Raw genomic sequence first — 57,671 nt, 5'->3', positions numbered from 1 at the left:
GGTAATGCACCCCGTGTGGATTTAAATAATTTAAATTATCCAACTACCAACAACCCCCAATCGACATCGAACTCATCAGCTCAAGATGGTTCACGTAGCCGGGGAGGACGTTAATCATGAGTTCTAAATTTACTGCAATTGTATTTATTGTCGTACTGGCACTGATCACGTTAAGTTCTGCTATCTTTTTTGTCGATGAACGTGAACGCGTTATTTTATTGAGGTTAGGTCAAATTGAGCGTTCAGATTTTGAGCCTGGTCTTCATTTCAAGATTCCATTTGTAAATGAAGTGCGTCGTTTCGATGGACGAATACTGAGTCTAGACGCCACCCCGGCAAGGTACCTTACTGGTGAAAAGAAGAATGTTATCGTTGATTCGTTTGTACTTTGGCGGGTTGCTGATGTAGCCGATTACTTCACCTCCATGGGAGGCGATGAAGAAAGTGCCAAACTTCGCATATCACAAATTATAAAAGATGGATTACGTGCAGAGTTTGGCCGTCGTACCATTCAGGAAGTGGTTTCCGGTGAACGTTCAGTTATGGTCAGTGGCCTGATGGACGAAGCGAACCGTATTGCGAATGAGTTTGGTATTGAAGTCGTCAATGTTCGCATCAAACGTATTGATTTACCTACTGAAGTCAGCTCGTCGGTATATACCCGTATGGAAGCTGAACGTGAGCGTGTTGCCAAAGATTTACGCTCGCGTGGTGCTGAAGAAGCTGAAAAAATCCGTTCTGATGCTGACAGACAGCGAACTGTTATTTTGGCAGAAGCCAATCGACAGTCGGAAATGCTTCGAGGTGAAGGCGATGCTACCGCTACCCAAATATATGCTGATGCCTATGGTCAGAATGAGTCTTTCTACTCTTTCTATCGCAGATTAGGTGCTTATCGGCATATTTTCCAAGGAGATGATTTGCTGGTAATTGAGCCAAAAGGTGATTTTTTCAGCAGTTTCAGTGACTTGAATACACTGGACTAGTGAGTGACTCACTGATTCATAGCCTATGGCTCGCCACAGCATTAATGCTGATTATTGAAGGGGTTTTGCCTTTTGTGAATCCCACAGCATTAAGGCGAGCCTTGCTGCAGGTTGCTACCATGACTGATCAGCAATTACGTATAACGGGATTGCTCAGTATGGTGGCAGGCTTGCTGATTTTATATTGGGTAAATTAATTTACATGACATTAAAAGAGAGTTGGTTGCTCCCTGAGGGCATCGATGAATTAATGCCGGAAGAGGCTTCCCAGCTGGAGAGAATGCATCGGCTGCTGGTTGATCGTATGCAAAGCTGGGGGTATCAACTAGTTGTTCCGCCATTAGTCGAATATCTGGATTCCTTATTAACAGGAACAGCAAAAACACTTGATCTGCAAACCTTTAAGTTGATTGATCAGTTATCAGGTCGCCTGCTTGGTATCCGTGCTGATATGACACCTCAGGTGGCCCGGATTGCAGCACATCGCTTACGGGATAATTCGAATGTCTTACGACTCTGTTATATCGGTAGTGTGCTGCATACCTTACCGGCAGGTCAGGCGAGTTCTCGCAATCCAATTCAGCTAGGGGCAGAAATTTACGGCCATGCCGGGCCGGAAAGTGACATTGAAAGTATCCAGTTGATGATTGAATTACTGAAAATCAGTGGGGTTTCCGGATCTATCTCGCTGGATATTGGCCATGTTGGTATCTATCGCGGATTAGCAGATTTTGCTGAACTTGATGATGCTCAGGAGCAAGCGCTTTTTTCTGCGATGCAGCGCAAGGCTTTGCCTGAAATCGAAAGGTTAATAACCCATTATGCTATTGCGGAACCAGCTGGAAAAATGCTGACAGCATTGTCTGAACTTAATGGTAATTCCAGTGTGCTTGATGACGCAAAACGGATATTACAAGATGCTCCTGAGGCGGTGATAACAGCACTTGATACTCTGGTAGTAGTCGCTGAAATGGCAAAGCAGCGATTACCTGGAATCCAATTAAATTTCGATCTGGCAGAGCTACGGGGTTATCACTATCACACCGGAGTGGTGTTTGCGGCTTATCAACCGAATTCAGCCCAAGCCATTGCTCTTGGTGGCAGATACGATGATATCGGGCAGGATTTTGGTCATGCTCAACCAGCCACTGGTTTCAGCCTGGATTTGAAAAAACTGGTGACAAGTTTTCCTAAGCCAACTGAAAAGCGACAGGTCATTACGGCCAACTGGTCAGCAGATCCCTTACAGCTTGAGATGATCGCAAGCTTACGTGAGAAGGGTAATATTGTCGTATTTGCTTTGCCTGGTAGCACTGTGCAAACCGAAAAAACATTGATTCAACAAGATGGCCGCTGGCAAGTGGTCGAGACAGGAAATAACACGCGTGGCTAAAAATATTGTAGTAATAGGTTCCCAATGGGGTGATGAAGGTAAAGGCAAGGTTGTTGATTTGTTGACTGACAGCGTTTCCGCTGTGGTGCGCTTTCAAGGCGGACATAATGCTGGCCATACGCTGGTTATTGAAGGCAAAAAAACCATTTTGCACCTGATTCCTTCAGGCATTTTGCGTGAACATGTTCAATGCCTTATCGGCAATGGTGTAGTGTTGTCTCCGGAAGCATTAATCAAAGAAATGAACGAGCTGGAAGCCAATGGTATTCCAGTGCGGCAACGATTGAAAATCAGTGCAGCCTGCCCGTTGATTTTGCCTTACCACGTCGCATTGGATGTCGCCAGAGAATCCCGCCGCGGTAAAGATGCGATCGGCACAACTGGTCGTGGTATCGGCCCAGCCTATGAAGATAAAGTTGCCCGTCGGGGCTTACGCCTTGGTGATCTGGTTAATGAACAGAAATTTGTGGAAAAACTTCGCGAAGTCGTCAGCTTCCACAATTTCGCCTTAATTAATTATTATCAGGCTGCGCCGGTCAGCTTTGAAAAGGTGCGTGATGAAACCCTGGCAATGCGTGATGTACTGTTGCCAATGATTGCTGATATTCCGGCGATGCTGCAGCAATATTATCTCAATGGTGACAGGGTCATGTTTGAAGGTGCTCAGGGAGCATTGCTGGATATTGATCACGGTACCTATCCTTATGTGACCTCTTCCAATACAACTGCCGGTGGGAGTGCTACGGGTGCTGGTGTGGGGCCACGTCATATTGACTATGTACTCGGTATTACCAAAGCGTACGCAACACGAGTTGGTGCAGGTCCATTCCCTTCAGAACTCAGTTGCGGTATCGGTAAACACCTTTCTGAAAAGGGGCATGAAAAAGGCTCCACTACCGGTCGTGACCGTCGTTGTGGCTGGCTGGATATGGTGGCATTGAATCGGGCGAGCTGGATTAACAGCATAACGGGTTTATGTTTAACCAAACTGGATGTTTTGGATGGTCTGGAAACGATTCGCTTGTGTGTCGGTTATCAACGTAAAGGCGAAGAAGTCACTATTCTGCCGTTAAGTGCTGATGAGTTTGACGGCTGTGAACCCGTTTATATCGATATGCCAGGCTGGCAGGACTCAACCTTGGGTATTACTGAGTTTGATGCCTTGCCGGAAAATGCACGTAACTACATTAATAAGATTCAGGAGCTTGCCGGAGTGCCGATTGATATTATTTCAACTGGTCCTGATCGCTGTGAGACGATTATTCGCCGTGATTTGTTTAGTATTTAACGAAAAAATCTTAAAGATATAGTAAAACGCCCTCAGATAGAGGGCGTTTTTGTTTATGGGGTTATTTTCTGTCAGGTGAAATTGCGGCGTATATTGCGGAGTAGTCAGTATTGCCCAACCCCATTGCCATGGTTTTATCCAGTAATCGAGCGATACCTTCCAAAGCGGTTGTATCGAGTCGTAGCTGTTCGCCAACTTCCAGAAATAAATGGGTATCTTTTGCTAAGTGTTTGGTGGGGAAATTGGGATCACTGAAATTACGATTGCACATACGCTCCAGTTTTTTATCAAACGTAGGCGCATAGAGAGCACTTTCCCGCAAAATCTGCATAAATTGTTCTGTATCAATCTGATGCTCTTCAATCAATGCCAGACTCAATGAAAAACTTGCAGTGAGGCCAGCAATTAATTGATTGAGCGCTAATTTGACAGCGGCTCCCTGACCTGTTTCACCGATATAACGAGGTGTTTCCCCGATCATTTTCAATAAAGGCAGAGCCTGTCGATAATTTTGTTCCGGGCCCGCTGCCATGAGGATCAGCTTGCCATTGCGAGCTTCCGGAAGGCTTCCCAGCACAGGGCATTCGAGATAGCGCGCGCCGACGCTGTTTAACTGAGCTTCAATGTGCTGAGATTGTTGCGGAGCAATGGTACCCATTTGGATAAACAGCTTATCAATAAAGCTGCTGGATTCGACACTATCTAAAACAGTAGCAATGGCATCAGCATCGGTAAGCAGCAAGATGACTATCTGACTTTGCTGAACGGTTTCGCTGGCTGTCCGGAAAACATTGGCTCCCTGAGTGCTTAGCGTCGTGATTTTATCAATACTGCGGTTATAAATGCTCAACTCACATTTCTGGTTGAGAAGGTGTTCTGCCAGAGCACTGCCCATCAGACCGCCTCCAAGAATACCTATTTTCATAATGACTCCTGTTTTGTGTAACTAAATATTCTATTCTTACATAGATGCTGCGTGCGTTGTGGGATACAATATGCGGGCATTTACAGCCGCTACAGGGGAAAACTGTGTACAAAAAAAACATGAGCATCGCTGATTTTGATGACGAGTTGTTTCAGGCAATTTCTGCTGAAGAGCAACGTCAGGAAGATCATATTGAATTGATCGCTTCTGAGAACTATACCAGCCCACGGGTAATGGAAGCTCAGGGCTCATTGTTAACCAACAAATATGCAGAAGGTTATCCTGGCAAACGCTATTATGGTGGTTGTGAACATGTTGATACAGCCGAAGATCTCGCCATAGAACGAGCTAAAGCATTATTCGGTGCCGATTATGCCAACGTTCAACCGCATTCAGGTTCACAAGCTAATGCTGCTGTTTATCTGGCCTTGTTACAGCCCGGCGATACAATCCTGGGTATGAGCTTGGCGCATGGTGGGCATCTGACACATGGTGCCAAAGTCAGTGCGTCAGGAAAAATCTATAATTCTGTAGCGTATGGCATTAGCAGTGATTCCGGTGAAATTGATTTCAGTGAAGTTGAGAGACTGGCAAAAGAACATCAGCCAAAAATGATTGTCGCTGGTTTTTCAGCTTACTCACGGATTATCGATTGGCAAAAATTCCGTGATATCGCGGATTCAGTAGGTGCATATCTGTTAGTTGATATGGCGCACGTTGCTGGTCTGGTCGCTGCCGGACTGTATCCAAATCCAGTTCAGATTGCTGATGTGACAACCACAACGACTCATAAAACCTTAAGAGGTCCGCGTGGAGGTCTGATACTGGCCAAATCGAATCCTGAAATTGAGAAAAAACTTAATTCAGCAGTCTTTCCTGGTTTCCAGGGTGGCCCGTTGATGCATGTGATCGCAGCCAAAGCCGTTGCGTTCAAAGAAGCCATGTTGCCCGAGTTTAAAACCTATCAGCAGCAAGTTGTTAAAAATGCTCAAGCCATGGCCAAAGTCTTTATGGCTCGCGGTTATGATGTGGTTTCCAAAGGTACAGATGATCATTTATTTCTGGTCAGCTTTATTGAAGCAGGCCTGACTGGTAAAGAAGTCGATGCATGGTTAGGGAATGCCCATATTACAGTCAATAAAAACGCTGTTCCCAACGATCCGCAATCACCTTTTGTCACTTCCGGTATTCGCGTTGGAACACCTGCTGTGACTACACGTGGTTTCAGTGAACAGGATTGCACGGACCTCGCGGGCTGGATGTGCGATGTGATTGAAAGTCATGGTGACGAGAAAGTGATAGCGGCTATTCGCGACAAAGTAACCACTATCTGCAAACGTTTGCCGGTTTATTCATAAGTTTGTGCTGACTGATGCGCTGCCCGTTTTGCGGAGCTGAAGACTCAAAAGTCGTCGACTCGCGTCTCTCTTCTGAGGGAGATGCGATTCGACGTCGTCGCATGTGTCAGGAATGTAATGAACGTTTTACCACTTACGAAACGGCAGAGCTCAGTCTGCCACGGTTGATCAAGCGTGATGCCACACGGGAAGCGTTTGATGAAAATAAATTACGTGCTGGCATTATGCGAGCATTGGAAAAACGCCCGGTCAGTATTGATGCTATTGATAATGCGGTAAAAGCCATCACCCGGCGTTTATGGGCAACCGGCGAAAGAGAAGTGCAGAGTCGTCTGGTGGGGGACTGGGTAATGGATGCGTTACGCGAGCTCGATGAAGTCGCCTATGTTCGGTTTGCGTCTGTATATCGAAGTTTTCAGGATGTAAATGCATTTCGGGAAGAAATCGAACGCATGGAAAATCGTGCTTTATCTGATAAAGATAGCTGAATCTTACTGTCAGCCTCAGTTTATGCAAACGCATCATTCGAATGCGATTACAATCATTGCTAACGAAAACCTGTGGAGGCAACCCCAATGAGCCAACACGAACAATTTATGGCACAGGCAATACAACTGGCCTGGAAAGGTTTATACACCGCAGATCCCAATCCGCGGGTAGGTTGTGTCCTTGTCAAAAATGATCAGGTGATCGGTCAGGGTTGGCATCATCGCGCCGGGGAAGCGCATGCAGAAATCAATGCGTTACATGACGCAGGACATGATGCAGAAGGCGCTGATTGTTATGTGACTCTGGAACCCTGCAGCCATTTTGGCCGTACACCGCCTTGTGCCGATGCACTGATTCGAGCCGGAATAAAACGTTTATTTGTGGCGATGACCGATCCCAATCCTGTGGTTTCTGGAACCGGTATTCAACGTCTTGAACAGGCCGGAATAGAAGTTCATCAAGGAATACTGACCACCCAGGCTGAACAGTTAAATCCGGGCTTTATTCAGCGTATGCGCCTCGGCAGACCCTATGTGCGAAGTAAAATGGCGATGAGCCTTGATGGTCGCACGGCAATGGCGTCAGGGGAAAGTAAATGGATAACCGGTCCGGAAGCTCGCGCTGATGTGCAAAAACTCAGAGCGCGCAGTTCAGCAATTCTCAGTGGAGTCGGCACGATCATCGCTGATGACCCCTTGTTAAATGTTCGTCATGTTGACGATTTTTATCCTGATGGAGAGGCTATACGGCAACCGTTAAAAGTCATCGTTGATAGTGAACTGCGTATGCCGAAGACGGCGCAGATCCTAAATGATGAAAAAATATTGCTGTTTACTGCCTGTGATCGAATGGTGCGTGAGGATATTGAAACCATTGTTTTGCCAGCACCCAATAATCAGGTCGATTTAACGGGCATGTTATCGGTATTGGCTAAGCGTGAAATTAATGAAGTCATGGTAGAAGCCGGTGCAGTTTTGAATGGCGCATTGTTACGCTCACAATTAATTGATGAAATGATATTTTATGTGGCTCCTAAACTGATGGGTGATGCCGCCAGAGCGGTATTTCACCTGCCAGGTATGGAGCGCATGGCACAAAATATTCAACTGAAGATCACCGATATTCGTGCCGTTGGCAACGACTGGCGAATTACCGCTAAACCACACTATAACGAGGCTTTTTAACGCATGTTCACAGGTATTATTGCAGCTGTCGGTCAGCTCAAATCTCTGCAATCAGTCGGGGGCGATATACGTTTGCATATTGACACTGCGAAGTTGGATCTCAATGACGTCAAGCTGGGTGATAGCATCGCGGTAAATGGTGTGTGTTTGACTGTGGTGGAAATGGCAGCTAAAAGCTTGCAGTTTGATGTGTCTCAGGAAACATTACAGCGAACCAGTCTGGGACAATTAAAAACCGGTAGTGAAGCCAATCTTGAGAAAGCCCTTGCCGTTGGGGATCGATTAGGTGGTCATATGGTTAGCGGCCATGTTGATGGTTTGGGTGAAGTCATCAGTAAAACGGCTTCGGCCCGTTCCTGGCAATACAAGATAAAAGTTCCTGCGGAACTGGAACGGTACATTGCAGAAAAAGGCTCGATTACTATTGACGGTGTCAGCCTGACAGTGAACGGCGTGTTTGAAGGCGGGTTTGATATCAATATCATTCCGCATACCCTTGAAGAAACCATCATTAAACATTACCAAACAGGTACCAAGGTTAACCTGGAAGTGGATTTGATTGCCCGTTATCTGGAGCGTTTACTGCCGCAGGCAGACTCAACTATCAGCCGGGATTTTCTCACTCAACATGGTTATATCCGTTAATGCAAATCAATAGTACGCAAGAAATCATCGATGACCTGAAACAAGGCAAAATGGTCATCATTATGGATGACGAAGATCGGGAGAATGAAGGTGACTTAGTCATGGCGGCCGATATGGTTACTGCGGAAGCCGTTAACTTTATGGCTAAATTCGGTCGTGGACTGATTTGTCTGACGTTAACGGAAGATCGTTGTCGTCAGTTACGTTTACCTTTAATGGTGACTGATAATCAAACGCCTTATGCCACCAACTTTACCGTTTCGATTGAAGCCGCTGAAGGTGTGACCACTGGTATTTCTGCAGCTGATCGAGCTTTGACCATCAAGAAAGCGGTGGCAGCAAAAGCAAAACCAGAAGATCTGGTACAACCCGGGCATATTTTTCCGTTAAAGGCGCAACCGGGTGGCGTGTTAACCCGTGCCGGACATACTGAGGCAGGTTGTGATTTGGCGTACTTGGCTGGCTGCACACCAGCGGCCGTTATTGTAGAAATACTGAATGATGATGGCAGCATGGCACGGCGTCCGGATCTGGAAAAATTTGCTGAAATGCATCAGTTAAAAATCGGTACCATTGCAGATTTGATCAGCTACCGTCTGCAAAATGAAATGACCATCAAGGCCATGTCAACCTGTGAGTTTCCAACTGAATATGGTGATTTTACCTTGCACAGTTATCAGGATGATGTGAACGGCCAAACCCATCTTGCGTTGGTTTACGGGGATATAGATGCTGAGCAGGAAACGCTGGTCAGGGTGCATATGGCTGACCCCTTGGGCGATTTACTGGCTTCTAAACGTGAACCCACGCATTGGCCTTTACCGGATGTAATGCGACGTATTCAACAGGCGGGTAAAGGCGTTTTAGTGGTATTGCGTCAACCCGAACAGAACAAACAATTGGCAGCAAAAATTGCCCGTTACCAGCAGCAGGATAAAGGTATAGCAGCGCCGTTCAAAGCCAGCTGGGATTTAAGAACATTTGGCGTTGGAGCACAAATTTTAGCGGATCTGGGTGTGCGTAAAATGCGAGTGATTGGTACGCCAACTAAATTGACCGGTGTATCCGGTTTTGGTCTCGAGTTAACCGGTTATTTAGAAGACTGAGTCAGGCGCAGTGAGTAATCATATCTATATTGTTGCTGGTGAGGCATCGGGTGAAGCACATGCTGCCCGTCTTGTCAGTGCATTAAAACAACAACAGCCCGCTATTTATATCACCGGTATTGGTGGTGAGAAAATGCGTGCTGCTGGTGCTGATATTAATATCGATTTTGCTGAATTAGCCGTGATGGGCCTGGTAGAAGTCATAAAACGCTACCCAAGAATCAAAGGTATTTTTAATCAGGTTGTGGCTGAATTACGCCGTCAGCCACCTGATTTACTCATTCTGGTGGATTATCCCGGCTTTAATCTGAAACTGGCGAAACAAGCTAAAAAGCTTGGGATTAAAGTGCTGTATTACATCAGTCCAAAAATATGGGCATGGCGAGCGGGGCGTATTGAACAAATCAAACGTGATGTGGATCATATGGCTGTGTTATTTCCATTTGAACAGGAAATATACCAAACAGCAGGAGTTGCAGTGACCTGTGTCGGCCACCCATTAGTCGATGCTGTTCATACTGAACTATCTCAAAATGCTGCGCGTGAAAAGTTTGCTTTGGATAATGATATTCGGGTTATTGGTTTATTTCCCGGCAGTCGTCGCAGTGAAATTTCAGTGTTACTGCCTGTAATGCTTGAAGCAGCCGAACGAATACAGCAACGGCATTTTCCTGTTAGTGTTGTTATCCCCCAAGCCCCCGGGATTGATGAAACCTATCTTCATCAGTATCTGGCAGGTTCACGATTACATATCAGTATTATTAAAGACGATTTTTACGACGTTATTAAAGCGTGCGATGCTATTGTTGCGGCATCGGGGACTGTTACGCTTGAAATTGCGTTGCTGGGTGTTCCGCATTTTATTATCTATAAGGTTTCGCCTTGGAGTTATCGTATCTTAAAACGGCTGGTAAAAATCCCCTATGTGGGATTGTGCAATATTGTGACAAAACAACCGGTTATCAAGGAGTTGTTGCAAGATGATGTCACTTCTGTCCGGCTTGAACAGCAATTAATGGATTTACTGACGCATCCTCAACGCTTGAAAAATGCCGAACAAATTCGTCAGCAGGTGCGAGAAGCACTGGGACCATCCGGTGGTGCAGACAATGCAGCTAAACTTGTGCTTAGTTTGCTTTCATGACGACGATAGTCTTAATTGCCGGTATTGATGAAGTAGGGCGAGGCCCTCTAGCGGGGCCAGTTGTTACAGCTGCCGTAGTACTGGATCCGAATAAACCGATTGCAGGCCTTACAGATTCTAAAAAACTCAGTGAAAAACGCCGGGAACAGTTGGTGCCGATCATTGAAGAATACGCTTATGCCTGGGCGCTGGGACGGGCAGAAGTCGAAGAAATTGATCAGTTAAATATTCTGCAAGCCAGTTTACTGGCCATGCAACGTGCGGTGGCAGCTTTGCCATTTGAGCTGGAACATGCGTTGGTCGATGGCAATCATGCGCCGCAGTTGCCATGTCCTGTTACCACAATCATCAAAGGGGATTTGACGGAACCTGCAATAGCAGCAGCTTCCATATTGGCTAAGGTGGCCAGGGATCGTGAAATGCTGATTTTGGATCAGCTTTATCCCGGCTATGGTCTGGCCAAAAATAAAGGTTATCCGACGGCACAGCATCAACAGGCGTTACTCGATTTAGGTCCTTCGCCAATTCATCGTCATTCATTTGCACCAGTCCGCCGAGCAGTGAGATAAATTGATACAAATTCCGGTTATCGCCTGCAAGCATGGTATTATTCGCTCCTTATGCTTTCGATAAATTCACTCATTAACTCATTCAAACGGATCAAAGCCGGTAAAAAAAGCCGTGCAGCTGCTGAGGGAGCTGCGCCACTTATTGTGCCTCGAGCTGACCATAATATTTCTCGTGATCTCATCAGTCCCAGCGCACTAAAAGTACTTTATACCCTTAAAGATGCAGGTTACGAAGCGTATCTGGTGGGTGGTTGTGTACGGGATTTGTTACTGGGTTATGAACCCAAAGATTTTGATATCACCACCAATGCTTTGCCTGAACAGGTTCATCGTTTATTTCGCCGTAGCCAGCTGATTGGCCGACGTTTTAAACTGGTTCATGTACGTTTTGGCCGTGATGAAATTATTGAAGTAGCGACTTTTCGTGCGCCGCCTGAAGCGAAAAATCATGTCGATGATCAAGGCCGCATCATGCAGGATAATGTGTATGGCACATTAGAGCAGGATGCCTGGCGGCGGGACTTCACCATTAATGCCCTTTACTACAATATCCGTGATTTTTCAATTGTCGATTACACCGGTGGTATTGCTGATTTACAAGCCGGTCTGATTCGGTTAATTGGTGATAAACCGGTTCGTTATCGCGAAGACCCGGTGAGAATGTTGCGTGCTTTACGGTTTATGGCCAAGTTAGGTCTCAAACTGGAAGCTGAAACCGAGCAATTGATTGTTGATTTGGCACCCTTACTAGGCGATATTCCTCCGGCCAGATTATTTGATGAAACCTTAAAACTGTATTTAAGTGGACAGGCCGCTGTGACTCACGAGCTGCTTTGTCACTATGGTGTGTTTGATCATCTTTATCCGCAAACAGCGGCTTTACTGCATCAGGAAAAAGACGGCTATCCACGAACATTGCTGATGAAAGCGCTGGAAAACACCGATAAACGGCTGGCTGATAATAAACCGGTTACGCCGGCATTTTTATTCGCTGCATTACTATGGGAACCGCTGCGCCAACGTTGGCAGCAGTTAAGCAAAGAAATGCCGGAGATACCGGCTATGCAACGTGCAGCTGGTGAAGTCTTGTCCGAGCAAATTCAGACTGTGGCAATACCCAAGCGCTTCAGTCTTGTCACCCGTGATATCTGGACCATGCAACCCCGTTTGACACGTCGTCAGGGTAAACGGGCATTTGCTTTGTTGTTGCACCCTAAATTTCGTGCGGGTTACGATTTTCTGGCACTTCGGGCAGAGTCCGGTGAACCGCTGCAGGAATTAACTGATTGGTGGACAACTTTTCAACAAGCATCGGCAAACACCCAATCCGATATGGTGAATGCCTTAGGTGCGGGTGGAGAAGCAGAAAAACGTAAACCACGTCGTCGCCGTCGCCGCAAACCAGTTATTAAAAAAGTTGAATAATGCTGGTTTATATTGGACTTGGCAGTAATCTGGAAAACCCGCTGCAACAGATTAAAACCGCCATCAATGATTTGCAGGCAATCGCTGAAATAACCATTGTTTCAGTATCTTCCCTTTACCAAAGTCCGCCAATGGGACCAGCAGATCAGCCGGATTACATCAATGCTGTATTAGCATTGAAAACAATCCTTAATCCGCACCAGTTACTGGACGTTTTACAGTCCGTAGAACAATTGCATGGTCGAGAGCGTAAACGGCATTGGGGGGAACGGACACTGGATTTGGATATCTTGCTCTACGGCGATCAGATATTGGATGATGAGCGATTGAAAATACCGCATCCAGGCATGCATGAACGAGCCTTTGTGTTATATCCGTTAGCTGAAATAGCACCGGATGTTGAAATTCCCGGTATTGGTAACTTGCAGGAAATATTGCCATTATGTCCGCAAGGTGATTTACAACAAGTGGAACACACTAGCTTATGAAAACATTGTCGCATCGTTATATTGTTGTTGAAGGCCCGATTGGTGTCGGCAAAACTCATCTGGTCAAACGGTTGGCGGAGAGCTTTTCCGGGAGCACATTGTTAGAAGCACCGGAACAAAATCCATTTTTAGAACGTTATTATCTGCATCCCAAGCAATCGGCTTTGCCAACACAATTAAGTTTTTTGATGCAGCGCGTCAAGTTAGCCAAAACCTTACAGCAGGACGATTTATTCACTTCGCTGCATGTGGCGGATTTTATGCTGGAAAAGGATCGCTTGTTTGCACAGATATCACTGGATGATGATGAACTGGCTTTATACAACATGGTTTATGAAAATCTCACTCTGCATCACCGGACGCCAGATCTGGTGATTTATCTGCAAGCCTCTTTGCCAACATTGAAAACCCGGATTTCGCAGCGCGGTATAAGTTATGAACAACATGTCGAAGATGCTTATCTCAAACGTCTGGCGGATTCCTATGCTGACTTTTTCCATTATTACGATGCGTCACCGTTACTGATTGTCAATGCCGAGCAGATTGATCTGGTGAAAAGTGAAGCCGATTACCAGCAGCTGCTGGATCAAATTTGCACTATTCAAAGTGGTCGGCAGTACTACAATCCGCTGCCGGTGAAAGAGAAAAAAGCATGAGCCGTCTGAGTCTGAATCAGCTGCGTAAAATGAAAGCTGAGCACAATAAAATTGCTGTATTAACGGCCTATGATGCGACGTTCAGTCATGTACTTGAACAGGCTGGAGTAGATATTGTTCTGGTTGGCGACTCGCTGGGAATGGTGATTCAGGGGCAGGAAAGCACTTTGCCAGTGACAGTGGACCATATGGTTTATCACACGGCGAATGTGATTCGCGGCAGTGAAAGCCTGTTTGTGATCACCGATATGCCTTTTATGAGCTATGCCAATATTGATCAGGCTATGCATAATGCCGCCCGTTTGATGGCTGAAGGCGGCGCACAGATGATTAAACTGGAAGGCGGTGCTGAACAGGTTGAATTAATCTCGGCATTGACCCGGCGTGGTATTCCGGTCTGCGGCCATCTCGGATTATTACCGCAGTCGGTTCATAAACTGGGTGGCTATCTGGTACAGGGCAGAGAACAGGCCGCGGCAGATAAAATCTTGCAGGATGCGATCAGTCTGGAAAAAGCAGGTGCCGATATGTTGGTACTTGAATGTGTGCCTGCTACCTTGGCAAAACTCATCAGCGAAGCGTTAACCATACCGGTGATAGGTATTGGTGCTGGAGCTGATTGCGATGGTCAGGTGTTGGTGCTATACGATATGTTGGGTATTACGCCGGGTAAACGACCGCGTTTCAGTCATGATTTTCTGGCTGATTGCGGTCATATCCCTGCGGCAATCAGCCGTTATGTTGAAGCTGTTAAAAACGGCAAATTCCCCACTGCTGAGCAACAATATTAATGCAGATTGTTGAGTCTATTCTGAGCTTGCGTGGCCAGATAAAAACCTGGCGCGTGGCGGGTGACACCGTTGCATTTGTCCCGACCATGGGTAATCTGCATGATGGTCATATTTCACTGGTCAAAAAAGCCCAGACATTGGCTGATAAAGTGGTCGTCAGTATTTTTGTCAATCCATTGCAGTTTGATGACAAACAGGATTTAGCGAAATACCCACGCACATTACAGGCGGATATAAAAAAACTGATGCATGCAGGTTGTAATCTGTTATTCACGCCTGATACTGACATTATGTATCCACAAGGACAGGATTTTCATACCTTTATTCATGTACCGGGTATGGATGACAAGCTCTGCGGACTGGAACGACCTGGACACTTTGATGGTGTGGCCACCGTGGTCACCAAGTTATTCAATATGGTGCAGGCAGATGTGGCGGTGTTTGGTGAAAAAGATTACCAGCAATTATTACTGATTCGGAAACTGGTAAGCGACTTAAATCTTCCGGTGAAAATCGTTGGTGCGCCGACAGTAAGAGAAAAAAATGGGCTTGCAATGAGCTCACGCAATCAGCACTTAACCGACACACAGAAACAGCAGGCCGCTAGTTTGTATTCGAGCTTAAAGCAACTTAAACAGCAGCTGGAAACAGGCGGCCAGGATGTGAATTTTTTATTGGCCCAGGCCCATTCCCAATTAACGGCTGCCGGATTTACACTCGACTATTTTGATATTCGTCGGGAGAAGGATCTTCAAGTGGCGGATCCCGCAGTGGATAAAGCCTTGCGACTGCTGGTGGCGGGGCGGTTGGGAAATGTTCGTTTGATCGACAATATTGCCTGTAACCTTGCTTGACTATACTGAAAAAGCGATAATATACGGCTTATTGACGGAAAATTTCCCGCTATGCATCTGACACTGTTAAAAGCTAAACTACATCGTGCCTGTGTAACTCATTCCGAACTGGAATATGAGGGGTCATGTGCAATTGATGGTAAATTGCTCGAAGCCGCCGGCATTCACGAGTACGAGCAAATCCATATCTATAACGTTGCCAATGGTGAACGTTTTGTAACTTATGCAATACGTGCCGAAGACAATTCCAATATTATTTCGGTGAATGGTGCAGCAGCGCATAAAGCATCACCGGGTGATCGAATCATTATCTGTGCTTATACTGCAATGGATGCAGAGGAGCTGAAAAGCTTCAAACCGACGCTGGTATATCTTGATGAAAATAATGATATTACCCATATGCGTCACGCGATCCCTGTCCAGGCGGCCTGATTAAAACTCTTCAGATATAACGGTTTGCGAGACTGTCACCGAACAGTCATCAAACCGTTATTTTTTTGTCATATATATTCTCTAGACTTTGCGGCATGAAGTTATCAGAGAATATGTATGCTCAATATTGAACAGGCTGTTCAACAAAAATTTCCCAATTTTCAAAAGCAAAAACCCTGGGTCAGAATACCGACTTTAGGCTTTCTCCGAAAAATCACCCATGAGCAAGAAGTTAATCGTTTCCTCGAACAGCATAAGCAGCTTGAAGGTTTTGATTTCATTGATGAAGTTCTGGATTATTTTAACTTCAGTTACAGTATTACCCATCGTCACCGCAATAATATTCCTGCCACTGGCCGGGTGGTAATTGTTGCCAATCATCCATTAGGCGCGTTGGATGGATTATGTTTGTTAAAGCTGGTGGGAGAGGTCAGGCGCGATGTGAAAATCGTCGCCAATGATATGTTGCTGAACTTTTCCGCATTAAGTTCATTGTTTCTGCCGGTTGATAACCTCTCAAAATCTACCCGTAAAAGCAGCGTGGCACGTATTGTCGAGTGTTTGAATAATGATGAAGCCGTCATCGTATTTCCTGCCGGTGAAGTTTCGCGAATTCGGCCCGGTGGTGTTCGGGATGGTAAATGGAACAGCGGGTTTTTAAATTTTGCCAGGAAAACCCAGGCACCTATTTTGCCAATTTATGTTGAAGCCAGAAACTCATCGCTATTTTACAGTGCTTCTATGGTCTACAAACCTTTATCCGGCATGATGCTAGCGCATGAAATGTTCAACAAAAACTCTAAAACCATCTCAATGCGGGTAGGGGAAACGATTGCCTATCAGCAGATTGAACAGATGCCATTGGTCAAAGCGGAAAAGGCCAAATTATTACGTCGTCATTTGTATCGGCTGGCCAAAGGTAAAAAGCCATTATTTGTGACTGAACAGACGATTGCTCACCCGCAGGAACGCCGGGCGATTAAAAAAGAATTACAGCAAGCTGAATTATTGGGTGAGACAGCCGATCATAAGAAGATATATCTGTTTGATTATCAGGCGAATTCTGCTGTTATGCAGGAGATTGGCCGGTTACGGGAAATTACCTTCAGACAGGTGGGTGAAGGCACGGGAAAAAAACGGGATTTAGACCAGTACGATCGGGATTACCGGCATCTGATTTTGTGGGATGAGCAGGAGCTGGAGATCGCTGGTGCTTACCGGATTGGTGAAGTTGCTCGTATTATGGAGGCAGAGCGTGATATTTATACCAGCGAGCTATTCAGTTTTAACTCGTCGATGCAGCAATATTTTCCGGTTAGTATTGAATTAGGTCGCAGCTTTGTCAGCCCTAAATACTGGGGAAAACGCAGTTTGGATTATCTGTGGTATGGCATTGGCGCCTATCTCAAACGCTATCCAGAGATCCGTTATCTGTTCGGGCCGGTCAGCCTCAGCAATACTTATCCTGATTTTGCCAAGGCGTTGATTGTCAGTTTTTATCAAAAACATTTTGCAGATACGGAATCTCTGGCGACTGCCAGAGTACCGTCCATTTTTGATACAGAGCTGCAACAACGAGTGTATTCAACGTTAGTTAATCAAGATGCCGATAGTGACTTTACAGCGATGCGAGAGCAGCTGACACATATGAATGTGACGGTACCGACGCTATATAAACAATATGCCGATATTTGTGAGCCGAGAGGTGTACGGTTTATTGATTTTAATATCGATGCCAGTTTCGGTAACTGTATTGATGGTCTGGTGATGGTAGATTTACAGCAATTAAAGCCCGCCAAGCGCAAACGCTATTTAGGTGAGTCAAATACCTGACATCATCCGTGGCAGCGTTTCAGTTTTTTGCCACTGCCACAAATACAGTTATCATTACGACCAAGTTTTATCGGCGGTAAAAACTCGCCGTCAATATAAAACCAGTGACCTTGCTGTCGACTGAATCGAGAGCGCTCGTGTAACTGTCCGATAGGGTTATCTACATAAAAGGCAATAAATTCCACTTCCGCCTCATCATCAGTTTCAGCGTGATCCACAATGGTTAAACCTAGCCACTGTGTGGTTTCCATAGTTTGCTGCAAATTAAGCAAATCATCCGGCTGTCGTTGCGATGGGTGCAATGTCGCCTGTAAATAGCTGATATTGTGCATTACAAAGGCGCTGTAGCGAGAACGCATTAATTGCTCAGCTTTAATAGCAACCTGTTTGCCTTGATGCAGCAAGCCACAACACTCGTCATAAATAGATTGACTCTGACAGGGGCAAAGTTGGTTTTTCATTAGAAAGTAATCTTCATTAAATCAGCGTGTTGAAAGGTATAGTTTAACTTTGATTTAACTTTTTGATTGCTGATTATTTTGTACTTAATCTCCGTTTCAGTATCAAATTCCGGTGGTGACAGGCCCATTAACTTTCTGGCATAACCGTAAAACTCACGTTTGCTGGGATGTGTATCCGCACAACCATTAAATATTTCGCCCCAGGCTTCCTGTTGCAAAATGGCATTGATAATACCCAGGCAATCATCCAGATGAATCAGGTTCACTGGAGCATCGGCTTGTGGCACGCTGCGACCATTACGGAAAAATCTGCCAGGATGGCGACGGCTATCAATTAAGCCGCTGAAGCGGACTATTGTCGTTTTAAAGTGCGTATTGTTTTGAAACAATTGTTCGATTTGCCATAACACGCTGTTGTGATCTTCGGCGTTTTCATCTTCAGTGACTTCCCGGTTAAGATTCTGATACACCGAAGTGGAACTGATAAACAAGACCTTTTGAATTGGTGATGTTTCAATTTGCTCAATCAGCCTGGCGAAGCCGTTAATGTTTTTCGAGGTGATATTGATAATCAGAATTTCACTGTCCAGAAATTCACTGATTTCAGATAATTGGTCAATATCAACATGAAATGCGCGTGCACCTGTAGCGTCCAGTTCGGTAAAACGCTCATGATGCCGAGTCGAGGCTCTTATTCTAAAAGCTTGTTTATAAAGAATAGTTGCAAGCGGTAATCCCAGCCAGCCGCTACCTAAAATACTGATGGTGTTAATGATAATTTCCTTAGAGCACAATTAAACAATAAGCCTATTGTGCAGCTTGATGCAGATCAAGTGAAAGCTCATTGTTAATAAGGCATTTGTTTAAAAACGGTATGCTAAAGTTATGAGCCTTACCAGGAGCTATCTATGAACGAAGATATGCAGAAACAACCTTTTGAAAAATCATGGCATCACCTCAGCTTTGAGGAAAGTCTGTCACAACTTGATAGTGATAAGCATGGTTTAGGGGCTGAAAAGATTGAACAACGACTGCAGCAATTCGGTCCTAACCACTTGCCCCATGCAAAAGGGCGTTCGGCCTTCGTCAGACTATTAGCTCAAATGCATAATTTGCTGATTTATGTTTTGTTAGGTGCTGCGTTTTTAACCGCCATACTTGGTCACTGGATCGATTTTTGGGTCATCCTGGCGGTTGTCATCTTAAATACCATTATCGGTTTTGTTCAGGAAGGAAAAGCCGAAAAGGCGCTGGATGCCATCAAGGATATGTTGGCGCCTCATGCTACAGCGCTCCGTGATGGACATAGGCTTCGAATTGAAGCAGATCAACTGGTTCCCGGTGATGTAGTGGTATTGGAGCCGGGCGATAAAGTGCCAGCGGATTTACGGATATTCAGTGCTAAAGGTTTACAGATTCAGGAAGCCGTATTAACTGGCGAGTCTGTCGCTGTTGAAAAAAATAGTGAGCCGGTCGCGGTTGACGCTGTGTTAGGCGATAGGCTATGTATGGCCTACTCAGGCACATTAGTGACCTCCGGGCAGGGGCATGGTGTTGTTGTTGCAACCGGCGCACATACCGAGATTGGTCGAATCAGTGGCATGATTTCCGATATCGAAAATCTCACCACTCCGCTGTTAAAGCAAATGTCCGTGTTCTCCCGCTGGCTGACTTTGGTCATTATGGTCATCGCTGCTTTGGTATTCAGCTACGGTTACTGGTTGAATCAGACACCGGCTATTGAAATGTTCATGATTGTTGTCGGCGTGGCTGTCGCCGGTATTCCCGAAGGATTGCCGGCGATTTTGACCATCACGCTGGCAATTGGTGTGCAACGCATGGCCAGCCGTAATGCGATTATCCGGCGTTTGCCAGCGGTAGAGACGCTGGGCGCAGTATCGATTATCTGCTCGGATAAAACAGGTACATTAACGCGTAATGAGATGACCGTTTCCACAGTGATGAGCTTAACAAACAACTATTCGGTCAGTGGAGTGGGATATGCACCTGCTGGAGAGTTCATCATTGATAATCAACCTGTTGAAACGGAACAGCACCCAACGTTAACGTTACTTTTGCGTTGTTCAGCTATTTGTAATGATTCGACCTTAAAGCGACGTGATGATGACTGGCTGGCAGAAGGTGACCCGATGGAAGCCGCAATGCTCACCGCAGCATTAAAAGCGGATTTCACGCTGGAGGAATTGAAACAATATTATCCGCGTCGGGATGTTATTCCTTTTGATACTGCCCATCGGTTTATGGCCACGCTGCATCATGATCACCAAGGGCATGATTTTATAGCGGTTAAAGGTGCACCGGAAAAACTCATCGAACTATGTCAGTTTCAGCGTACTGATGAAGGTGATGTCGAAGTCGACCAGGCCTATTGGCATTCACAGATTGAAAAAATTGCAGCAGACGGCCAGCGTGTATTGGCGGTAGCCACTAAAACGGTCGATCACAATACCGGTGAATTGCAATTCGAGGATTTAGATCAAGGACTGGTATTGCTGGGGTTAATTGGTTTGATTGATCCTCCTCGGGAAGAGGCCATCACTGCGGTGAGTGAATGTCATAAGGCGGGAATTCAGGTCAAAATGATCACTGGTGATCATGCTGCTACTGCGGGTGCCATTGCGAAAAAACTAGGTCTGAAGAATACGGATAACGTGCTTACTGGCCATGATCTCACTCAATTGAGTGATACGGAATTGCAGCACTTGGTTCAGCAAACGGATGTTTTTGCACGAACGGCACCAGAACATAAATTACGCTTAGTCAGTGCCTTGCAGGCAAATGGTCATGTTGTTGCGATGACCGGTGATGGTGTCAATGATGCACCTGCCTTGAAACGAGCTGATGTCGGGATTGCGATGGGACATGGCGGTACGGAAGCGGCCAAGGAAGCAGCTGAAATGGTATTGGCAGATGATAACTTTGCTTCGATTGCCAGAGCAGTGCGAGAAGGCCGCACAGTGTATGACAACCTGAAAAAAGCCATTTTATTTTTATTGCCCATCAATGGTGGTGAATCATTGAGTATTATCGTTGCGGTAATGGCCGGCATGACCTTGCCAATAACGCCATTGCAAATTTTATGGATTAATATGGTGAGCTCAATCGCTCTGGCGCTATCTCTTGCATTTGAGCCGGGAGAAGAAAATGCCATGCGCCGTCAACCCAGAAAGCGTGATGAAAAAATGCTCTCCGGTTTCCTGGTCTGGCGCATCAGCTTTGTGTCATTACTGTTTGTGATTGGTGTCTACGGCATGTTTTTATGGACCCAATCTCAGGGAGCCTCACTTGAGCAATCCCGAACTTATGCTGTCAATACGCTGGTCGTTATGGAAGTATTTTATTTGTTTAATGTGCGTTGTCTAAGCAGTGCATCCTGGTCAATTAAACAATGGTTTACTTCGCATATCGTATTTATTTCCATCGGCCTGGTTATTGTCTTGCAGTTGATATTCACATACGCCCCGATAATGAATACCTTATTTGAAACAAGACCTATTGGTTTACGACACGGTATGGAAATTATTGCAGTAGGTGTGATGATGTATTTGATTTTAGAGGCCGAAAAGTGGTTACGTCGTAAAATGACAGGCATTCAACAGACTGGAACTGCCAGCTAAGTGAAAAGTCATATTGCTATGAAAAAACTATTAATGCTTTGTTTGATTTTGATAAACCCTGTTCATGCGAATGGGATTTTTACTGATGGGGATGAGTTGTTACTGCAGACCTCATTATGGACGAAGCATTATAATCCGGAGCCGGATCATAATAATCATCAAAAGCTGTTCAATCTTGAATATTATTTCAATGATGAGGTGAAGCTTTTTGTTGTTCCGAATCAAGCCAGTTGGCGTGATGATGTCCGCTGGCTGGCAGGTGCTGCGACGTTTAAAAACAGTTATGACCAGCAGACGCTCTATCTTTATGGCGGCGGTCGCTACGATTATGACTTAGGTGAAAATACCAAAGCTTATGCCAAACTGACCGCCGGGCTTTTGTATGGCTATCGCGGGGAATACAGAGATAAAATTCCTTTGAATGATCTGGGCGTTGCACCGGTCATTTTACCGGCTTTCGGTGTTCAGCATCGCAGGGTAAACCTTGAAGTTGTGCCGTTTGCTGCTGCAGGCGTGATGGTTAATGCAGGCTTTTATTTTCGCTGAATAGTATTGATATACAGTAATTTATGTCCAGTGTATTATGACTGTCCCCTGTAACTGGAGCTGTTAACCCTAATGACTTTACTTATCGCTTTTGCGGTACTTTCAATTCTTGTCTCATTTGTTTGTTCTATTCTCGAAGCGGCATTACTATCTGTCACTCCTAGTTATATTGCCCAGCAGAAAGAGCATAAACCTAAGCTTTACAAACAGCTTAACCGGCTTAAAGATAAAATCGATCAGCCTCTAGCCGCTATTCTGACGCTGAATACAGTCGCGCATACGGTAGGCGCATTAGGCGTTGGTGCACAGGTAACCGTGGTTTTTGGTAATGGCTATCTCGGTATTGCCTCAGTAATTATGACGCTATTGATTCTCATACTTTCAGAAATTCTGCCTAAAACAATTGGTGCAAAATATTGGCGGAGTTTGGCCCCCATCTTGCCCCCGATTTTAAATGCCATGATCTGGATGTTAAAACCTTTTATCTGGGTGTCAGATCAGATGATGAAATTGATCGGCGGCAAAGAACAGCAGGGTGATATTCGTCTTGAAATCAAAGCGATGACCTCTCTTGGACATGAGTTAGGGGAGCTGGACGAAGATGAGTCACGCGTTATTGCCAATATTCTGGATTTACATGAAATCCGCACAAGAGACATTATGACTCCTCGAACTGTCTCCGAATATGTTGGTCCGGATGAAACCATTGCGGAATTCATCAAACGCTCGCAAGAGGGACAATTTTCTCGCTATCCGGTTCTTGATACAAATGAGTCGCCATTAGGCGTGATTTTCCGACGCGATGTTATTGGGGCGGATAGTACTACGAAAGTTTCTGATGTCATGAAACCGATTGTAGTGGTGACTGATCAGAAAGATGTTGAATCGGTCATGACTTTGTTAATGAAAGAACGCCAGCATATGGCAATTGTTTATGACGAGTACGGAAGCTGGTTAGGTCTTGTGACCATGGAAGATATTTTTGAAACGATTATCGGAAAATCCATTATGGATGAAACGGATGATATTCCAAACATGCGTCGTTACGCCAAAAAACTGTGGGAAAAACGCCAGCGTAATACGCCTAATCTAACGAACTAATGCTTTTGTTGAACATCCAGCGTAATGACAGAGCAATAAAGCTGGAAAGACCAAATAAAATCAATATGATAGGCCAGGGAATTGGCGAGGGGCGTGGATTCACTGGTTCTTGTTGTTTTAATGATTGAGGCATATCACGTGTTGCCAATTCAATAGTGACCCACTCATCGCGATCATCTGGTGCCGTTTCCAGATATTCGCTAAAGCTATACACTGGTGCATCTCCTGATACTCGGCTTGATGGGATTTGTGGAATCCGGACAAACCAGATGGCTTCAATTGAATCTGCAAGTGTTTGTTCGTAGGGTGTCAGTGAGCGGGGTGGTTTAGTGGCAGTCAAACGGATTAAATCTTCGCCAATGGCATCAAATGCTACTGCGGGTAACAGCCGAGTTGTTTCAGTGATGAGATAGTCATAAATTTGTCTGGCAGCGTCCAAATCCATTTCGGTAATGACCGTATAAAAATAGGCTCCGATAGCCTGTACATAACCATTTATGCCCCGCTCAGGTACTTCCCAGCCTAAGGCCCGTAAGGTATCGATGCTGATACCAGTGCAATTGGCACCAGCATGGTTATAGAGAAATTCATGCCGGTAAAAATAGTTCATTACCTGATTAATTGATTGCTGAAACTCGGTGGCTGCCTGGCCGTTTTTAAGCGTGGCCACCAGCATGTAGGATGGGCGATAATAATTCTGTCCTGCATTAAGATCCGCCAGGTAATTATCCATCGGGGTGACGGCCGCAAGAATACCTTTTTCACTGATCACATCAAGGTTATAGAAATTATTCACCAGCCAGTCATGATAGCTGCCATCAGTGTTAAATTGTCCGGTGATTACGGCGAAATGACCTGCAAGTGCTTCATGATCATCACCCTGAGCACCATTCAGCATCAGTCCAAAAACCGGTTTTCCGGCAGCACCCATGGCAGAGCCGGGGGTGCGTTCCCATAATAACCGGCTTTGATGTGGTTGCCGTACGCCACCATCATCTGCCTGAATCAGGGTTTGTAAGTCTTCATCTGCATTTAGGGGGAGTAACTGAAAGTTGGTAATGACAAAATCCAGCGGCCAGACCGTGCGGGCTATAAACTTGTTGTCGATCCATTCGCCGCGTAGGCGTATATCACGTTGGTTAAAAAATGCGGTGGTATCCTGATTCCAGAATGACTGGTTCTGAGGGATTTGCTTAACGGTTTTAAATGGGACTTTTTTCCCATCTTTTATGCTGATGAGTTGGCCTGAAGCATCGAGCTGTGCAGACTCTATTAAATCTGGGGAAGCTATCCAGACGGCGATGTCATCGTTGATTTCAGATTGTTTTTCCAACCATTCTGGCAGCTTGACTAATGATGAAGCGGGGGTAGGGAGGGGAGCGATAATTTCATTGTTGAAATACCATTTAGCCTGTTCAGACAGATTACAGTCAGTACAATTTCCAGTGGTCAGTTCTGCATCAACTGTTTCAACTGAGACAGTATCAAAGAGGGTTGTTGACTGGGCAAAACTGCTGCCCAGCAACATGAAAAACAGCGAGGGTAAAAATGACATGCGCAAAGCATATCATGAGACAGCGTTATTTTTAGCCTGATGGATTTCAGCTTTTAATGCTTCATCGAGATTTAGCTGACGCGCCAGTTCATCCAGATATGCTTTTTCCATAAAGCTATCTTCATCAATCATGATCAAACTGGCGAGATACATTTCAGCAGCCATTTCCTGAGTTGACGCTAACCTGGCAATTTCAACCGGGTTGACCGGCTTTTTTAACTCTGAATCTATCCATTTTTGTAATTCGGAATCATCGGTATATTCAGCAATTTGCTGATCAATTAACAGACGCTCCTGATCATCGATATGTCCATCCGCCTTGGCGGCCCCGATCATGGCTTGCAGAATGACCTGACTGTGACGTTCAGCCTCTGCTGCGGGTAACTTGTCTATGGTTTGTGGCGTGGCTTGTGGTGCTGTTTGCAGGTTATTTTGCTGCCAGTTCTGATAGGCTTTAAATGCAACAGCCCCCAGCGCTGCTACACCACCGTATTTGAGTACACTGCCACCCATTTTGCGTGCTTTTTTATTGCCAAGCAGCAGCCCCACCGCTGTTCCCGCTAAAGCACCGCCACCCGCACCCGTTAAAAACTGACCTATTTTATTGTCACCACTGCTGGAACCATTATTTTGTTTATCGAGAAATTGCTGACCAGATTGTAAAAGTTTATCCATCAGACTGCGTGTGTTCATTTGCCAATGTCTCCAACTTGGATGTAATTTGAGCTACTTGCTTGCATAATGTCATTCTGACAGTCGTTATACTGAAATGGTTTTACCTTAACTGAAATAGCTTAAATGAAAATGAATCCCGCACATCAACAAGGCTCGTCAAAAGCATTTACCATTATTTTCTGGTTGTTATTAATGGGGTCACTGACATTGTTTTTTAATGGTTTCATTGAACAGAAACATAACCCTAACCGGCATCTGGTGGAAATGGATGCCGGTCTGGGCTCAGATGTCGTGCTATTGAGAAATCAGGCCGGACATTATGTTGCTCCGGGGTTTATCAATGGCCATGAAGTGACCTTTTTGCTGGATACCGGGGCGACCAATATCAGTGTGCCTGCAGGAATCGCCAGGAAAGCAGGTTTGAAGCAGGGGCGCCAGGCCATGGTGAATACCGCAAATGGGGTTGTACCCGTTTATGCTACGGAATTAGAGACCGTGCAGCTGGGAGCGATAAAGCTGCAACACATTCGGGCGCATATTAATCCACATATGTCTGATGATATTGTATTGCTGGGAATGAGCTTTATGAAACATCTTGATATGACCCAGCGCGAGGGGACACTAACGTTGCGATTACCGAATGTCTGATGTCGTTCGGTTACTCTCGACAGCCCATTTTTCATAATGTGAACCGGGCTCACCTGGCTGAAAACAACACGCTACCCAAAAATTACCAATCAATTCTGTTATGACTGATTTTGCGCCATCACTGCTTTTCCACCATTGTTTAAGCTCAAAATTATGTGGTGCGGCGGCATAAATACCAACGTTAACATCAGGAAAGGCCTGTTGATACAAACTGCGGGTGCGCCTGGCATGTACATGGCTGGTATGCACATTTAGTTCGGTTAGTGTTACACCATGTAAAGTGAACCAATCCCTGACCATAACGGCACTCAGATAAGTACGTTCCTGAGCCGATTCGGGGGCCGGTATCACGATCAGTTGCTCTGCAGACAATCCCTGGGTCTGCATGAAATCGCCGGCCTGCTCTGCATACGAGGCATGGGCTGGATTTACAAAACGATCATTAGGTCCGCCAGTAGTAATCATGTATTGATATTCTTCTGAATGAAACATGGCCAAGGCAGATAACAGGCTGTTTTCATCCTGCCAGCCTTCCACCACCAGGTAAGTGCGATCAGCGGCGGGCTGATTGGGAGCGAGGATAACGGCCAACTGTTTTAAAAAATACAGGCTGCCAAGTGTCAGCAACAATAAAATAAGCAAACTTCCCCAGAGTGTGGGAAACCATATTGGTCGTTTTCGAAATAAGGCAAAATTAGACAAACAGTCGATCCCTGATTAATACCGGCAATAGAGAAGAATAGATCAAATTAAGTTGAATGAATTATCCTTCCTGCCCATATCGCTGATGCAAAATCCCAACACGTTCAACATACACTTCTGTCTCGGCAAAGGGAGGGATTCCTTTGTAACGTTTCACTGCACCTGGACCGGCGTTATAAGCCGCTGTAGCCAATTTGATATCGCCGTTGAAGGTATCAAGTAATCCCGACAGATATTTCACGCCACCTTCAATATTCTGCTGCACGTCAAACGCATTGGTGACACCGAGATCCTTAGCGGTTCCGGGCATCAGTTGCATCAGCCCTTGTGCCCCTTTTTTGGAAAGTGCTTTGGCATTAAACGCCGATTCAGCATGGATTACCGCACGCACAAGCGCTGCATCTACTTTGTACTTACCCGCCATGGTTTTAACGGTATCAGCATAATCGGAAGTATTCAGGCTGATGGTATGCCAATTGATCTTGGAGGTCGGATTACAGGCGTAACAATCATAAGCCAGCACCTCGAACTCACCATTTATCGGTCTTTGATCGGAAAAGCTGAAGCTTTCACCATCATTGGAAAGTGACTTATAAATAATGGTTTTATTACTGTTAATCGACGTCGGTTTGCGTACATCTATATCGGCATTCGTAAATTCCACCACGCCATCGCTATTGCGAACCTGCTTAATATCATTGGCCAGCACACTGCTGGTTAACAGCAGTGAACACAGTGGAATATAAAAATGCTTAGCAATCATAGGATCTAAAAATAGCGTCCAGCCGAGCCAATGACAATCACAATTAACCCTAGAATGAGATTTGCTCGAACAAATTTACGAATTTTATCCAGTTCATTGGCTGAGGCTATCCAGTCGTGTTCGGCAACAGCCCATTTAAGTTTTCTGAATGGGTTAAAAAACACATGCAGGAACAATAGAATCATAAATATTCCGAGTAATAACATGATATGTACATGAACACCGACACCGCCCATGCCGCCCATCATAAACAGCATGCCAAACCCGGTAACCAGGATGGTGACAATGGATGCCCAAACCCATGGGAAAAAACGTTTAAATACACTCGCCCAAAGTGGAAAACGTTGCTCTGGTTCAAGCATGGTAGCCGCGACGGGGCGTAAAAACATAAAGGCGAAAAATAGTCCGCCTACCCAAATGACCGAAGCCAGTAAATGTAAACTTATTGCAATGCCCATAATAATTTCTCTAAGTTGTTATCGTTTTAATGGGAATGCCAGCGATTTTCTGCTGCCACTCTTGAGGACCGGTTTGATGTACTGACCGGCCTTGGCTATCCACTGCTACAGTGACCGGCATATTCTCAACATAGAACTCACGAATGGCTTCCATGCCGAGCTCTTCAAAAGCGACCAATCGAGAAGATTTAATCGCTTTCGATACCAGATAAGCAGCGCCGCCCACGGCAATCAGATAGGTAGATTGATATTGTTTAATCAAATCAACCGTTTGTTCACCACGCTCGGCTTTACCTATCATGCCTAACAGACCGGTTTTAGCCAGCATGGTTTCAGTAAATTTATCCATCCTGGTTGCGGTGGTGGGGCCGGCAGGACCGACAATTTCATTTTTCACCGGGTCTACTGGCCCGACGTAATAAATAAATCGATTATGAAAATCCAGGCCTTCAGGTAAGGGTTCGCCTCGATCCAACAGGTCGGCTATTTTTTTATGAGCGGCATCGCGACCGGTTAAAAAATGGCCGGTCAGCAATAACGTATCACCCGGTTGCCATTGTTTAATCTCACCATGCGTCACGGTATCAAGATTAATATGTCGGGTGTTTTCAGCGGCCTGCCAGGTGATTTCTGGCCAGTCATTTAAGGAGGGCGGAGTGAACGTTGCCGGGCCAGATCCGTCCAGGGTGAAATGCACATGACGTGTAGCAGCACAGTTAGGAATCATCGCTACCGGTAAGGAGGCTGCGTGGGTGGGATAATCTTTGATTTTGATATCCAGAACGGTCGTCAGTCCACCTAAGCCTTGTGCGCCAATGCCCAGGCTGTTGACCTTTTCATATAACTCAACACGTAATTTTTCAGTGGCGGTTTGCGGCCCACGTTCAATCAAATCCTGAATATCAATATCTTCCATCAGGCTTTGTTTGGCCATCAGCATGGCTTTTTCGGCTGTGCCACCAATGCCAATACCCAGCATACCCGGTGGACACCATCCGGCACCCATTTTGGGCACGGTTTCCAGTACCCAATCCAGCAGACTGTCACTGGGGTTCAGGATGGTGAATTTGGCTTTGTTTTCGCTGCCACCGCCTTTGGCGGCAATATCAATTTCTATCTTGTCGCCGGGAACCAGTTCGGTATAAATCACCGCCGGTGTGTTATCACCAGTATTTTTACGACTGCCAAGGGGATCGGTAACGATAGACGCACGCAGCACATTATCCGGATGTTGATAGGCCTGACGAACGCCTTCATTCACCATCTCTTCCAGGCTTTGGTCGGTCTCCCATTGCACTTGCATACCAACCTTGAGAAAGATATTCACAATGCCGGTATCCTGACAAATTGGCCGATTGTTTTCGGCGCACATGCGTGAGTTCACCAGAATTTGCGCTATAGCATCTTTTGCAGCAGCTGATTGCTCACGTTCATAGGCTTTGCTCATCGCATCAATAAAATCTCTGGGATGATAATTGGCAATAAACTGCAAGGCATCAGCGATGCTTTGTATAAAGTCCTGTTGGCGAATCACCGTCATTTTTAAAGTGCTAACTTCTGTTGGATGGCGGCCACTACATCATTTAAAACAAATTCATCCGCTTCGCCGGACGCACGGTGTTTATATTCAATCACACCGTTATCTAGTCCACGCTCACCAAGAATAAGGCGATGTGGAATACCAATAAGCTCCATATCAGCAAATGCCACGCCTGGACGAAGTCCACGATCATCGAGTAAGACATCAATACCGGCAGCGAGTAATTGCTGGTAGATTTTTTCCGCTTCATCGCGAACCCGTTGTGATTTATGTGCATTGACCGGTACCAATACCACTTCAAATGGTGCAATGGCTTGTGGCCAGATAATGCCATTTTCGTCGTTATTCTGTTCAATGGTTGCGGCCACCACTCGGGAAACCCCAATGCCATAACAGCCCATAGTAATCACCTGGGATTGTCCGGTTTCGGTTAACACCACAGCATTCAATTTGCTGCTGTAGTTTTCGCCGAGCTGGAAGATATGTCCTACTTCAATACCGCGGGCAATTTCCAGTGTTCCCTGACCATCCGGACTCGGATCTCCGGCAACCACATTGCGTAAGTCAGCGGTTTCGGGTTCCGGGCAGTCACGACCCCAATTTACGCCGGTCAGATGTTTTTCATCTTCATTGGCACCGCAGACAAAATCAGCGATATGTGCAGCCGCATGATCAACCACCATTGGAATCGTCAGCCCGACTGGTCCGATAGAACCGATATTGGCACCGGTGGTTTCATGTACCTGTTCCGGGGTGACAAAGGTTAATGGCGCTGCAATTAAGGGATGTTTTTCTGCCTTGATTTCATTGAGTTCATGATCGCCACGTAATACCAAAGCGACAACACTGTTTTTAGCCGCTCCTTCAACCAATAACGTTTTCAGACATTGTGCAGCCGATACCTTCAAAAAAGCACTGACATCTTCAATGGTATGTTTGTGGGGAGTATCAACGGTTTGCATGGGGGCAGATGCCGCAGGACGAGCACCGGTAGGTTTCACTGCTTCAGCCAATTCAACATTGGCGGCGTAGTCACTGGCATTGCTGAAGGCAATGGCATCTTCACCGGAGCTGGCCAACACGTGGAATTCATGTGACGCATTACCGCCAATACTGCCTGTATCAGCGAGTACGGCTCTGAAGTTCAAACCGATTCGCTGGAAAATACGGGTGTAAGTTGCATACATATCATCATAGGTTTGCTGCAAAGAGGCTTGATCCACATGGAAGGAATACGCATCTTTCATCAGGAATTCGCGGGCACGCATTAAACCAAAGCGTGGACGAATCTCATCACGGAATTTGGTCTGGATTTGATAGAAATTGACTGGTAATTGCTTGTAACTGCGAATTTCCTGACGTACCAGATCAGTAATGACTTCCTCGTGAGTCGGACCGTAGCAGAATTCACGTTGATGGCGATCGGTAATACGTAATAATTCAGGACCATATTTCTCCCAGCGCTGACTTTCCTGCCAGAGTTCAGCAGGTTGTACTGAAGGCATCAATACTTCCTGAGCACCGGCTTTATTCATTTCCTCACGTACGATGGCTTCAGTTTTACGCAACACCCGCAAGCCCATCGGCAACCAGGTATACAGACCAGATGCGAGTCGGCGTATTAACCCGGCACGAAGCATCAGTTGATGGCTGACGATTTCGGCGTCTGCAGGGGTTTCTTTTAAGGTGGAAATAAGCAGCTTCGAAGTACGCATGGAAAACGTGATTCCTGTTAATTAGTTATGGTGATGGATATAAAAAAGACCGCGCTGACAGATAGAATATCAGCGCAGTCTGCTTTGCACTTAAAAAGTGCTGTGATCCCAGCCCCAGTTCTGCCGTTCGGAGTCAGTCATACTGATATAAGTCCGACTGCCGCTGACGCCAATCTGTTCTTCAATCATCGTACATAAAGCATCAGACAGCGCTTTTCTGTCACTGGGTAAGCCGAGCGATCGATAATCCAGAATCGCTGCAGGCTCAGTGCTGCCACCAAACGACATTGCGGTTTTTGATTCAACCGCGATCATCACGTAACTTTCCGGTTTACCGGATGCCTGTGCGACAGTTTTACTGGCCACCTTCAATAACGCGGCTTCATCATTAATGGGTTGATTGGTCACAATATTTAAATAAGGCATGGTTACTTCTCCTATTCGCAGAATTGGTTAACTTGCTGTTGAAGCGTGCTTATTTTTTGCTGTCTTTCTTCTTCGGTGGGGCGGGTGACATTGCCCTGCGCATCCATCATTCGACGGCCGGGATTATTTTGGTACTGTTGCAGATTATATTTGGCAACCCGGCAGTTTTCTGCCAAAGCTTCAGCGGCGAGCTGTTCCTGTTGCTGTTTTTGTTGTTCCTCTTCACGCGCTTTATCGGTCGCCTTTTGTGCTTCAATAAGCGACTCAACTTGTTTTTTAGCTGCTTCCGGATTCATTGATGGCGGCGGTGGCGTGCCCATCTTTTCATAGGGTTTGTCGACTGGTGGGGTTTGTGAATAGATAACATCACCATCATCATCGATCCACTTATAAGCATCCGCCTGAACCGCCATGGCAAATACTAAAGCAAGACAACAACAGCTTAATTGCGGTATAAACATCGCGGGTACCTGATAAAATAAATCGTTATTCTACGCCAAAGCGCTATTTCATAAAATGTCTGATCATCATGCTCGTTTCGAGTTGAAAATCCCGGTAGAACAAGGCTCGGCAAATGCCGTCGATCTGTTAGCTGCTCACTGTGAATTATCTCGTCAGCAAATTAAGCAGGCGATGAGCAAGGGAGCTGTCTGGTTACAAAAAGGGAAACGGACTCAACGCCTGCGCCGGGCGACAAAAAAACTGAATTCGGGTGAAATACTGAGGCTGTATTACGATAAGCGTTTACTGGACCAAATCCCTGAGCCCCCGCAGCTGTTACATGATTTCGGTGTTTACAGCGTGTGGATTAAACCCGCTGGAATGCTCGCACAAGGAACGGAGTGGGGCGATCATTGCAGTTTGCTGAGGGTGTCTGAACTAGCCTTTGACAAACCGAGACAGAGTTTTCTGATTCAACGCCTGGATCGTGAAGCCTATGGTTTGATGATAATTGCGCATCAGCAAAAAGTGGCGGCTCAGTTATCCACGCTGTTCCAGCAGCGCATGATTGAAAAAAACTACGAGATCCAGGTAGATGGAGAGGTGGTCTGGCAACAACTGACAGTTAATACGCCGCTGGATGGTAAACATGCCATCAGTCATTTTGAAAATCGTGCTTATGACCCTTTACAGAACCGTACTCAGCTAAGGGTCAAAATTGAAACTGGACGAATGCACCAAATTCGACGTCATTGCGCGTCAATAGGCCATCCTGTGAGTGGTGATACACGTTATGGCAGAAAAAGTCGCGATGGATTGCAGCTCAAAGCCAGTCGTTTAGAGTTTGATTGTCCGATTACACATAAAAAACAAATATTTAGTTGCTAGGGTATGAATGATAAGCAGACCCCAGTACGTTGACAATGGTTTTTTTGCGGCGTAATGATCAGCTATCGACATCAACGGAGAAGTCTGTGATGAGTCAGTCCGAACAACAGTGTGTTCAGGATCCCGGATTCGGGCAGTATGATGGGGATGATGATCGCCGCCGATATCAACGGCGCCAGGGCATTGAGAGGCGACAACTCATTCGTTTTGATTTGACTCATATCAAACGACGTTCCGGACGCGATCGTCGGTTATTGCCTACGAAACAGCAAAGTCCGGTTAAACACCATTAAGCTGAATCTGCCAGTCGCAAGATCCTGCCAACATAAATACTTTGCGAGAGGCCTCTTGCCGCCAGGAAAATAATTAAAGCAGCCCACAAACCATGATTACCTAACGGTTGCAGCAGATAAAAAGCAGGCAAATAGCAACAAAGTGCTGAAAACAGCATGGTATTACGCATTTCGCGGCTGCGTGTCGCCCCTACAAACAAACCATCCAGCAAATACGACCATACCGCAATCAGCGGTGCGATTATCACCCAGATAAGATGCATGTTGGCGAATTCAATAACCGCATCAATCCCGGTTAATAGTCGAATAATCAGCTGACCAAACAGCAGATAAGTCAGCGAAAACAGCAGCGCCATCAATACAGACCAGAACGCTGTCAGACCAAGCGCTTTTTTTAACATCACTGGAGATTTGCGCCCAATGGCTTTGCCGGTCAGTGCTTCGGTCGCATTGGCAAAACCATCCAAAACAAAGGCCATGAAGGTAATAAAATTCAGTAAAACACTGTTGGCTGCCAATACGGTATCGCCCTGTCGGGCACCTTGCGTGGTGAATAGGGCAAAGCAGCTGATGAGCAAAAAGGTTCTGATCATTACATTGCCATGTACATGTAAGCCATGTCGGCTTTGTTGCAGTACTTTTTTGCTGAGTGATAAACGAATACCGGCTTTATTCAGACCATAATATCTGAGTAACAGCAGTCCGATCAGCAAGCCAGTGTATTCAGCAATAACCGATGCCAATGCAACGCCATCAACATCCATGCCCAACCCCATAACAAAAACGGCATCCAGCAGAATATTCGTGATGTTGATAACCAGTACCATTACCAACGCAGCTTTTGATGCTTCACGACCGATCAACCAGCCTAATATGGTGTAATTAATTAATGTTGCTGGCGCGCTCCAGATCCGGATATCAAAATATACAGCAGCAAAATGTTCCACTTCAGCACTGCTACTGACCAGCTGAAGAGCGAGATGACGAATCGGGAGCTGTATCAGCAGTAACAACAGAGCAATTATCAAAGCCAGCCAGATGGCTTGCATTAATACCGCCTGCATTTTTGGGGTGTTGTTTTCCCCATAGGCTTGAGAGGTGAGACCTGTGGTCGCCATTCTGAGAAAGCCGAATCCCCAGAAAACAAAGGTGAAAATCATACTGCCAATCGCCACGGCTCCCAGGTAATGGGCTGCACTGAGGTGCCCAACCATGGCAGTATCTACCATGCCCAACAGCGGGGTGGAGATATTGGCAATGATCATTGGACCGGCAATATGCCAAACTTGGCGGTGGGTTACAGTGTGATTCGACAATTTGATATCCGTAAAAAGCCCTCGTTCAGGGCAGGCGGTTTAAGCTTTAAACAATCTTCAGTTTGGAAAACAGCATGATTTTAGCGAAAAAAAACAGCATAACCTACGGATGTGAAGCCAATGTGGATTGAGTGGCTGAGTTATGCCTCAGCTGGCATGGTGGCAGGCACACTTGCGGGGCTATTTGGTATTGGTGGTGGACTGGTGATTGTGCCTGTCCTGGTCTGGTTATTCAGCAAACAGGGGTTACCCAGTGAATATCTGATTCATATGGCGGTGGCGACATCATTAATGACAATTGTTGTCACGTCCATGTCGTCCATATTTGCTCACTGGCGGATAGGTAATATTTCATTTCTGTCGGTTCGCAGATTGGTGCCGGGACTTATTATTGGCGCTTTTAGTGGTGCATTGCTGGCAAGCTCAATAAGTGGTGACAAACTGCAGATACTGTTTGCAATATTTGCATTGGTAATGGCACTACGTATTTGGTTGCCTAATTCAACCGCTTCCTATCCTGTTTTATTGAATCGCTTACCTTCGACTATCTATGCTTTGGGGAGTGGCGTAATAAGTGCGCTGGTGGGCATCGGTGGCGGAACATTGATTGTTCCTTATTTAGTGATGGCCCGTCTTAGTATTCAGCAGGCAATTGGATCCGCTGCATGCTGCGGTTTACCGATTGCGATTGCCGGAGGACTTGGTTTTATTATGTTTGCACCAAGCGAAATAAGCCAGCAGTCCGTGTGGCAAACTGGCTTTGTAAATTGGCAGGCATTTATTGGCATTATTGTTACCAGTGTATTTTTTGCTCAGTTTGGGGCACGTTTAGCTAAAATTTTACCGTCACATTGGTTACGCCGATTATTTTCGTTATTACTGATTTGTGTATCCGTTTATTTTTTCATTCGCTAATGACAGCATGACATCGGCTTTGATGGTAGCGCCGTTTCTTTTATAATTGCCGGGTTTCGTTTCTAACCTAATCTTATATTGGAGCAATCGCTTTATGAATCTTGACCGTGTCGGCCCGGGCAGCAACCTGCCTGAAGATATCAATGTCATCATCGAAATTCCTGCTAATGCTAATCCGGTCAAATATGAAGTTGATAAAGCAACCGGTGCGCTGTTTGTCGATCGTTTTATGAATACCGCCATGTTTTACCCGGCAAATTATGGCTATGTGCCAAATACTTTATCGGATGATGGTGATCCTGTTGATGTCCTGGTGATAACGCCATTTCCTTTAATTAACGGTTGTGTCGTTGCTTGCCGTCCAGTCGGCATGCTGAAAATGACTGATGAAAAAGGCGAAGATGCCAAAGTCGTCGCAGTTCCTCACGACAAAATGTATGACCATGTTAAAGATATCAACGATGTGCCGGAATTTTTGCTAAACCAGATTGCGCATTTTTTTGAACATTATAAAGACCTGGAAAAAAACAAATGGGTCAAAATCGAAGGTTGGGCGGGAATTGATGCCGCCAAACAGGAAATTGTTGATAGTGTTGCGCGTTATCAGAATGAAGTGAAATAACTATCATTGAATTAGTAAACACGACTGTCTTTGCATACGGCGAGCTGACATAAGTCAGTTCGCCGTTTGTCTTTTATGACTGGATAAAAACATGACACAGATTATTGTTCAGGGACCACAATTAACGCATGAACTGGCCAATGACATTGCCGAAAAACTGGCTGGAAACTGCCGTTGGCAAAATCGCTATGCATTAATTGAAAATACTCAGCATGCTGACTTAACCATGTTGCGGCAACAGTTTCCAGTAGACATTAATGTCTTACCCGTCAACTTTGTGGCAGATGATTGCCGGTTGATTGTGATGGATATGGACTCCACTTTGATCAATATCGAATGTATTGATGAAATTGCCGATTTTATGGACCTTAAACCGCAAGTGGCGGCAATAACCGAAGCGGCAATGCGCGGCGAGATTGATTTTGAAACATCATTAAAAAAACGGGTAGCTTTATTAAAAGGATTGCCCGTCGATATGTTGGATCGGGTCTATAACGAACGTTTGATGCTCAATCCTGGTGCAGAGTTGATGTTAAAAACGGTGCAACAGGCTGGTATGAAAACAGCGCTGGTTTCCGGTGGTTTTACGTTTTTTACTGATAAGCTGAAAAAGCGTTTGAATCTGGATTTTACTCAGGCCAACGTGCTGGCGGAAGCAAATGGTTTGCTGACTGGAGAAGTTAAAGGAGCCATTTGTGGGGCACAGGCCAAAGCTGACTTTTTAATAAAATGCTGCGCTGACCTGGGTATAGAAAATAGTCAGTCCATTGCTATTGGCGATGGTGCAAATGATCTTTTGATGATGGCTGAAGCCGGTATGAGTGTGGCTTATCATGCTAAACCCAAAGTACAGGAAGTTGCCGATACTACATTTAATTTTTGTGGTCTCGATGGTGTGTTGGGACTATTGCAACGATCTTAATCAAAGGCGTAATCTTGAATTAACAGCAGGTGCCCCCATCTGCTACAACTAACTAAACAAAGAGGTAACATCGATGGATATTATGGAGCGCATTAAACAGGCAATTGAATCAAATTCTGTGATTCTGTTTATGAAAGGTACGCCTGAGTTTCCGCAATGTGGATTTTCCAGTCGTTCATCACAAGCGCTGACTGCCTGTGGCTCAGAATTTGCTTATGTAAATGTACTGGCTGACCCGGAAGTACGCGAAAATCTTCATCGCTATGCTGACTGGCCAACCTTCCCACAACTCTATATCAACGGTGAATTAGTAGGTGGATGTGACATTATTATGGAACTGTATGAGAGCGGTGAACTCAAACAGATGGTTGATGCAGCGAGTTGATTTTTGCTATGGCAGAAAAACGTGATCAAGATTGGCAGGCCGAGAACGGTTTTGCGGTTGCGCCATCTAAACCTGATTTAAAACAACCACCCAAATATCGGGTGATCATGATGAATGATGATTACACGCCGATGGACTTTGTGGTGGAGGTTTTGGAAACCTTATTTGATATGGGGCGTGAAAGAGCCACACGTACCATGTTACAAGTGCACACAGAAGGGCAGGCTTTGTGCGGGATCTTTACATTTGAGATTGCCGAAGCCAAAGTGGAACAGGTAAACAGTTATGCCCAAAGACATGGGCATCCTCTACAGTGCACCATGGAACAGGATTGAGATGGCTGCAATGACAACAGGCGGATAGCAATATGCTGAGTAAAGAACTTGAACACACGCTAAGTCAGGCATTCAACTATGCTCGACAAAGATCCCATGAATTTCTCACGGTTGAACATTTATTACTGGCCCTGCTGGAGAACGGACAGGCGCTGGCGGTACTTAAAGCCTGTGAGGTGGATATCAATGCTTTGCGTCAGGATCTGACCGATTTTCTTGCCGATAACTTGCCTACTTTGGCCGAAGACAGCGAGCGTGAAACTCAGCCAACCTTGGCTTTCCAGCGGATTCTGCAACGTGCTGTGATGCATGTACAGTCTTCCGGTGGTGAAGAGGTCACTGGTGCTAACGTTTTAGTGTCCATTTTCTCAGAACAGCAATCTCAAGCGGTTTATTTATTGCAGAAGCAGGATGTCAGTCGGCTGGATGTGGTGAATGCCATCAGTCATGGTGGTATTGAAAACCTGGCCGAAGAAACCAAAAGCGAAAAGATTGAAGTTGAAGACGGAAATTCTGAAAGTAAAAGCCCCTTGGCTCTATATGCGACTAATCTGAATGCTGAAGCAAAACTGGGTCGAATCGATCCGCTTATTGGCCGTGCCCATGAGATTGAACGGACTTTGCAGGTCCTTTGCCGCCGTCGTAAAAACAATCCATTGTTTGTCGGTGAAGCCGGGGTGGGCAAAACTGCACTGGCGGAAGGTCTTGCCAAGCGTATTGTTGATGGTGAAGTGCCGGAAGTGCTTGAACAGGCCGTGGTTTATTCACTGGACATGGGCGCGTTGGTCGCTGGTACTAAATACCGTGGGGATTTTGAAAAACGATTGAAGGCTCTGCTGCGCGAAATTAAACAGCAGGATCATGCCATTTTGTTCATTGACGAAATTCACACCATGATCGGTGCAGGAAGTGCCGGTAACAGTGCGATGGATGCAGCCAACTTGCTTAAACCATTACTGGCTAACGGGGAATTAAAGTGTATTGGCTCGACCACTTATCAGGAATATCGCAATATCTTTGAACATGACCGTGCTTTGGCGCGTCGTTTTCAAAAAATTGATGTGCCTGAGCCATCTGTGGCTGAAACCATTGAAATTCTTAAAGGCCTCAAGCCAGGATTAGAGCTGCATCATAATGTGCGTTATTCCAATGCGGCCATTGAACAGGCTGCAGAACTTGCTGCGCGTCATATTAATGATCGTTATCTGCCTGACAAAGCGATTGATGTACTGGATGAAGTCGGTGCAGCACAACGTATTTTGCCAAAATCAAAACGTAAAAAAATGATTGGTGTGCCCGATGTGCAGCAGATCGTTGCCAAGATTGCCCGTATTCCGGCTAAAACAGTCAGCAATGCCGATAAAGACAATCTGCGTAATCTTGAGCCAAATCTGAAACACGTTATTTTCGGTCAGGATGATGCAATTTCTGCATTAAGCTCGGCGATTAAAATGGCTCGTTCTGGTTTGGGACATCCCGAAAAGCCGACAGGAGCATTCCTGTTTGCCGGACCGACAGGGGTGGGTAAAACAGAAGTCACCCGCCAGTTAGCACGTATCTTAGGCGTTGAACTGATTCGTTTTGATATGTCCGAGTATATGGAGCCGCATACGGTGTCACGTCTGATTGGTGCGCCTCCCGGCTATGTCGGGTTTGATCAGGGGGGGCTATTGACTGATGCGATTATCAAGCAGCCTCATGCGGTGTTATTGCTTGATGAAATTGAAAAAGCCCATCCGGATGTGTTCAATCTGTTATTGCAAGTCATGGACCATGGTACGTTAACCGATAATAATGGCCGCAAGGCTGATTTCCGCCATGTGGTGCTTGTGATGACCAGTAATGCCGGCGCACAGGAAATGGGCCGCAGTTCCATTGGCTTTACCAAGCAGGAACACCATATGGATGGCGCTGAAGCATTGAAACGTGCTTTCTCACCGGAATTCCGTAATCGTCTGGATGGCATCATTCAATTCCAACCTCTGAGTAAAGAAGCGATTCTGCGTGTTGCGGACAAAGCGGTGCTTGAATTGGAAATGTTGTTGCAGGACAAAAACGTCACTATTGAAATTGAAAATGATGCACGGGAATGGCTGGCAGAGCATGGCTATGATGTGCAAATGGGGGCCAGACCCATGGCGCGGCTGGTACAGGAAAAAATCAAACGGCCGCTGGCGGATGAACTGTTATTTGGTCAGCTCAGTGATGGTGGTCATGTTCGGGTTATCCTGAAAAACGATGAACTGGTTTTGGATATCGTCAAAGAAACCGAATCAGTCTGAGTCAATAAATGAAAGCCCGGTAGAGTAATTAACTACCGGGCTTTTTTATGTCCGTAAATTACCATCATCACGATAACGTTATGATTTAATACCGGCAAGTTATTCACCTGTTTCACAATTTCTTCATATCTTTTATAACAGATGTCGCTAACTCACTGATTAAGCAGGACCTATTCGTAAGTTATTGAAAAATAATGAATAAATAGTGTTGGTGGTTTTTTGACCATTTTGAGCAGAGTGCTTAAATATGAACAGCTTAGCAACTAACTCCAAAGTTAAACACAGAGTTATCCACAGAAATTGTGAGTAACTTTACCGTTTGATGACACAGCAAAATCCACGCCAAAACCAGCGTAAATTCTTTAGAGTTCTATGCCTTTTTGTGCCCGAACCCCATCACGAAATGCATGTTTGACATCGTCAATCCGGCTGACAGTATCAGCTGCTTCAATCACGCTATCCGGTGCGCCGCGACCGGTAATAATCACATGTTGCATAACTGGACGTGCCGCAATATCGGCCAGCACTTTGTCAGCATCCAGATATTTCATTTTCAGGACAATATTCAGTTCATCCAGCAGAATCACATGAATGCTGTCGTCTTGTAACAGGGTTTTAACAATATCCCAACCTGCTTCGGCAGAAGCTTTATCCTGTTCCAGATTCTGGGTATCCCAGGTAAACCCATCACCGACAACGTGATAACTGACCTGTTCAGGAAAACGACGATAAAAGGCTTCTTCGCCAGTACTCATCGCCCCCTTAATAAATTGCACAATCCCAACTTTCATATCATGACCCAATGCACGCGCAATCATGCCAAAACCCGACGAGCTTTTGCCTTTGCCATTACCAGTTATACACAGCAATAGTCCTTTATCCCTGCTGGCTTTCTGGATCTTCTGATCGACCACTTCTTTGTGACGTTGCATGCGAGCTTTATGGCGTTGGTTTTTCTCAGAATCAGTCATAATTTTCCTAAAATAAAACAAAAAATATCAGTAATGCCGCTTCAAGCAGTTCCACCATGGCACCCGCCGTATCACCAGTGAAGCCATTTAATCGCCGTTCCATCAAATAGCGCAGCAATAAAAAAACGATTAAGCCAAACAACAGGGCAAACAGGCCGATACTGAACAAAGCTACTACAGCCACGGCAAGTATTAATCGGCGTGTGTGCAGTGCTGATTGCTGTTGTTTGAGAATACTGCCCAAACCGTGAGGACGCACATAGTCCGTGGTTAAAAACAATAACGGTAAAGCGGTGCGGGCCAGTATCACAGACCAGATTAATGCCCACCAGTTCTGTTCGGCGAGTAAAACAGTCAGCATGACAAACTTAATCAACAGCACTAATACGATTGTCACCACCGCAACAGGACCGGCTGCAGGGTCTTTCATAATGCTGAGGGTTCTGGCCTTATCGCCAATACCACCCAACCAGGCATCAGCACTGTCAGCTAATCCATCCAGATGTAATGCACCAGTAAAAGTTACCCAGACAGCTAACACCAAAATAGCAGAGACCATTGGTATTTGAGAGGCCAGACTCCAGCCTAAAAGGCTTAAAACAATACCGATTAGCAAGCCAACCAATGGATAAGACAATAAGGAGCGGCCAATATCCTGTTCAGCAAATTCACCCTGCAATTTGATGGGCAGGATCGTTAAAAACTGCAGCGCTATCAGAAAAGATCGCATCAGCTAATGGCCCCGGCAATCGCCGCCTCTTCAAAAGTCGCCATTTGATTGTGGAGGGCACAGGCCATTCTTAATAAAGGAATGGCTACAGCTGCGCCACTGGCTTCCCCCAGACGCATATTAAAGTTGACTAAAGGCTGAGCATCTATCGCCTGTAAGATGGCACCATGCCCTGGTTCGGCGCTATGGTGACTGAACAGAAACCAGTGACGACTCTCCGGACATATCTGTTCTGCACATAAAGCGGCGACACTGCTGATAAAACCATCGATGATTACAGGAAGACCGGATTTTGCACATTGCAGATAACTTCCTACCATCGCGGCAATTTCAAAGCCGCCTAAATAGCGCAATACAGCGAGCGGCGAATCCAGATGGTTTTTATGCAAAACCAGGGATTCTTCAATGATAGTGGCTTTATGTGAGATGCCTTCTGCGTTGAGCCCCGTGCCTGGCCCTGCCAGTTGGCTTGCGGGAAGATTCAGTAAGGCACAGGCCATGGCACTGGCTGCTGTCGTGTTGCCAATGCCCATATCGCCGGCAATATAAATCCGGGTACCGTTTTGCTGACAACATTCCACGTTATGCTGACCAATCAACATGGCTTGTTGGCATTCGGCTTCAGTCATGGCAGCTTGCTGATGAAAATTGGCCGTGCCATTGGCGATGCGTTGATCCTGTACGCCTTTGATTTCTTCCAATTCTGTGACTGTGCCAACATTGATCACATCCAGCGAGGCGTGCAGGTGTTTCGCAAGGACGCTGATAGCGGCGCCACCTGAAGCGAAATTACGTATCATCGCAGCGGTAACTGATTGCGGGTAGGCTGAAATATTCTCTGCCATGACACCGTGATCGGCAGCATAGACGGTGATGTGCACATGCTCCGCTTGCGGCGAACCACCTTGCATTGCAGCAAGTTGTACAGCCAGCCGTTCAAGCTGGCCTAATGATCCTGCAGGTTTAGTTAGCTGGCTTTGTCGAACCAGCGCTTGATCAGCAGAGTCAGTATCAAGGGCTTTGACTGGCAACGTTAACCAGTGGTTGAAATCGATCATTCAGTTTCCTTTTAATGCATGCGGCAGTCCCGCCACAGTCAGGATGACATTATCCACCATTACAGCAAGCTGCTGATGTAACCGGCCGGCTTCATCACAGAAACGCCGGGTCAGCTCGCCCATTGGCACGATGCCCATACTGGTTTCATTGCTGACCAGAATGATTTCAGCTTGTAATGTTGGCAAGGTATCCAGTAATTGCTGGATTTCATCGCGAATGAATTTTTCGTCATCAGCCAATAACAGATTAGTCAGCCATAACGTCAGGCAATCCACCAAAATGCATATATTGGCAGCGTCCTGTTGTTGCAAAGCAGCGGCCAGATGCAAAGGTACTTCAATCGTGGTCCAGTGAGCAGGACGCTGCTGTTGATGCAATACGATACGTTGCTGCATTTCATTGTCATCAGCACGAGCCGTGGCAACATATAAAACGGGCAATTCGCTGTTGGTAGCGCGTTGTTCGGCCAGTCGGCTTTTACCGGATTTTACACCGCCTAGGATCAGGGTTTTAGCCATTTTCTGCCTTTAAAATCGTCAGTAGTTCTGTGGTATCCATATGCTGTTCTATCATCTCGGCCAGTCGTTCAATATCTGTTTCACGCAAAGTATGATAATCAGGGCTGCTGACATTATTCAGTCCGGCCCATTGCAGCAAGGCATCGCAGCTTTTTGGCTGTTCAAACAAGCCGTGCAGATAGGTGCCGATAATCTGTTGATCTTCGCTGATTGCCCCATCAGGGCCGTTTGATAGCTGTAACAGGGGACGCATCAAAGCTTTGCCTTCACTGATACCAGCATGGATTTCATAGCCAGTGATGGGAACAGCATTTAACAGTAACTGCCCCTGACTTTGCCTAAGTTGTTTTTCAGCATGCAGAGTGGTGATCATATCCAATAAACCCAGGCCTTTTTTAGATGTCCCGACCGTGCTTTCAACACCGTGTGGATCATCAATTTGTTGCCCCAGCATTTGAAAGCCACCACAGATACCGAGCACCTTGCCGCCATACCGCAGATGTTTATCAATCGCTTGGGGCCAACCTTGCTGTTCCAACCATTGCAGATCAGCACTGACATGTTTGCTGCCCGGCAGAATAATCAGATCAGCCGGTGGAATGGGGGAATCCGGGCCAATAAACTGCAAATTTACCTGTGGGTGAAGTCGTAACGGATCCAGATCAGTATGGTTACTGATGCGGGGAAGTACAGGCACAATAACGTTTAGCACATTTTTAGCTTTTGCTACCTGCGAAGTATTAATGGCATCTTCGGCTTCCAGATGCAGGCCATGCAGATAGGGCAACACTCCTAAAACGGGTTTGCCGGTGCGTTGTTCCAGCCAGTCGAGACCAGACTGCAACAAGCTGATATCGCCGCGAAAACGATTAATCACAAAGCCTTTGACCCGTTGTTGTTCAGTAGAAGAGAGCAGATCTAACGTGCCTACCAAATGGGCAAATACGCCGCCCCGATCGATATCGGCGACTAATATCACCGGACAATCCACCGCTTCGGCAAAACCCATATTGGCAATATCCCGATCACGCAAATTGATCTCTGCTGGTGAGCCGGCACCTTCTACCATTACCACATCATATTGATCAATCAGCCGTTGATGAGACTCAAGTACTGCCGCCATCGCAGTTTGTTTATAGTCATGATAAAACCGAGCGTCCATATTGGCGATGGCTTTACCATGGATAATTACCTGAGCCCCCGTGTCACTGTTTGGTTTCAATAAAACCGGATTCATATCCGTATGTGGCGGCAGATTACAGGCTTGTGCTTGAACCGCCTGAGCTCGCCCGACTTCACCACCTTCAGCGGTCACAGCACTATTTAAAGCCATATTCTGGGGCTTAAATGGCGCGACAGAATAACCTTGATTCACCAGCCAGCGACACAGGGCGGTAACCAAGGTACTTTTACCCGCATCAGAGGTCGTTCCCTGAACCATAAGCGTTTTGCACATCATGACGGCACAACTTTTTGCAAGGCGGTTTCCAGTCGTAACCATTCATGTTCCGAAGCGGGCAAACCAAAGCGTAAAGCGGCGGGTGCATCAAATAATCTGCATAAAATCCCTTGTTGAGCCAACTGCTGATGAATATGTGAGGCCTTGTCAGTTTTTATCCATTGAAACAATCCGCAACCACCTGTTGGCTTAAGATCATATTCAGTAAGCAAATCAAACAGGCGCTGAGCATATTGTGGCAGATATTGACGTGATTGTTTTTGCCAATCGGTATCGGCCAGTGCCTGGCTGGCTATCCATCGTGAAACTGAGGCAATAGGCCAGGGACCGGACTTTTCTGTAAGTTGATTGAGCACGACTGGATGGGTGATCACAAAGCCGACTCTGAGGCCCGCCAGGCCAAAAAACTTGCCAAGTGAACGCAAGATAATCAGGCCATTCATCACTGGAAGCGAAGCCAGACTATGCGCGGGCGCAATATCGATAAATGCTTCATCAACTATCAGCCAGCCACCACGTTTCTGCAAACGCTGATACCAATTTAATAAACAGTCTGAGCTGAAGGTTTCACCTGTGGGATTATTGGGATGAACCACAATGACTACATCAAAGTGATCAATCAGCTGATCCAGTTCAAAGCTCTCCAACTCAGATACTGCATGGCCAGCCTGTTGCCAGCAATAGCGATATTCTTGATAAGCCGGGGACAATATGGCAACCCGACAAGCGGGCCGCATCCGGGGAAGTAACTGTATGGCAGACTGAGAGCCAGCCATTGGCAAAATATGTTCACATTGATAATAGGCTTTGGCTTTTTCAATCAGGTCATCTTCAGCTTCGGGCAGTCGTTGCCAGAGTGTTGTTGGAATAAATTCAGGAACCGGCCAGCCATGAGGATTAATGCCGGTCGAAAGATCCAGCCAATCATTGACCGGAATGCCATATTGTTTTGAATTAGCCTGAATGCGGCCGCCATGATTAAGCATGGTGAATTCCTACGATAATACCTGTCACCATCAGCCATAACCCCACGCTGAAAAACACCAGACAAAGTGCACGTTGAATATCCTTTGCTTCAGCCGGATTTGATGTCCCCAGATGGGGGCGTTGATGCCACTCGCCGTGGTAGCAGGCAGCTCCGCCGAGTTGAATATCCAAAGCGCCTGCGCCGCTGGCCATTACCGGACCGGCATTTGGACTATCCCATTTGGATGCCTGCTGCCGCCAACAAATAAAGGCTTTGCGGCTATTGCCAAGCAAGGCATAGCTCAACGCGGTAAGTCTGGCGGGAATATAATTTAAAACATCATCAAGTCGTGCTGCCGCTTTACCGAAATAGAGATAGCGCGGCGTTCTGTAGCCCCACATGGCATCCAGGGTATTGACGAGTCGATAAGTGACTGCACCTGCAGCACCGCCGATGGCAAACCAGAACAGGGTGGCAAAAACCGCATCATTGCCATTTTCCAGTACCGATTCAATGGTGGCTTTGTTGACATCAATATGTTCTTTGTCACGACTGACAATACGACTGGTCAGCGTTTTGGCCTGTTCAATATCACCTTGCTGCATGGCATGCAGAATAGGTTTTGCGTGATCAAACAGGCTGCGGTGACCGATGCATAAAGTTAATACCAGGATAGAAAATAGCGTTCCCCAGACAGCAAACTGGCTAATGAAAAAACTGATAACGGCAAAGGGCAGAACGCAAAGCAGCAAAGCCAACAGGCCGAGAATAAATTGTCTGGAAGTGCTGTGGTGGTTCTGGTTAAAACGGGATTCCAGTTTGTTTGCCAGCGTACCAAAGCCCACCAAAGGATGCAGGCGTTTGGGTTCACCAAAAAACCAGTCCAGAATCAAAGCAGACAGCATCATAATAAACGTCATGATTTGGTTCTGACTGGCCAGCAGTTTTCAAAAATCAGCTCATCCAAAGGTTGACGTTGTCGCCAATTTTCCTGTTCCAGCATGGGTTGTTGGTAAAACTTATCGACATGACCCAAACAAAGAATGGCGACCGGGCAGGCACCTTCAGGAATAGCCAGTAACTCAGAGAGTTGGTCGGGATCAAACAAGGATACCCAGCCCATCCCCAAACCTTCGGCACGGGCAGCCAGCCACATATTCTGAATGGCACATGATACCGATGCCAGATCCATTTCCGGCAGGGTACGCCGACCAAAAATATGCGACTCACGTTTATCCATCAACGAAATAACCAGCACTTCGGCGCACTCCTTGATGCCTTCGACTTTCAGCTGCAGAAATTCCGTTTCGCGTTCACCCAGTGCCCTGGCAGTCAGAACTCTTTCGTTTTCAACGATTTGATGGATAGCGTTGCGGATGCCGGTATCGGTAATCCGAATCATCCGCCAAGGCTGCATCAGCCCTACGCTTGGAGCCTGCCAGGCGGCGTGAAATAATCGCTGCAGAATATCCTGATCGATGGGCTCAGCAATAAAATGCCGTATATCCCGACGCTCACCAATGGCGCGATAAACCGCCTCACGATCCTGGTCATTAAAACGGTATTTATCCAGACTCATGGGGTAAACCAGCGGGCGATTAGTTCAGGGGCTGACGGAAAGTAAAAGTGGATATAACTGGCGGTCAGGCGTAGTTGCTGAAATACGGCTTCACTGACTTTGTTGTCATTAGGGGATTCAGCATAAGCAATAGCGTCGAGTTGGTTTTCCAGCAAGGAATGGTGATAGGTATGCCCACGTAAGGTGTGATTATCAAGAGTGACTTGTTGTAAAGCCAAGGCTGTCAGTCTGGCCTGCAATTTGGCATCGGCTGCCAGCACGCCACACATTTCAGCCTGATTACCATGCTTATCGGTTAATGTCTTACAGAGATAAAGCATGCCGCCACATTCTGCGAGAACCGGTTTGTTGGCGTTAATATGCGCAAAGATTGCCTGACGCATTGGCAGATTCTGGCTGAGAGTCTCCAGATGCAGTTCAGGATAGCCGCCGGGCAGATACAGACTGTCTACTTCTGGGAGTGCTGCATCTTGTAACGGTGAAAAAAACACCAGCTCAACACCCATAGCGGTTAAACAATCCAAATTAGCCTGATAGATAAAGGCAAATGCGGCATCTTTGGCTACACCAATGCGGATACCTTTTAATAATAAAGGCAGATCCTCAGCTGGTTCGTTGTGAATAGGGTATTCAGGTAAAACAAAAGCAGGGTTAAACGCGAGGCTATCGGCCAGTTTGTCCAGACGTTCTGCTAAACCATTTATTTCATCAGCCTGAACCAGACCAAGATAGCGACTCGGCAGGCTCTCGACTTGGCGAGGCATGGTTGCCAGGCAGGGTAAATCTTCAGGTAAATGGGGGGTGAGCATTTCAGCATGTTTGCTGCTACCGACACGGTTCGCTAACACGCCTGCCAGTTGAACATCCTGACGAAAGTTGGCCAGGCCAAATGCTAAAGCAGCAAACGTTTGTGCCATGGCACTGGCATCGATCACGGCTAATACAGGAATACTCAGCGTGGCGGCAAGGTCGGCCGTTGATGGCGCGCCATCAAACAAGCCCATCACCCCTTCAATCAGAATGATATCTGCCTGTTGGGCGGCTTCAGCGATAAGTTGTCTGGAGTGAGTTTCACCGACCATCCATAAATCAACTTGATAAACCGGATGGCCGGAGGCAAAAGACAGGATCATTGGGTCCAGAAAGTCTGGACCCACTTTGAAAATTCGGACCTGTTTACCCTGACGTCGATAATGCCACGCCAAGGTCGCGGTAACGGTTGTTTTACCTTGACCTGAGGCGGGGGCAGCAATAATCAGCGCAGCGCAGGTTTGCGGCTGCTTTGACATTAACGTAGCTGATTACTGCGCTGGCTCAAATTGGCAAAACGGAAGCTGATATGAATCACCGCGGCAATAGCGATGTAAAAGCTTAATTTACTCAGGTTACCAGGATAGGACTGCACAAACCGGGTCATATACTCAGCCATGGTGGGATCAATATAACGACCTGAAAACCAGTAAAAACCACCGCCACTGAACAAGCCGGCAATTGCAGTCACCGAAACCAGTGTCAATGCAAGGGTAAACAATGCGGTCCAGTTAAATTGGTATTTGGATTGGAACCAGCGACCTGCCAGCCATAAACTGCCGTAAGCGGGTAATAAAAATCCATACGCTGGTGAAACACAAAAATTACTGGCACCACCGATGTAAACCGACATCAAATCCAACACGACAGCCATGCCTAAAAACACTGGAAACCACAATTTGGAAGCCAGATAAAACCCGGCGAGCATAAATACGGCCCAGGAAGCGCTGGGTAAAACATTGATATCGGCAAAATGATGACCGCGAGTCATCACCATTAATAAAGCCAGAAGTGCAGCCACGATCAGTTGCTGACGTTGAGATAATAACGACATTGAGGTTCTCCGATGTGCTCACCCGCACAACTTGGTTAATAGCATTTTCGGTCAACAGACCAGGATATTTCAGGCCGGTCTCCGGACTCATAAGTGGTGCCATCACCAGTTGAACACCTTCCCGTAAAAATACAGTGGCGTAACGTTCAACCTGAACTTATTTACCGTTGCGGGGGCAGTGTCGGCTTTATCTTCAGATGAAAATGCACCAACTTCCCGTTTCATCGCTTTCGCGACACCTGAAACAGCCGACAGAATAAGGATTAGCAGTCCATATTGTCAATTTGGAAATAGACTTTCTACGTTATCGCATTTGACGATATGGCGGGGGAGATCTAAGATGCGCCCCTCTTCAGGTGCTTTGATATCCATCAGAGTTAAACGGGAAGTTGGTGAAAAACCAACACTGCCCCCGCAACGGTAAACGTTGAAAATGCATCCAATCAGCCACTGCGATTCATCGTGGGAAGGCGGATGTACTGGCGCAAGCCACAACGTGAGTCCGGAGACCGGCCTGAAGTTCATCACAACCAAATTGTGTTGTGTGACTTTATTAACCTGGATCGCGGGTGAGCGTATCCCTAGGAGACAATATGAAACCTTCAACAAAGGCGATGCCTTTGCGCGTCTGTGCACGTCTGACTTTAGCGGCACTGGCGACTTCTACCTTCTCTGTTACGGCTCTGGCTGAACAGGAATCCCTTGAGGCCATAACCATTACCGCCAACCGGATGCCTACCGAAAATGCGCTGGCACCCAATAGCGTTATCACGCGTGCTGATATTGAACGTTTGCAAATCAATGATTTGCCTAGCTTATTATCACGGTTTCCAAGTATGGATATTTCAAATAGTGGTGGCTTAGGGAAAAACAGTAGTGTCTATTTGAGAGGAACAAATTCAGATCACGTTTTGTTTTTAGTTGATGGGGTTAAATGGCATTCTGCTACATCAGGCGGTGCTGCCATCCAGGACTTTCCGATAAATCAGATTGAGCGTATTGAAATCGTACGTGGACCAAGGTCTGGTTTGTATGGTTCTGAAGCGATTGGTGGTGTCATTCAGATATTTACCCGGCAAGGTAAAAAACAAGACCCGACCCCCTATGCTTCGGTTGGAATTGGCAGCCATAATACCAAACAGGCCAGTGGTGGTGTCAGTGGTGGTAATGAAACAACGCGTTATCATGCAAATTTCACGCATCAATCCACCAATGGAATTAATGCCAGAGAAGAAGATAACCCGGATCATGATGGTTATCGGAATAATAGTGTTTCAGCAAAAGTTGATCACGATATCAATAAGGACTGGAGTGTTGGAGCGAATTTTTTACGCGCTCAATCACAAAACCATTATGATAGTTTTTCTGTTACAGAAGATTTTTATGCTGATAATATTCAACAGGTTATGGGCGTAAACTCACGTTATCAGTTCACTGATTATTGGTTAATGTCACTCAATTTATCTGAATCAAGGGACGAATCGGATAATTATAAAGATGGCATTCCGGATGGCACTTTCAATACCCGTCATCGGTTTATCAGTCTGGTCAATACTTTTATGCTGACAAAAAATCAACGACTTAATGTAGGTCTTGACTATGATCATGACCGAATTGAGGGCACGATTGATTACGATGAAACTTCACGCGATAACAAGGCGTTTTTTATCAGTTGGCAAGGGCAGGCAGGAAATCACAGCTGGTTATTAAGTTCTCGACATGATGATAACGAAGCCTATGGGGAAGAAACGACCGGCACGGCAGAGTGGGGCTATCAGTTAACACAGGCACTTCAGCTTACGGCGAATGTTGGAACGGCATTCAAAGCCCCAACATTTAATGAACTTTATTATCCAGATGTTGGGTTTTTTGTTGGCAATCCCGATTTGGAAGCCGAAAAATCGAAAAACTATGGTGTTGGTTTGTTAGGTAACGCTGATTGGGGTACCTGGGGAGTCCATGCTTTTCAGAACAAAATACGTGATTTGTTGGTATATCAATTTCCCACCACTGAAAATGTGGCTGAAGCCAAAATCAAAGGTCTTGAATTCGATTTGGCTACAACGCTGCTGAATTGGCAGGTACAGTTCAATGCGACTGTGCTTAAACCCGAAGATGAGGAAACAGGTAATAAGCTACCACGCAGAGCACAGCGCCTGGCGAATCTGCATGTTGATCGTCAGTTTGGCGACTGGTCAATTGGCGGCAGCTGGAAAGTGAGTGACTATCGTTATGACGATGCCGCTAACAACACGCGTTTAAGTGGTTATGGTCTGGTGGACTTTCGAGTGGCTTATCAGATTGATAATGACTGGTCGGTTAAGCTAAATGCAATGAATGTGTTTGATAAGGAATATCAGACAGTCAATAACTTCAATACCTTGGATCGTACCTATATGCTGTCTTTACATTATCAGCCTTAAAATAGGTAGCTTATTTCATGCTCAGTCATTATCGACTGAGCATGATTTTTAGCTTTTAACGGCAAATCATTAATTTTATCTTCCTCGCATGTTCGCCGGATCATTCAGTAAGGATAAAGCTGGTCAGCTATAAGGCTTATCTTTTAGAATGGCAGGATTTTCCAGCGATATTCAGAGTTATCATGACAGATCTCAAAGACCAGGGTTTTGCCACCCGTGCAATTCGTACAGGACATGTAAGAACTCCTGAGGGCGAACATTCCGAACCAATTTTCCCCACTTCAAGTTTTGTGTTTGACAGTGCTGAACAAGCGGCAGCACGATTTGGCGGTGATGAACCCGGCAATATCTATGCACGCTTTACCAATCCAACCGTACGCACCTTTGAGCAACGTCTTGCCTCGCTGGAACAAGGTGAAGCCTGTGTGGCAACAGCTTCAGGCATGTCGGCTATTCTCGCAACCTTTATGGGATTATGTGCTGCAGGGGATCATATTGTCTCTTCACGCAGTGTATTTGGTACTACCCGGGTATTGTTTGATAAATATCTCAGCAAGTTCGGTTTGCAGACGGATTATGTGCCGTTAACCGATTTGGCGGCCTGGGAAGCGGCAATTAAACCCAATACCAAGGCGCTGTTTCTGGAAACGCCATCCAATCCACTCAATGAAATTGCTGATTTAGCGGCGTTATCCGCTTTGGCAAAACAGCATGATTGCCTGTTAATTGTCGATAACTGTTTCTGTACCCCGGCTTTACAGCAGCCATTATTGCTTGGCGCGGATATTGTGATTCACTCTGCTACCAAATATATTGATGGACAGGGGCGTTGTGTTGGTGGGGCGGTAGTCGGTGATGCACAGCGTGTCGGAGAAGATGTCTACGGTTTCCTGCGTTCAGCTGGCCCAACGATGAGCGCATTCAATGCCTGGACTTTTCTGAAAGGTCTGGAAACCCTGGATTTACGTATGAGAGCGCATTCCAGCAATGCCAATCAACTCGCCCATTGGTTGCAACAGCAAAAACAAGTGTCACAGGTTTTTTATGCGGGTCTGAAATCACATCCCGGTCATCAACTAGCCAAACAGCAGCAATCTGATTTTGGCGGCATTATTGCGTTTGAAGTCAAAGGCGGGCAACAGGCTGCGTGGAAACTGATTAATGCCACTCGTTTTATTTCAATTACCGCCAATTTGGGTGACACAAAAACAACGATTACCCATCCCGCGACGACTACGCATGGCCGTTTGTCTGAAGTAGCCCGTGCCGAATCAGGTATCAGCGAGGGCATGATACGTCTATCGGTTGGTTTGGAAAATGTTGAAGATATTCAAACAGATATCCAATGTGGGTTGGATCTACTTTAAGCTCGCCAAGCAAATAGCTGAACTATCGGCATAAAACCTGCATATTGAGTCTGAAATAAAACAATTCGCGTCAGAAAATCGCCAGTGATGACATTTTCTGCCGCTTTTCAAGCCAAACAGGTTGTTTTTATGCAGAGAATATTATGGGTAATACTGGCCCTGCCAGTCATCTGGCTTGCTTGTCCAGCGAATGCCAATGCTGAGTCAAATGCAGATGTCCGCATCATTATTGATGTGTCTGGCAGCATGAAATACAACGATCCACAGAATCTGCGATCACCTGGTCTGCGTTTATTGGGTGGGTTGATGCCGGGCGATGCCGAAAGTGGTGTCTGGACGTTTGCCCGTTACGTCAATATGCTGGTTCCAATACAGAATGCTGACGATAAATGGCGGCAACAGGTCCAGCAAAAATCCTCTGAAATTCATTCCCACGGCTTGTTTACGGATATCGAGCAGGCCCTGCAAAAAGCTACCGCTAATGTTAAGTCCACAGATCCGGCCAGGCAACGCAGTATTATCCTGTTATCGGATGGTCTGGTTGATTTACATCAGGGAAAAGCTGCCAGTCAACAATCCCGGCAAAACATTATCGATAAACTGTTACCGCAAATTAAGCAAAAAGGCTTTCGTATCCATACGATAGCGTTATCCGAAGAAGCTGATCATGAACTACTGAAACAACTCTCCCTCTCCACCGATGGCTGGTACCACAAGGTGGATAATGCCGATGAGCTGGAACGGGTATTTCTGCATTTGTTTGAACAGGCAACCCAACGTGATTCGGTTCCGTTGGTTGAGAATCAGTTCACTATTGATAACAGTGTCAATGAAATGACGATTTTGGTGTTTCGTGAAAATGAAACCGATGTCACCCAACTGGTGCAACCTGATCAGCAACGCCAACAAGCTGATAATCATGAGTCCTCGGTACGCTGGATGCAGGAAAAACATTTTGATTTAATCACGGTAGAAAAACCGATGACAGGTGACTGGTTTATTGACGCTAATATAGATCCGGATAACCGGGTCATGGTGTTGACCGATCTGCGACTGGAAACCATTGATCTGCCAAATAATATTCTGGCAGGAGAGCAATTTGATATTGTTGCTAAATTGATCGACCATGGTAAACAGGTTGAGCGAACGGATTTTCTGCAGCTGGTGACGGCAGAGTTGAGTACCCAGCCACTGGCAGGCGATCCCATCAACAACACGATGACCTTAAACAACCAGACGGCGACGTTTATGGCAAATTTGGGCAAGCTGTTTGATAGTGGACAAAATGATATTGTGATCACGGCAAAAAGTGACACATTTGAACGCCAGCGGCGGCAATCTGTCAACGTAGTAGCATTGCCGTTTGATGTTACCGTTACCCAGCTGGAAACAGACAGTCGAAGTCATCGTTTATCCATGTCAGCTGATGCCAGCATGATTGATCCTGAATCATTGCAAATCACCGCATTGCTCAGCGCCGCTGATGGCAGTGAGTTTCCCTATGATGTGTTACGCCAAGCTGATAACACCTGGCAGCTGACTTTAGCTGATCTGCAGCCGGAAACTGCGTATCAATTATCGTTGCAGATCAGAGGTAAAACCCTGACTGGCCGTAATGTTTTTTTACAGCCGAAACCCATTCAGTTACTGGATGAAATGGGGGCCACATTGACGATTACTTCAGAAACGCCGAGGGCTGCTGACCCTGCTGATAAGCCATTTGAACCGGTGATGATTGAACCAGTTACAGATGAAGAAACAACGATTATTGATGAGACTGTCTTTCGATTATCAAATACTGTCATTTTAGCCATTGGTAATGCCGTTATTGTGCTGTTGTTATTGATGGGATTCTGGTTTTGGCATCGCAGCCGTCGCCGGCAGCTATTACCTGGAGATTTATTATAAATGTCTATGACTGATCCGGTTTTTCAATGGCTGGCTTACGAGCTGGCTTTTATCTTTGCCATTTTGTTTGTCTGGGTTCTGCTTCGTGCCCGACGCAAACATAAACGTGCTCAGGCAGCGGCTGCAAAAACGGCCAAATTAATCAAAAACAATCATGAACAACGTTTTGCTGCATTAAGCAGTCAACTGAGTGAACGTTATGGTTTAAGCGGCGCTGCTCTCGATACCATGGTTGAAGAATTGATGTCGCGGGAAAAGGAAATCTTTAAATCGATAGTCAATCTGTATTCAGAACAGGACGAAAAATCACTGGGAAAATTACCGGAACAGATTACTTCGTTAACGGATGCAACGCTAAGTATTATGCAAGCCGATATTGAGCAGGATCCTGTCGAATCCGAGATGACGGAGGAAATTGCCAGCGAAACTGAATTATCCGAAGAAACGGCAGAGTTTGAAGATCAAATAGAGTCACCTGAAGCGGAAGAAGAACCTGTAGCAGACTTTGACAGTGTGTTTGATGACGAGAATGCTGAGAATGTTGTTGCACAAACCGAACTACTGGATGATGAAACTGTTGTCAGTGACGAACAGAATGATACTTCCGAGATGTTTGAGATTGAACTGGCGGATGTTGAAACTGAAAATGCGGAGGATATATCCAATCAAAACCAGTTGGAGGATGAAACGACCAGCAGCGATTTGGCTGAAGAGGTAAATGAAGAACCCGCTGCAGACTCGGAAGTGGAGATGGCTCCTGAACTGCTGGCAGAATTTGATGGCTTGGCAACTGATGATGTCAATACAGCTGATCAATTGGAACCAGACGTTCAAGACGGGCAAGATTTACAGTCCGAGGCAGTGTTAGAAACTGAAGCAGTCAAACCCGCCATGCGGATGGCGGATTTTGTGAAAAATGACTGGAACCCAACCGTTCCTGATATTTACGGTAAAGCTTCTTCAGAGTTGGCTGCTCCTTCACCAGAGATCGATGAAGCCGCAATGGAAAATGCCGGCAGCTCATCCGAACTTAACAGTATGAAGGCTTATTTAAATAAAGCCTGGACCAATCAGGTGCCGGATGTTTATGGCAAATCTCCCACCCCTGATGCAAGTGCCGATATTCCTGAAAATACGGCGGCGTTTGAACATCAGGAGCTGAAATTCCATGCTTTTGAAAGTGGAGATATCAATCCACTGGATTTAATGAATCCAGTTCAGCCTGCCGAAATTGAATTAGACATTGATCAGGCTGTTGAAATGGAGCCTGCTGGGGAAGCCGGGATTTCGGTCGCGGAAATCGATGAATTGATGCGCATCAAAGATGCTACAGATGAGCCGGAAGTTTCCAAAAAAGAAAATAATAATGAAACACCCGACAGAATCATTGATGAGATCACCACGCCAGAACAAGATGATATGGCGCAATCGGTTACTGCTGATGAAGTCACCGAAGTACTTGAACAAGCGATATCAGAAGCTGATGCAAATCCAATAGATGATGTTTCGCCTGAGGGAGGTGAGTCCTCAGCGCAATATGCTGAAAAAATGGCCGCGGTAGAACCGGCAGGTCTTGATGAAACAGCCAGTGACGCAGCGGAAGATTTGCTGGAACACACGCAACAAATCGAAAACATAACCTCCGGACCTGAACAGCCCTTGAAGCAAGAGCAAGCCGAGGTTCCAGATGCAGAGGATTTAGACCCGCTACTAACCGAGAATGCCTCTTTTGCTGATTCACTATTAAAAGAATCTGAGAATACCGGTTTGCTCGTTGAAGAGAGTGACTCGACTGTTCTGGAAAAAGAACAGGAGGAATTCACTGAAAATGCAGAATCTAACGGGCTGGAACAACGGGTTGAAACTGAGATGCCGGAAGCTGTAGCTGATGAAGTTGTTCCGGAAGAGCCTCATCAGCCATCAGAGCCAGAATCCAATGAAATGAGGGAAGCAACTCAGGATGTTGTGAATAGCTCTGATCATGAAGAAATACCGGCTGTAGATGAGTTGAGCCCAGAAACGGCTGAAGCTGGCGAGCCGGAACAAACCGCCGAACCAGCGCCAGAAGCTTTAACGGAAGAAACGGAACCCGAAGTTCAGGATTCATCCTTAGCGATGACATCAAGTGAAGCGCCTGAAGCAACACGGGATCTAACAGATCTCCCCGATGTTAAAGAAACAGTGGCTTTAGAGGAATCAACTCCAGAAACGGCTGAACCTGGCGAGCCGGAACAAGCCGCCGAACCAGCGCCAGAAGCTTTAACGGAAGAAACAGAACTCGAAGTTCAGGATTCATCCTCAGCGATGGCATCAAGTGAAGCGCCTGAAGCAACACGAGATCTAACAGATCTCCCCGATGTTAAAGAAACAGTGGCTTTAGAGGAATCAAGTCCAGAAACGGCTGAACCTGGCGAGCCGGAACAAGCCGCCGAACCAGCACCAGAAGCTTTAACGGAAGAAGTGGAACCAGCAGAGCAAATTTCTCCGTTGGAGCTGGAATTCCAAGAGGCCCTGTCCGTTGAAGATCCCAGTTCAGACATCGACAGCCAGCAATTAACTGAAGATGCGTTCAACGATTTGGTTGAAACAAACCAGACAGAAAACAATATTGCCGAAGCCGAAGCCGAAGCCGA

Annotated in this window: 57 protein-coding genes, 1 pseudogene and 2 riboswitches (1 of these 60 cut by a window edge); of the genes and pseudogenes, 35 read left to right on the top strand and 23 right to left on the bottom strand. The window is 46.1% G+C overall.

Features of this window, described 5'->3' with window-relative positions; translation table 11 throughout:
- The 5 genes in view from hflK to B2337_RS10930 are tightly spaced (at most 5 nt apart) and all read left to right on the top strand, a layout consistent with a single transcriptional unit that may run on beyond the window.
- Positions 1–114, top strand: partial view of an FtsH protease activity modulator HflK gene (hflK, locus tag B2337_RS10950; RefSeq protein ID WP_292361442.1) — the end only. It extends 1,092 nt beyond the left edge of the window; the window shows 114 of its 1,206 coding nt (coding positions 1,093–1,206); the start codon falls outside the window, past its left edge; its stop codon occupies positions 112–114.
- A 2-nt stretch (positions 115–116) separates the two neighbouring features.
- Positions 117–986 carry a protease modulator HflC gene (hflC, locus tag B2337_RS10945; protein WP_292361441.1) on the top strand — a complete coding sequence of 290 codons (870 nt, stop codon included), beginning with the start codon at positions 117–119 and terminating at the stop codon, positions 984–986.
- On the top strand, positions 986–1,183 hold the full coding sequence (locus B2337_RS10940) for a DUF2065 domain-containing protein (protein ID WP_292361440.1): 198 nt from the start codon (positions 986–988) through the stop codon (positions 1,181–1,183). Before hflC ends, B2337_RS10940 begins: the two co-directional genes overlap by 1 nt.
- Before the next feature lie 5 nt (positions 1,184–1,188).
- Positions 1,189–2,379 carry an ATP phosphoribosyltransferase regulatory subunit gene (locus B2337_RS10935; RefSeq protein WP_292361439.1) on the top strand — a complete coding sequence of 397 codons (1,191 nt, stop codon included), beginning with the start codon at positions 1,189–1,191 and terminating at the stop codon, positions 2,377–2,379.
- Positions 2,372–3,667, top strand: a complete 1,296-nt coding sequence (locus B2337_RS10930) for an adenylosuccinate synthase (RefSeq protein ID WP_292414923.1) — start codon at positions 2,372–2,374, stop codon at positions 3,665–3,667. The genes B2337_RS10935 and B2337_RS10930 overlap by 8 nt, the downstream gene beginning before the upstream one ends.
- Before the next feature lie 61 nt (positions 3,668–3,728).
- Here B2337_RS10930 and B2337_RS10925 read toward each other — a convergent pair whose 3' ends face one another.
- Positions 3,729–4,592, bottom strand: coding sequence for an NAD(P)-dependent oxidoreductase (locus B2337_RS10925; RefSeq protein ID WP_292414924.1), 864 nt, complete (start codon positions 4,590–4,592; stop codon positions 3,729–3,731).
- Between the two features lie 104 nt (positions 4,593–4,696).
- Between B2337_RS10925 and glyA the strand changes: the two genes are divergently transcribed.
- The 14 genes from glyA (at position 4,697) to B2337_RS10855 (ending at position 17,566) form a co-directional block, all read left to right on the top strand.
- Positions 4,697–5,950, top strand: coding sequence for a serine hydroxymethyltransferase (gene glyA / locus B2337_RS10920; protein WP_292414925.1), 1,254 nt, complete (start codon positions 4,697–4,699; stop codon positions 5,948–5,950).
- Between the two features lie 14 nt (positions 5,951–5,964).
- Complete coding sequence (gene nrdR, locus B2337_RS10915; protein WP_292361435.1) at positions 5,965–6,438, top strand: transcriptional regulator NrdR; 474 nt, start codon at positions 5,965–5,967, stop codon at positions 6,436–6,438.
- Between the two features lie 87 nt (positions 6,439–6,525).
- A complete protein-coding gene (gene ribD / locus B2337_RS10910) occupies positions 6,526–7,623 on the top strand; it encodes a bifunctional diaminohydroxyphosphoribosylaminopyrimidine deaminase/5-amino-6-(5-phosphoribosylamino)uracil reductase RibD (RefSeq protein WP_292414927.1) in 1,098 nt (365 codons plus the stop codon).
- Between the two features lie 3 nt (positions 7,624–7,626).
- On the top strand, positions 7,627–8,268 hold the full coding sequence (locus tag B2337_RS10905) for a riboflavin synthase (protein WP_292361433.1): 642 nt from the start codon (positions 7,627–7,629) through the stop codon (positions 8,266–8,268).
- Positions 8,268–9,374 carry a bifunctional 3,4-dihydroxy-2-butanone-4-phosphate synthase/GTP cyclohydrolase II gene (gene ribBA / locus B2337_RS10900; protein ID WP_292414928.1) on the top strand — a complete coding sequence of 369 codons (1,107 nt, stop codon included), beginning with the start codon at positions 8,268–8,270 and terminating at the stop codon, positions 9,372–9,374. Before B2337_RS10905 ends, ribBA begins: the two co-directional genes overlap by 1 nt.
- A 10-nt stretch (positions 9,375–9,384) precedes the next feature.
- Positions 9,385–10,518 (top strand): lipid-A-disaccharide synthase, encoded by a 1,134-nt coding sequence (gene lpxB, locus B2337_RS10895; RefSeq protein ID WP_292414929.1) that lies wholly within the window; start codon positions 9,385–9,387, stop codon positions 10,516–10,518.
- On the top strand, positions 10,515–11,087 hold the full coding sequence (rnhB, locus tag B2337_RS10890) for a ribonuclease HII (RefSeq protein WP_292361430.1): 573 nt from the start codon (positions 10,515–10,517) through the stop codon (positions 11,085–11,087). The genes lpxB and rnhB overlap by 4 nt, the downstream gene beginning before the upstream one ends.
- Before the next feature lie 51 nt (positions 11,088–11,138).
- Positions 11,139–12,512 (top strand): polynucleotide adenylyltransferase PcnB, encoded by a 1,374-nt coding sequence (gene pcnB / locus B2337_RS10885; protein ID WP_292414930.1) that lies wholly within the window; start codon positions 11,139–11,141, stop codon positions 12,510–12,512.
- Entirely contained in the window at positions 12,512–13,000 is a 489-nt protein-coding gene (gene folK / locus B2337_RS10880) for a 2-amino-4-hydroxy-6-hydroxymethyldihydropteridine diphosphokinase (RefSeq protein ID WP_292414932.1), read from the top strand. The genes pcnB and folK overlap by 1 nt, the downstream gene beginning before the upstream one ends.
- The gene (locus B2337_RS10875) at positions 12,997–13,656 is read left to right on the top strand and encodes a deoxynucleoside kinase (RefSeq protein ID WP_292361427.1); all 660 of its coding nucleotides are present in this window, start codon (positions 12,997–12,999) and stop codon (positions 13,654–13,656) included. Before folK ends, B2337_RS10875 begins: the two co-directional genes overlap by 4 nt.
- Positions 13,653–14,447, top strand: a complete 795-nt coding sequence (panB, locus tag B2337_RS10870; RefSeq protein WP_292414933.1) for a 3-methyl-2-oxobutanoate hydroxymethyltransferase — start codon at positions 13,653–13,655, stop codon at positions 14,445–14,447. The genes B2337_RS10875 and panB overlap by 4 nt, the downstream gene beginning before the upstream one ends.
- Entirely contained in the window at positions 14,447–15,301 is an 855-nt protein-coding gene (gene panC, locus B2337_RS10865; protein ID WP_292414934.1) for a pantoate--beta-alanine ligase, read from the top strand. Before panB ends, panC begins: the two co-directional genes overlap by 1 nt.
- Before the next feature lie 51 nt (positions 15,302–15,352).
- Positions 15,353–15,733: an aspartate 1-decarboxylase gene (gene panD, locus B2337_RS10860; RefSeq protein ID WP_292361424.1), complete on the top strand. Its 381-nt coding sequence runs from the start codon at positions 15,353–15,355 to the stop codon at positions 15,731–15,733.
- Between the two features lie 117 nt (positions 15,734–15,850).
- On the top strand, positions 15,851–17,566 hold the full coding sequence (locus B2337_RS10855; protein WP_292414935.1) for a lysophospholipid acyltransferase family protein: 1,716 nt from the start codon (positions 15,851–15,853) through the stop codon (positions 17,564–17,566).
- A gap of 2 nt (positions 17,567–17,568) precedes the next feature.
- Here the strand turns inward: B2337_RS10855 and B2337_RS10850 are convergent, their stop codons facing one another.
- Positions 17,569–18,027 (bottom strand): YchJ family protein, encoded by a 459-nt coding sequence (locus B2337_RS10850; RefSeq protein ID WP_292414936.1) that lies wholly within the window; start codon positions 18,025–18,027, stop codon positions 17,569–17,571.
- On the bottom strand, positions 18,027–18,821 hold the full coding sequence (locus tag B2337_RS10845; protein ID WP_292414937.1) for an SDR family oxidoreductase: 795 nt from the start codon (positions 18,819–18,821) through the stop codon (positions 18,027–18,029). The genes B2337_RS10850 and B2337_RS10845 overlap by 1 nt, the downstream gene beginning before the upstream one ends.
- A gap of 114 nt (positions 18,822–18,935) precedes the next feature.
- Between B2337_RS10845 and B2337_RS10840 the strand changes: the two genes are divergently transcribed.
- From B2337_RS10840 to B2337_RS10830, 3 genes are all read left to right on the top strand, one after another.
- Positions 18,936–21,665 (top strand): cation-transporting P-type ATPase, encoded by a 2,730-nt coding sequence (locus B2337_RS10840; protein ID WP_292414938.1) that lies wholly within the window; start codon positions 18,936–18,938, stop codon positions 21,663–21,665.
- An 18-nt stretch (positions 21,666–21,683) separates the two neighbouring features.
- Complete coding sequence (locus tag B2337_RS10835) at positions 21,684–22,211, top strand: hypothetical protein (protein ID WP_292361419.1); 528 nt, start codon at positions 21,684–21,686, stop codon at positions 22,209–22,211.
- A 72-nt stretch (positions 22,212–22,283) separates the two neighbouring features.
- A complete protein-coding gene (locus B2337_RS10830; RefSeq protein WP_292361418.1) occupies positions 22,284–23,312 on the top strand; it encodes a CNNM domain-containing protein in 1,029 nt (342 codons plus the stop codon).
- On the opposite strand, the gene B2337_RS10825 is transcribed toward B2337_RS10830, so the two are convergent.
- Both B2337_RS10825 and B2337_RS10820 read right to left on the bottom strand, forming a co-directional pair.
- The gene (locus B2337_RS10825; RefSeq protein ID WP_292361417.1) at positions 23,296–24,867 is read right to left on the bottom strand and encodes a hypothetical protein; all 1,572 of its coding nucleotides are present in this window, start codon (positions 24,865–24,867) and stop codon (positions 23,296–23,298) included. The genes B2337_RS10830 and B2337_RS10825 overlap by 17 nt on opposite strands.
- 12 nt (positions 24,868–24,879) lie before the next feature.
- Positions 24,880–25,560 carry a tellurite resistance TerB family protein gene (locus B2337_RS10820; RefSeq protein WP_292361416.1) on the bottom strand — a complete coding sequence of 227 codons (681 nt, stop codon included), beginning with the start codon at positions 25,558–25,560 and terminating at the stop codon, positions 24,880–24,882.
- A 105-nt stretch (positions 25,561–25,665) separates the two neighbouring features.
- Between B2337_RS10820 and B2337_RS10815 the strand changes: the two genes are divergently transcribed.
- On the top strand, positions 25,666–26,190 hold the full coding sequence (locus B2337_RS10815; protein WP_292361415.1) for a retropepsin-like aspartic protease family protein: 525 nt from the start codon (positions 25,666–25,668) through the stop codon (positions 26,188–26,190).
- Here B2337_RS10815 and B2337_RS10810 read toward each other — a convergent pair.
- From B2337_RS10810 to B2337_RS10780, 7 genes are all read right to left on the bottom strand, one after another.
- Positions 26,176–26,892: an ElyC/SanA/YdcF family protein gene (locus tag B2337_RS10810; RefSeq protein ID WP_292414939.1), complete on the bottom strand. Its 717-nt coding sequence runs from the start codon at positions 26,890–26,892 to the stop codon at positions 26,176–26,178. The genes B2337_RS10815 and B2337_RS10810 overlap by 15 nt on opposite strands.
- A 61-nt stretch (positions 26,893–26,953) precedes the next feature.
- Positions 26,954–27,655: a lytic transglycosylase domain-containing protein gene (locus tag B2337_RS10805; RefSeq protein ID WP_292414940.1), complete on the bottom strand. Its 702-nt coding sequence runs from the start codon at positions 27,653–27,655 to the stop codon at positions 26,954–26,956.
- Positions 27,656–27,660: 5 nt separating this feature from the next.
- A complete protein-coding gene (locus B2337_RS10800; RefSeq protein WP_292361412.1) occupies positions 27,661–28,113 on the bottom strand; it encodes a CopD family protein in 453 nt (150 codons plus the stop codon).
- 10 nt (positions 28,114–28,123) lie between these two features.
- Positions 28,124–29,653 (bottom strand): fumarate hydratase, encoded by a 1,530-nt coding sequence (locus B2337_RS10795; RefSeq protein ID WP_292414941.1) that lies wholly within the window; start codon positions 29,651–29,653, stop codon positions 28,124–28,126.
- A gap of 2 nt (positions 29,654–29,655) precedes the next feature.
- Entirely contained in the window at positions 29,656–31,368 is a 1,713-nt protein-coding gene (locus tag B2337_RS10790; RefSeq protein ID WP_292414942.1) for a proline--tRNA ligase, read from the bottom strand.
- A 90-nt stretch (positions 31,369–31,458) separates the two neighbouring features.
- Positions 31,459–31,794 carry a phenylpyruvate tautomerase MIF-related protein gene (locus B2337_RS10785; RefSeq protein WP_292361409.1) on the bottom strand — a complete coding sequence of 112 codons (336 nt, stop codon included), beginning with the start codon at positions 31,792–31,794 and terminating at the stop codon, positions 31,459–31,461.
- An 11-nt stretch (positions 31,795–31,805) separates the two neighbouring features.
- On the bottom strand, positions 31,806–32,255 hold the full coding sequence (locus tag B2337_RS10780) for a DUF4124 domain-containing protein (protein WP_292361408.1): 450 nt from the start codon (positions 32,253–32,255) through the stop codon (positions 31,806–31,808).
- Positions 32,256–32,310: 55 nt separating this feature from the next.
- Here B2337_RS10780 and B2337_RS10775 point away from each other — a divergent pair, with 55 nt between their 5' ends.
- Together B2337_RS10775 and B2337_RS10770 are read left to right on the top strand one after the other, a co-directional pair.
- A complete protein-coding gene (locus B2337_RS10775; RefSeq protein ID WP_292414943.1) occupies positions 32,311–33,123 on the top strand; it encodes an RluA family pseudouridine synthase in 813 nt (270 codons plus the stop codon).
- 89 nt (positions 33,124–33,212) lie between these two features.
- Positions 33,213–33,416, top strand: a complete 204-nt coding sequence (locus B2337_RS10770; RefSeq protein ID WP_292361406.1) for a hypothetical protein — start codon at positions 33,213–33,215, stop codon at positions 33,414–33,416.
- Here the strand turns inward: B2337_RS10770 and B2337_RS10765 are convergent.
- A complete protein-coding gene (locus B2337_RS10765; RefSeq protein WP_292414944.1) occupies positions 33,413–34,732 on the bottom strand; it encodes an MATE family efflux transporter in 1,320 nt (439 codons plus the stop codon). The two genes, B2337_RS10770 and B2337_RS10765, sit on opposite strands and share 4 nt — an antisense overlap.
- A 120-nt stretch (positions 34,733–34,852) precedes the next feature.
- On the opposite strand from B2337_RS10765, the gene B2337_RS10760 reads away from it, so the two are divergent.
- The 6 genes from B2337_RS10760 to clpA all read left to right on the top strand — a co-directional run bounded on the left by B2337_RS10760 (position 34,853) and on the right by clpA (position 40,193).
- Entirely contained in the window at positions 34,853–35,647 is a 795-nt protein-coding gene (locus B2337_RS10760; protein WP_292414945.1) for a sulfite exporter TauE/SafE family protein, read from the top strand.
- A 94-nt stretch (positions 35,648–35,741) separates the two neighbouring features.
- Complete coding sequence (ppa, locus tag B2337_RS10755) at positions 35,742–36,269, top strand: inorganic diphosphatase (RefSeq protein WP_292361403.1); 528 nt, start codon at positions 35,742–35,744, stop codon at positions 36,267–36,269.
- Between the two features lie 91 nt (positions 36,270–36,360).
- On the top strand, positions 36,361–37,191 hold the full coding sequence (gene serB / locus B2337_RS10750; RefSeq protein ID WP_292414946.1) for a phosphoserine phosphatase SerB: 831 nt from the start codon (positions 36,361–36,363) through the stop codon (positions 37,189–37,191).
- Positions 37,192–37,264: 73 nt separating this feature from the next.
- The gene (gene grxD, locus B2337_RS10745) at positions 37,265–37,576 is read left to right on the top strand and encodes a Grx4 family monothiol glutaredoxin (protein ID WP_292361401.1); all 312 of its coding nucleotides are present in this window, start codon (positions 37,265–37,267) and stop codon (positions 37,574–37,576) included.
- An 8-nt stretch (positions 37,577–37,584) separates the two neighbouring features.
- Positions 37,585–37,911: an ATP-dependent Clp protease adapter ClpS gene (clpS, locus tag B2337_RS10740; protein ID WP_292361400.1), complete on the top strand. Its 327-nt coding sequence runs from the start codon at positions 37,585–37,587 to the stop codon at positions 37,909–37,911.
- A gap of 32 nt (positions 37,912–37,943) precedes the next feature.
- Positions 37,944–40,193 (top strand): ATP-dependent Clp protease ATP-binding subunit ClpA, encoded by a 2,250-nt coding sequence (clpA, locus tag B2337_RS10735; RefSeq protein WP_292361399.1) that lies wholly within the window; start codon positions 37,944–37,946, stop codon positions 40,191–40,193.
- A gap of 362 nt (positions 40,194–40,555) precedes the next feature.
- On the opposite strand, the gene cobO is transcribed toward clpA, so the two are convergent.
- From cobO to B2337_RS10685, 10 genes are read right to left on the bottom strand one after another with little or no spacing between them, the layout of a single operon-like run.
- Complete coding sequence (cobO, locus tag B2337_RS10730) at positions 40,556–41,164, bottom strand: cob(I)yrinic acid a,c-diamide adenosyltransferase (RefSeq protein ID WP_292414947.1); 609 nt, start codon at positions 41,162–41,164, stop codon at positions 40,556–40,558.
- A 7-nt stretch (positions 41,165–41,171) separates the two neighbouring features.
- On the bottom strand, positions 41,172–41,894 hold the full coding sequence (locus B2337_RS10725; protein ID WP_292414948.1) for an adenosylcobinamide-GDP ribazoletransferase: 723 nt from the start codon (positions 41,892–41,894) through the stop codon (positions 41,172–41,174).
- Positions 41,894–42,952 carry a nicotinate-nucleotide--dimethylbenzimidazole phosphoribosyltransferase gene (gene cobT / locus B2337_RS10720; RefSeq protein WP_292414949.1) on the bottom strand — a complete coding sequence of 353 codons (1,059 nt, stop codon included), beginning with the start codon at positions 42,950–42,952 and terminating at the stop codon, positions 41,894–41,896. Before cobT ends, B2337_RS10725 begins: the two co-directional genes overlap by 1 nt.
- Entirely contained in the window at positions 42,953–43,471 is a 519-nt protein-coding gene (gene cobU / locus B2337_RS10715) for a bifunctional adenosylcobinamide kinase/adenosylcobinamide-phosphate guanylyltransferase (RefSeq protein ID WP_292361395.1), read from the bottom strand.
- Positions 43,464–44,972, bottom strand: a complete 1,509-nt coding sequence (locus B2337_RS10710) for a cobyric acid synthase (RefSeq protein WP_292414950.1) — start codon at positions 44,970–44,972, stop codon at positions 43,464–43,466. Before B2337_RS10710 ends, cobU begins: the two co-directional genes overlap by 8 nt.
- A complete protein-coding gene (gene cobD, locus B2337_RS10705) occupies positions 44,927–45,916 on the bottom strand; it encodes a threonine-phosphate decarboxylase CobD (protein WP_292361393.1) in 990 nt (329 codons plus the stop codon). Before cobD ends, B2337_RS10710 begins: the two co-directional genes overlap by 46 nt.
- On the bottom strand, positions 45,909–46,817 hold the full coding sequence (gene cbiB / locus B2337_RS10700; protein ID WP_292414951.1) for an adenosylcobinamide-phosphate synthase CbiB: 909 nt from the start codon (positions 46,815–46,817) through the stop codon (positions 45,909–45,911). Before cbiB ends, cobD begins: the two co-directional genes overlap by 8 nt.
- Entirely contained in the window at positions 46,814–47,476 is a 663-nt protein-coding gene (bluB, locus tag B2337_RS10695) for a 5,6-dimethylbenzimidazole synthase (protein ID WP_292414952.1), read from the bottom strand. The genes cbiB and bluB overlap by 4 nt, the downstream gene beginning before the upstream one ends.
- On the bottom strand, positions 47,473–48,765 hold the full coding sequence (locus B2337_RS10690) for a cobyrinate a,c-diamide synthase (RefSeq protein WP_292414953.1): 1,293 nt from the start codon (positions 48,763–48,765) through the stop codon (positions 47,473–47,475). The genes bluB and B2337_RS10690 overlap by 4 nt, the downstream gene beginning before the upstream one ends.
- Positions 48,765–49,340: a hypothetical protein gene (locus B2337_RS10685; protein WP_292414954.1), complete on the bottom strand. Its 576-nt coding sequence runs from the start codon at positions 49,338–49,340 to the stop codon at positions 48,765–48,767. The genes B2337_RS10690 and B2337_RS10685 overlap by 1 nt, the downstream gene beginning before the upstream one ends.
- A gap of 55 nt (positions 49,341–49,395) precedes the next feature.
- A riboswitch (cobalamin riboswitch) is annotated at positions 49,396–49,598 on the bottom strand.
- A 79-nt stretch (positions 49,599–49,677) separates the two neighbouring features.
- A riboswitch (cobalamin riboswitch) is annotated at positions 49,678–49,872 on the top strand.
- Between the two features lie 61 nt (positions 49,873–49,933).
- On the opposite strand from B2337_RS10685, the gene B2337_RS10680 reads away from it, so the two are divergent.
- The 4 genes and pseudogenes from B2337_RS10680 to B2337_RS10665 form a co-directional block, all read left to right on the top strand.
- Positions 49,934–51,763, top strand: coding sequence for a TonB-dependent receptor domain-containing protein (locus B2337_RS10680; protein ID WP_292414955.1), 1,830 nt, complete (start codon positions 49,934–49,936; stop codon positions 51,761–51,763).
- A gap of 182 nt (positions 51,764–51,945) precedes the next feature.
- Positions 51,946–53,130, top strand: a complete 1,185-nt coding sequence (locus tag B2337_RS10675; protein WP_292361387.1) for an O-succinylhomoserine sulfhydrylase — start codon at positions 51,946–51,948, stop codon at positions 53,128–53,130.
- A 129-nt stretch (positions 53,131–53,259) separates the two neighbouring features.
- Positions 53,260–55,038 carry a vWA domain-containing protein gene (locus tag B2337_RS10670; protein ID WP_292414956.1) on the top strand — a complete coding sequence of 593 codons (1,779 nt, stop codon included), beginning with the start codon at positions 53,260–53,262 and terminating at the stop codon, positions 55,036–55,038.
- Positions 55,039–57,671, top strand: a pseudogene (locus tag B2337_RS10665) (hypothetical protein); the annotation flags it as partial.

It is taken from the genome of Methylophaga sp. UBA3192 (assembly GCA_002363955.1).
Taxonomy (GTDB): domain Bacteria; phylum Pseudomonadota; class Gammaproteobacteria; order Nitrosococcales; family Methylophagaceae; genus Methylophaga.
Note: the sequence above shows the minus strand (reverse complement) of the source record. Positions and strands in the feature narration are given on the sequence as shown.

Bases quoted from the DNA above. Each gene is read 5' to 3' on its own strand.
- B2337_RS10760 (WP_292414945.1), top strand. From the start codon at position 34,853: ATGTGGATTGAGTGGCTGAGTTATGCCTCAGCTGGCATGGTGGCAGGC.
- B2337_RS10770 (WP_292361406.1), top strand. From the start codon at position 33,213: ATGAGTCAGTCCGAACAACAGTGTGTTCAGGATCCCGGATTCGGGCAG.
- folK (WP_292414932.1), top strand. From the start codon at position 12,512: ATGCTGGTTTATATTGGACTTGGCAGTAATCTGGAAAACCCGCTGCAA.
- B2337_RS10675 (WP_292361387.1), top strand. From the start codon at position 51,946: ATGACAGATCTCAAAGACCAGGGTTTTGCCACCCGTGCAATTCGTACA.
- panD (WP_292361424.1), top strand. From the start codon at position 15,353: ATGCATCTGACACTGTTAAAAGCTAAACTACATCGTGCCTGTGTAACT.
- panC (WP_292414934.1), top strand. From the start codon at position 14,447: ATGCAGATTGTTGAGTCTATTCTGAGCTTGCGTGGCCAGATAAAAACC.
- panB (WP_292414933.1), top strand. From the start codon at position 13,653: ATGAGCCGTCTGAGTCTGAATCAGCTGCGTAAAATGAAAGCTGAGCAC.
- B2337_RS10820 (WP_292361416.1), bottom strand. From the start codon at position 25,560: ATGAACACACGCAGTCTGATGGATAAACTTTTACAATCTGGTCAGCAA.
- rnhB (WP_292361430.1), top strand. From the start codon at position 10,515: ATGACGACGATAGTCTTAATTGCCGGTATTGATGAAGTAGGGCGAGGC.
- B2337_RS10690 (WP_292414953.1), bottom strand. From the start codon at position 48,765: ATGTCAAAGCAGCCGCAAACCTGCGCTGCGCTGATTATTGCTGCCCCC.
- pcnB (WP_292414930.1), top strand. From the start codon at position 11,139: ATGCTTTCGATAAATTCACTCATTAACTCATTCAAACGGATCAAAGCC.
- clpS (WP_292361400.1), top strand. From the start codon at position 37,585: ATGGCAGAAAAACGTGATCAAGATTGGCAGGCCGAGAACGGTTTTGCG.
- B2337_RS10725 (WP_292414948.1), bottom strand. From the start codon at position 41,894: ATGCGATCTTTTCTGATAGCGCTGCAGTTTTTAACGATCCTGCCCATC.
- B2337_RS10780 (WP_292361408.1), bottom strand. From the start codon at position 32,255: ATGTTTATACCGCAATTAAGCTGTTGTTGTCTTGCTTTAGTATTTGCC.
- B2337_RS10875 (WP_292361427.1), top strand. From the start codon at position 12,997: ATGAAAACATTGTCGCATCGTTATATTGTTGTTGAAGGCCCGATTGGT.
- B2337_RS10840 (WP_292414938.1), top strand. From the start codon at position 18,936: ATGAACGAAGATATGCAGAAACAACCTTTTGAAAAATCATGGCATCAC.
- B2337_RS10830 (WP_292361418.1), top strand. From the start codon at position 22,284: ATGACTTTACTTATCGCTTTTGCGGTACTTTCAATTCTTGTCTCATTT.
- cbiB (WP_292414951.1), bottom strand. From the start codon at position 46,817: ATGACGTTTATTATGATGCTGTCTGCTTTGATTCTGGACTGGTTTTTT.
- B2337_RS10825 (WP_292361417.1), bottom strand. From the start codon at position 24,867: ATGTCATTTTTACCCTCGCTGTTTTTCATGTTGCTGGGCAGCAGTTTT.
- B2337_RS10935 (WP_292361439.1), top strand. From the start codon at position 1,189: ATGACATTAAAAGAGAGTTGGTTGCTCCCTGAGGGCATCGATGAATTA.
- cobU (WP_292361395.1), bottom strand. From the start codon at position 43,471: ATGGCTAAAACCCTGATCCTAGGCGGTGTAAAATCCGGTAAAAGCCGA.
- B2337_RS10790 (WP_292414942.1), bottom strand. From the start codon at position 31,368: ATGCGTACTTCGAAGCTGCTTATTTCCACCTTAAAAGAAACCCCTGCA.
- grxD (WP_292361401.1), top strand. From the start codon at position 37,265: ATGGATATTATGGAGCGCATTAAACAGGCAATTGAATCAAATTCTGTG.
- clpA (WP_292361399.1), top strand. From the start codon at position 37,944: ATGCTGAGTAAAGAACTTGAACACACGCTAAGTCAGGCATTCAACTAT.
- B2337_RS10710 (WP_292414950.1), bottom strand. From the start codon at position 44,972: ATGGTTACGACTGGAAACCGCCTTGCAAAAAGTTGTGCCGTCATGATG.
- B2337_RS10855 (WP_292414935.1), top strand. From the start codon at position 15,851: ATGCTCAATATTGAACAGGCTGTTCAACAAAAATTTCCCAATTTTCAA.
- B2337_RS10795 (WP_292414941.1), bottom strand. From the start codon at position 29,653: ATGACGGTGATTCGCCAACAGGACTTTATACAAAGCATCGCTGATGCC.
- B2337_RS10685 (WP_292414954.1), bottom strand. From the start codon at position 49,340: ATGTCGTTATTATCTCAACGTCAGCAACTGATCGTGGCTGCACTTCTG.
- B2337_RS10905 (WP_292361433.1), top strand. From the start codon at position 7,627: ATGTTCACAGGTATTATTGCAGCTGTCGGTCAGCTCAAATCTCTGCAA.
- B2337_RS10775 (WP_292414943.1), top strand. From the start codon at position 32,311: ATGTCTGATCATCATGCTCGTTTCGAGTTGAAAATCCCGGTAGAACAA.
- ribBA (WP_292414928.1), top strand. From the start codon at position 8,268: ATGCAAATCAATAGTACGCAAGAAATCATCGATGACCTGAAACAAGGC.
- B2337_RS10835 (WP_292361419.1), top strand. From the start codon at position 21,684: ATGAAAAAACTATTAATGCTTTGTTTGATTTTGATAAACCCTGTTCAT.
- ribD (WP_292414927.1), top strand. From the start codon at position 6,526: ATGAGCCAACACGAACAATTTATGGCACAGGCAATACAACTGGCCTGG.
- B2337_RS10815 (WP_292361415.1), top strand. From the start codon at position 25,666: ATGAAAATGAATCCCGCACATCAACAAGGCTCGTCAAAAGCATTTACC.
- cobO (WP_292414947.1), bottom strand. From the start codon at position 41,164: ATGACTGATTCTGAGAAAAACCAACGCCATAAAGCTCGCATGCAACGT.
- nrdR (WP_292361435.1), top strand. From the start codon at position 5,965: ATGCGCTGCCCGTTTTGCGGAGCTGAAGACTCAAAAGTCGTCGACTCG.
- cobT (WP_292414949.1), bottom strand. From the start codon at position 42,952: ATGATCGATTTCAACCACTGGTTAACGTTGCCAGTCAAAGCCCTTGAT.
- B2337_RS10925 (WP_292414924.1), bottom strand. From the start codon at position 4,592: ATGAAAATAGGTATTCTTGGAGGCGGTCTGATGGGCAGTGCTCTGGCA.
- ppa (WP_292361403.1), top strand. From the start codon at position 35,742: ATGAATCTTGACCGTGTCGGCCCGGGCAGCAACCTGCCTGAAGATATC.
- hflC (WP_292361441.1), top strand. From the start codon at position 117: ATGAGTTCTAAATTTACTGCAATTGTATTTATTGTCGTACTGGCACTG.
- B2337_RS10785 (WP_292361409.1), bottom strand. From the start codon at position 31,794: ATGCCTTATTTAAATATTGTGACCAATCAACCCATTAATGATGAAGCC.
- cobD (WP_292361393.1), bottom strand. From the start codon at position 45,916: ATGCTTAATCATGGCGGCCGCATTCAGGCTAATTCAAAACAATATGGC.
- B2337_RS10680 (WP_292414955.1), top strand. From the start codon at position 49,934: ATGAAACCTTCAACAAAGGCGATGCCTTTGCGCGTCTGTGCACGTCTG.
- bluB (WP_292414952.1), bottom strand. From the start codon at position 47,476: ATGAGTCTGGATAAATACCGTTTTAATGACCAGGATCGTGAGGCGGTT.
- B2337_RS10805 (WP_292414940.1), bottom strand. From the start codon at position 27,655: ATGATTGCTAAGCATTTTTATATTCCACTGTGTTCACTGCTGTTAACC.
- B2337_RS10670 (WP_292414956.1), top strand. From the start codon at position 53,260: ATGCAGAGAATATTATGGGTAATACTGGCCCTGCCAGTCATCTGGCTT.
- B2337_RS10800 (WP_292361412.1), bottom strand. From the start codon at position 28,113: ATGGGCATTGCAATAAGTTTACATTTACTGGCTTCGGTCATTTGGGTA.
- serB (WP_292414946.1), top strand. From the start codon at position 36,361: ATGACACAGATTATTGTTCAGGGACCACAATTAACGCATGAACTGGCC.
- B2337_RS10850 (WP_292414936.1), bottom strand. From the start codon at position 18,027: ATGAAAAACCAACTTTGCCCCTGTCAGAGTCAATCTATTTATGACGAG.